Annotated in this window: 38 protein-coding genes (1 of these 38 cut by a window edge); 26 read left to right on the top strand and 12 right to left on the bottom strand. The window is 71.6% G+C overall.

Annotated elements, in window-relative coordinates:
* Positions 1 to 24 precede the first annotated feature (24 nt).
* Positions 25 to 591 carry an outer membrane beta-barrel protein gene (locus tag ACYVJJ_RS02450; protein ID WP_460830813.1) on the bottom strand — a complete coding sequence of 189 codons (567 nt, stop codon included), beginning with the start codon at positions 589 to 591 and terminating at the stop codon, positions 25 to 27.
* 457 nt (positions 592 to 1,048) lie between these two features.
* Between ACYVJJ_RS02450 and ACYVJJ_RS02445 the strand changes: the two genes are divergently transcribed.
* Together ACYVJJ_RS02445 and ACYVJJ_RS02440 are read left to right on the top strand one after the other, a co-directional pair.
* Complete coding sequence (locus ACYVJJ_RS02445) at positions 1,049 to 8,470, top strand: Ig-like domain-containing protein (RefSeq protein ID WP_460830811.1); 7,422 nt, start codon at positions 1,049 to 1,051, stop codon at positions 8,468 to 8,470.
* Between the two features lie 10 nt (positions 8,471 to 8,480).
* The gene (locus ACYVJJ_RS02440; protein ID WP_460830809.1) at positions 8,481 to 11,996 is read left to right on the top strand and encodes a hypothetical protein; all 3,516 of its coding nucleotides are present in this window, start codon (positions 8,481 to 8,483) and stop codon (positions 11,994 to 11,996) included.
* Positions 11,997 to 12,270: 274 nt separating this feature from the next.
* On the opposite strand, the gene ACYVJJ_RS02435 is transcribed toward ACYVJJ_RS02440, so the two are convergent.
* Positions 12,271 to 13,260, bottom strand: a complete 990-nt coding sequence (locus ACYVJJ_RS02435) for a LacI family DNA-binding transcriptional regulator (RefSeq protein WP_460830807.1) — start codon at positions 13,258 to 13,260, stop codon at positions 12,271 to 12,273.
* Between the two features lie 239 nt (positions 13,261 to 13,499).
* On the opposite strand from ACYVJJ_RS02435, the gene fucP reads away from it, so the two are divergent.
* The 9 genes from fucP to wrbA all read left to right on the top strand — a co-directional run bounded on the left by fucP (position 13,500) and on the right by wrbA (position 27,704).
* Positions 13,500 to 14,780, top strand: a complete 1,281-nt coding sequence (gene fucP, locus ACYVJJ_RS02430) for an L-fucose:H+ symporter permease (protein WP_460830805.1) — start codon at positions 13,500 to 13,502, stop codon at positions 14,778 to 14,780.
* A complete protein-coding gene (locus tag ACYVJJ_RS02425; protein WP_460830803.1) occupies positions 14,780 to 16,105 on the top strand; it encodes a glycoside hydrolase 5 family protein in 1,326 nt (441 codons plus the stop codon). The genes fucP and ACYVJJ_RS02425 overlap by 1 nt, the downstream gene beginning before the upstream one ends.
* A 333-nt stretch (positions 16,106 to 16,438) precedes the next feature.
* Entirely contained in the window at positions 16,439 to 18,997 is a 2,559-nt protein-coding gene (locus ACYVJJ_RS02420; protein WP_460830801.1) for a glycoside hydrolase family 3 protein, read from the top strand.
* Between the two features lie 180 nt (positions 18,998 to 19,177).
* Positions 19,178 to 22,177 carry a TonB-dependent receptor gene (locus tag ACYVJJ_RS02415; RefSeq protein WP_460830800.1) on the top strand — a complete coding sequence of 1,000 codons (3,000 nt, stop codon included), beginning with the start codon at positions 19,178 to 19,180 and terminating at the stop codon, positions 22,175 to 22,177.
* Positions 22,178 to 22,276: 99 nt separating this feature from the next.
* Complete coding sequence (locus ACYVJJ_RS02410) at positions 22,277 to 23,797, top strand: tryptophan halogenase family protein (protein WP_460830798.1); 1,521 nt, start codon at positions 22,277 to 22,279, stop codon at positions 23,795 to 23,797.
* Positions 23,794 to 24,498: a SapC family protein gene (locus ACYVJJ_RS02405; RefSeq protein ID WP_460830797.1), complete on the top strand. Its 705-nt coding sequence runs from the start codon at positions 23,794 to 23,796 to the stop codon at positions 24,496 to 24,498. The genes ACYVJJ_RS02410 and ACYVJJ_RS02405 overlap by 4 nt, the downstream gene beginning before the upstream one ends.
* The gene (locus ACYVJJ_RS02400; protein ID WP_460830795.1) at positions 24,482 to 25,495 is read left to right on the top strand and encodes a cupin-like domain-containing protein; all 1,014 of its coding nucleotides are present in this window, start codon (positions 24,482 to 24,484) and stop codon (positions 25,493 to 25,495) included. The genes ACYVJJ_RS02405 and ACYVJJ_RS02400 overlap by 17 nt, the downstream gene beginning before the upstream one ends.
* 7 nt (positions 25,496 to 25,502) lie before the next feature.
* The gene (locus ACYVJJ_RS02395) at positions 25,503 to 27,020 is read left to right on the top strand and encodes a tryptophan halogenase family protein (RefSeq protein ID WP_460830793.1); all 1,518 of its coding nucleotides are present in this window, start codon (positions 25,503 to 25,505) and stop codon (positions 27,018 to 27,020) included.
* Positions 27,021 to 27,104: 84 nt separating this feature from the next.
* A complete protein-coding gene (wrbA, locus tag ACYVJJ_RS02390) occupies positions 27,105 to 27,704 on the top strand; it encodes an NAD(P)H:quinone oxidoreductase (protein WP_460830792.1) in 600 nt (199 codons plus the stop codon).
* A gap of 5 nt (positions 27,705 to 27,709) precedes the next feature.
* Here wrbA and ACYVJJ_RS02385 read toward each other — a convergent pair whose 3' ends face one another.
* The 4 genes from ACYVJJ_RS02385 to ACYVJJ_RS02370 are packed head-to-tail and all read right to left on the bottom strand — an operon-like array spanning position 27,710 to position 30,707.
* A complete protein-coding gene (locus ACYVJJ_RS02385; protein WP_460830790.1) occupies positions 27,710 to 28,180 on the bottom strand; it encodes a DUF2269 family protein in 471 nt (156 codons plus the stop codon).
* Positions 28,177 to 29,499 carry an SDR family oxidoreductase gene (locus ACYVJJ_RS02380; RefSeq protein ID WP_460830788.1) on the bottom strand — a complete coding sequence of 441 codons (1,323 nt, stop codon included), beginning with the start codon at positions 29,497 to 29,499 and terminating at the stop codon, positions 28,177 to 28,179. The genes ACYVJJ_RS02385 and ACYVJJ_RS02380 overlap by 4 nt, the downstream gene beginning before the upstream one ends.
* Positions 29,496 to 29,975, bottom strand: a complete 480-nt coding sequence (gene trmL, locus ACYVJJ_RS02375) for a tRNA (uridine(34)/cytosine(34)/5-carboxymethylaminomethyluridine(34)-2'-O)-methyltransferase TrmL (protein WP_460830786.1) — start codon at positions 29,973 to 29,975, stop codon at positions 29,496 to 29,498. The genes ACYVJJ_RS02380 and trmL overlap by 4 nt, the downstream gene beginning before the upstream one ends.
* 27 nt (positions 29,976 to 30,002) lie before the next feature.
* Positions 30,003 to 30,707: an SDR family oxidoreductase gene (locus ACYVJJ_RS02370; protein WP_460830784.1), complete on the bottom strand. Its 705-nt coding sequence runs from the start codon at positions 30,705 to 30,707 to the stop codon at positions 30,003 to 30,005.
* A 136-nt stretch (positions 30,708 to 30,843) separates the two neighbouring features.
* On the opposite strand from ACYVJJ_RS02370, the gene ACYVJJ_RS02365 reads away from it, so the two are divergent.
* From ACYVJJ_RS02365 to ACYVJJ_RS02350, 4 genes are all read left to right on the top strand, one after another.
* Positions 30,844 to 33,705, top strand: coding sequence for a M16 family metallopeptidase (locus ACYVJJ_RS02365; protein ID WP_460830782.1), 2,862 nt, complete (start codon positions 30,844 to 30,846; stop codon positions 33,703 to 33,705).
* Between the two features lie 61 nt (positions 33,706 to 33,766).
* Positions 33,767 to 34,090, top strand: a complete 324-nt coding sequence (locus tag ACYVJJ_RS02360) for a DUF4156 domain-containing protein (protein WP_460830781.1) — start codon at positions 33,767 to 33,769, stop codon at positions 34,088 to 34,090.
* A 108-nt stretch (positions 34,091 to 34,198) separates the two neighbouring features.
* Positions 34,199 to 35,215 (top strand): 3-oxoacyl-ACP synthase III, encoded by a 1,017-nt coding sequence (locus ACYVJJ_RS02355; RefSeq protein WP_460830779.1) that lies wholly within the window; start codon positions 34,199 to 34,201, stop codon positions 35,213 to 35,215.
* Positions 35,216 to 35,293: 78 nt separating this feature from the next.
* Positions 35,294 to 36,241, top strand: coding sequence for an alpha/beta fold hydrolase (locus ACYVJJ_RS02350; RefSeq protein ID WP_460830884.1), 948 nt, complete (start codon positions 35,294 to 35,296; stop codon positions 36,239 to 36,241).
* Between the two features lie 201 nt (positions 36,242 to 36,442).
* Here ACYVJJ_RS02350 and ACYVJJ_RS02345 read toward each other — a convergent pair whose 3' ends face one another.
* The gene (locus ACYVJJ_RS02345; RefSeq protein ID WP_460830777.1) at positions 36,443 to 36,820 is read right to left on the bottom strand and encodes a YkgJ family cysteine cluster protein; all 378 of its coding nucleotides are present in this window, start codon (positions 36,818 to 36,820) and stop codon (positions 36,443 to 36,445) included.
* A 163-nt stretch (positions 36,821 to 36,983) separates the two neighbouring features.
* Here ACYVJJ_RS02345 and oleC point away from each other — a divergent pair, with 163 nt between their 5' ends.
* Together oleC and oleD are read left to right on the top strand one after the other, a co-directional pair.
* Positions 36,984 to 38,633, top strand: a complete 1,650-nt coding sequence (gene oleC / locus ACYVJJ_RS02340) for an olefin beta-lactone synthetase (protein WP_460830882.1) — start codon at positions 36,984 to 36,986, stop codon at positions 38,631 to 38,633.
* Positions 38,630 to 39,643: a 2-alkyl-3-oxoalkanoate reductase gene (gene oleD / locus ACYVJJ_RS02335; protein WP_460830775.1), complete on the top strand. Its 1,014-nt coding sequence runs from the start codon at positions 38,630 to 38,632 to the stop codon at positions 39,641 to 39,643. The genes oleC and oleD overlap by 4 nt, the downstream gene beginning before the upstream one ends.
* A 3-nt stretch (positions 39,644 to 39,646) precedes the next feature.
* Here oleD and ACYVJJ_RS02330 read toward each other — a convergent pair whose 3' ends face one another.
* A complete protein-coding gene (locus ACYVJJ_RS02330; RefSeq protein ID WP_460830774.1) occupies positions 39,647 to 40,375 on the bottom strand; it encodes a DUF4386 domain-containing protein in 729 nt (242 codons plus the stop codon).
* Positions 40,376 to 40,537: 162 nt separating this feature from the next.
* Here ACYVJJ_RS02330 and ACYVJJ_RS02325 point away from each other — a divergent pair, with 162 nt between their 5' ends.
* From ACYVJJ_RS02325 to ACYVJJ_RS02315, 3 genes are read left to right on the top strand one after another with little or no spacing between them, the layout of a single operon-like run.
* Positions 40,538 to 41,179, top strand: a complete 642-nt coding sequence (locus ACYVJJ_RS02325) for a ubiquinone biosynthesis accessory factor UbiJ (RefSeq protein WP_460830772.1) — start codon at positions 40,538 to 40,540, stop codon at positions 41,177 to 41,179.
* Positions 41,176 to 42,837, top strand: a complete 1,662-nt coding sequence (ubiB, locus tag ACYVJJ_RS02320) for a ubiquinone biosynthesis regulatory protein kinase UbiB (protein WP_460830770.1) — start codon at positions 41,176 to 41,178, stop codon at positions 42,835 to 42,837. Before ACYVJJ_RS02325 ends, ubiB begins: the two co-directional genes overlap by 4 nt.
* Positions 42,838 to 42,842: 5 nt before the next feature.
* Positions 42,843 to 43,820 (top strand): hypothetical protein, encoded by a 978-nt coding sequence (locus ACYVJJ_RS02315; RefSeq protein WP_460830768.1) that lies wholly within the window; start codon positions 42,843 to 42,845, stop codon positions 43,818 to 43,820.
* 226 nt (positions 43,821 to 44,046) lie between these two features.
* On the opposite strand, the gene ACYVJJ_RS02310 is transcribed toward ACYVJJ_RS02315, so the two are convergent.
* Complete coding sequence (locus ACYVJJ_RS02310; protein ID WP_460830766.1) at positions 44,047 to 46,827, bottom strand: M16 family metallopeptidase; 2,781 nt, start codon at positions 46,825 to 46,827, stop codon at positions 44,047 to 44,049.
* Positions 46,828 to 46,964: 137 nt separating this feature from the next.
* On the opposite strand from ACYVJJ_RS02310, the gene ACYVJJ_RS02305 reads away from it, so the two are divergent.
* From ACYVJJ_RS02305 to ACYVJJ_RS02290, 4 genes are all read left to right on the top strand, one after another.
* Positions 46,965 to 47,711, top strand: a complete 747-nt coding sequence (locus tag ACYVJJ_RS02305; protein ID WP_460830765.1) for a DUF2189 domain-containing protein — start codon at positions 46,965 to 46,967, stop codon at positions 47,709 to 47,711.
* Positions 47,708 to 48,199: an RNA polymerase sigma factor gene (locus ACYVJJ_RS02300; RefSeq protein ID WP_460830763.1), complete on the top strand. Its 492-nt coding sequence runs from the start codon at positions 47,708 to 47,710 to the stop codon at positions 48,197 to 48,199. Before ACYVJJ_RS02305 ends, ACYVJJ_RS02300 begins: the two co-directional genes overlap by 4 nt.
* A complete protein-coding gene (locus ACYVJJ_RS02295; protein ID WP_460830762.1) occupies positions 48,196 to 48,786 on the top strand; it encodes a hypothetical protein in 591 nt (196 codons plus the stop codon). Before ACYVJJ_RS02300 ends, ACYVJJ_RS02295 begins: the two co-directional genes overlap by 4 nt.
* A gap of 251 nt (positions 48,787 to 49,037) precedes the next feature.
* Entirely contained in the window at positions 49,038 to 50,150 is a 1,113-nt protein-coding gene (locus ACYVJJ_RS02290; protein ID WP_460830760.1) for a diguanylate cyclase, read from the top strand.
* Between the two features lie 111 nt (positions 50,151 to 50,261).
* Here the strand turns inward: ACYVJJ_RS02290 and ACYVJJ_RS02285 are convergent, their stop codons facing one another.
* The 3 genes from ACYVJJ_RS02285 to ACYVJJ_RS02275 all read right to left on the bottom strand — a co-directional run bounded on the left by ACYVJJ_RS02285 (position 50,262) and on the right by ACYVJJ_RS02275 (position 55,937).
* On the bottom strand, positions 50,262 to 51,875 hold the full coding sequence (locus ACYVJJ_RS02285; RefSeq protein WP_460830758.1) for a phosphoethanolamine transferase: 1,614 nt from the start codon (positions 51,873 to 51,875) through the stop codon (positions 50,262 to 50,264).
* The gene (locus tag ACYVJJ_RS02280) at positions 51,875 to 54,253 is read right to left on the bottom strand and encodes a prolyl oligopeptidase family serine peptidase (RefSeq protein WP_460830756.1); all 2,379 of its coding nucleotides are present in this window, start codon (positions 54,251 to 54,253) and stop codon (positions 51,875 to 51,877) included. Before ACYVJJ_RS02280 ends, ACYVJJ_RS02285 begins: the two co-directional genes overlap by 1 nt.
* A gap of 70 nt (positions 54,254 to 54,323) precedes the next feature.
* Positions 54,324 to 55,937, bottom strand: a complete 1,614-nt coding sequence (locus tag ACYVJJ_RS02275) for an FAD-dependent oxidoreductase (protein ID WP_460830755.1) — start codon at positions 55,935 to 55,937, stop codon at positions 54,324 to 54,326.
* 310 nt (positions 55,938 to 56,247) lie between these two features.
* On the opposite strand from ACYVJJ_RS02275, the gene ACYVJJ_RS02270 reads away from it, so the two are divergent.
* Complete coding sequence (locus ACYVJJ_RS02270; RefSeq protein WP_460830753.1) at positions 56,248 to 57,666, top strand: cytochrome ubiquinol oxidase subunit I; 1,419 nt, start codon at positions 56,248 to 56,250, stop codon at positions 57,664 to 57,666.
* Positions 57,666 to 57,671, top strand: the start of a protein-coding gene (cydB, locus tag ACYVJJ_RS02265; protein ID WP_460830751.1) for a cytochrome d ubiquinol oxidase subunit II. It continues 1,011 nt past the right edge of the window; 6 of the gene's 1,017 nt are visible here — the first part of the coding sequence; it begins with the start codon at positions 57,666 to 57,668; the stop codon falls past the right edge of the window. Before ACYVJJ_RS02270 ends, cydB begins: the two co-directional genes overlap by 1 nt.

Here is a 57,671-nt window from a genome sequence, read left to right as displayed (position 1 = left end):
TTGCCGCGGAGCGGAGCGACGCGATCAGAACGAGATGCGCGGGCCCACGAAGACCTGCGTGTCGCCGTCGGCGAACTTGACGTCGCCGTTCAGGCCCCAGGTCGGGTTGAACTTCACGTTGGCGCCGACGCGGCCGTAGAAGTCGCCCTCGAACTCCTCGCTGTCCTCGTAGCCGGCGAGCGCATAGCCGTCGAAGTTCGGGGTGAACGCGCCGCGCACGCCGGCTTCCACGCTGTAGCCGTCGAAGTCGAGGCCGGCGCCGGCGTCGAACTTCTCGTAGGCGACGCGGGTGAGCAGGTCGACGCGCGGGTTGATCTCCTTGTTGTAGCCCACGCCGATGCGCGTCTGGTCGAAGTCGAAATCGGTATCGCCGATCTCCTGCTTCGAGTAGCCGCCGAAGATGTGGAAGTTCGGATGGATCGCAGCGGAGCCATTCAGCGCCCAGCCGTCGGCATCGTTGTCGGTGCCGCTGTTGTCGATGTCGGTGCGCGTGTAGCCGCCCTCGACATAGGAATAGGACACGCCCTCGGCCGCGGAGGCGGCGAACGGCAGGGCGGCGAGCAGGGTGAGGGCGAGAAGAGTGCGCTTCATGGTGATGCCTCGTTCTTATTGGAATGCCGACCGGGGAGCGGTCGGTGCAGCGCAGTATCCGGTCCGGACCCGAATCCGGCCTTAATGCTGAACCGGCGGGTACAGGAACTTGCCGCCGTGCTGAGGGTCCCGCCACGCCGGGCCTGAGTGTTAATCCCCCGTGACGTACCGCGGTCTCGATGTGACGCTTCGCGTCATGTCGCGTCAAGAACCTGTGAAGACAGCGCGGTCCGGCCCAAGTGTGACGGGCTTCTCCGAGTGGCACGGGACTTGCTCGCAGCACGTGGTCGGTCGGCATGCGATCGACACGCCCGCGGCCGCATCCGAACCGCCGCTTACGTCGTAGCGCATGCGCCAGGGCCGTGGTCCGCCACGGGGGAGCCTTGGTCCTGCCTTTTCCGGCCGATCGCGGCCGGCCCCAGTGCCCGGCCCCGGGCGAATTGCCCGAGTCGAATCCATGACGCTTACCCAGCGCCTGCGCCATCTCGCCCTGCAGGCCGTCGCCGGCCTCGCCCTGATGGCGGGCATCCTGCCCGTCGCCGAGGCCTCGGTCGTCGATCGACCGTTCACCTCGCGCTACCAGACCACCGGGCGCGTGGACTCGTTCCTCGTCGGCAATTCGGTCCTGAACTGTCAGGGCGGCTGTGCGGCGCAGAACGGCAGCGGCAACAACAACAGCTTCACGATGGTGCACATCGACGTCGACAGCGATGGCACCACGTTCAATTCCAGTCGCGCGAACTTCACCCTGCCGGCCGGCGCCACTGTGCTGCGGGCCTTCCTCTACTGGGGCGCGGACACCTCGGCCGGCACCGCCGGCACGGTGCTGACGCCGGCACCGGACGCCGCAGCGCGCAATACCGTCCAGTTCGCGACGCCGGTCGCGGGATACACCCCGATCACCGCGGCGACGCTCACCGATTCCACCGTGCAGACCACGCGCTACACGGCGGTCGCCGACGTCACCGCGCAGGTGGCGGCGGGCGGCACGGGCAACTACACCGTCGCCAACGTGCAGGCAGGCAACGGCCAGGACCGCTACGGCGGCTGGAGCCTGGTGGTGATCGTCAGCGATCCCGCCGCACCGCTGCGCAGCGTCACCCTGTTCGATGGCGCGGTCACGATCAACACCACGGCGCCGACCTCGATCACCACGACGGTGACCGGCTTCCGCACGCCCGCCACGGGCCTCGTCGGCGCGCGCGTCGGCCTGGTCGCGTTCGAGGGCGACAACGCCCTCACCGGCGACCAGTTCCAGGTCAACGGCACGAACCTCGACGACGCCGTCAATCCCACGGGGAATTCGTTCAACTCGACCAACAGCCGCCTCGGCGTCCTGCTGACGGGCCGCACGCCGCAGCAGAGCAACCTCCTCGGCCTGGACATCGACTTCATCGGCGTGGCCGAGGGCGTGATCGCCAACAATGCGACGTCGGCGAACCTCACCTTCAGCACCACGCAGGACTTCTACTTCCCGCTCACGCTGCTGTTCCAGACGAACGTCTACGAGCCGGAGATCGTCACCAACTTCACGAAGTCGGCGGCCGACGTGAACGGCGGCCAGTTCCGCCCGGGCGACGTCGTGACCTACACGATCAACCTCAGCAATACCGGCGATGACAGCTCCGACGCCACGGTGATCAACGATCCGCTGCCCGCCGGCGTGACCTACGTGCCGGGCTCGCTGCAGGTGGTGAGCGGCCCGAACGCGGGCGCGAAGAGCGACGCGAGCGGCGACGACCAGGCCGAGTACATCGCCGGTTCGCGCACCGTCCGCTTCCGCGTGGGCACCGGCGCGAACGCAACGGTCGGCGGCCGCATCACGCCCGTGGCCTCCGCCACCCCGGCGCCCTCCGACTCCGCGACCGTCGTGCGTTTCCAGGTGACGATCGACGCCAACCAGGCGAACGGCACCAGCATCGCGAACCAGGCCGGCGTGACGTATGTCGGCGCGACGAGCGGCGTCGCGGGCAACGGCAATACGCTGCCCTCGACGTTCAGCGTCTCGCGCAACGCCGACATCTCGATCACTAAGACCGGTACCGCCAGCGTCCTTCCGGGCGGCGCGATGAGCTACACGGTGACCGTCAGCAGCGCCGGCCCCGATGCCGCCGACGGCGCGACCGTCACCGACGACGTGCCGAATGCCATCACCGGCGTGTCGATCACCTGTTCCGCCAGCGGCGGCGCGGTCTGCCCGAATACGGCCGGCCTGACCGACCTCACCGCGCTCGCGATCCCGACGTTCCCGTCGGGCGGGCAGGTGGTCTTCACGATCACCGGCACCGCCCCCAATGCCGCCACCACGCTGAGCAACTCGGCGAGCGCGGCCGCGCCGTCCGGCACCGTCGACCCGACGCCGGCGAACAACAGCGCCGGCCCGGTGACGACGACCGTAACGCCCAGTGCCGACGTATCCCTCGTCAAGACGCTCGTGACCGCGGGCCCATACCGCCGCGGGCAGGCGGTGCAGTACTCGATCGTCGTCAGCAATGCCGGCCCCTCGACCGCGACCAACGTGCAGGTCACCGACACGCCGACCAACCTCACGATCACCTCGGTGACCGGCGGCGGGTGCTCCGCGCTGCCGTGCTCGATCGCGTCGATCGCCTCGGGCGCGAGCGTCACGCTCACCGTCAACGCGACCATCAACGCGGCCGGCGCGTTCGACAATGCCGCGACCGCCACGAGCACCGTGAGCGATCCGGATGCGGGCAACAACACCGATCCGAGCGGCAACGGTGGCACGGCCGTCGAGAGCGCGGACCTGTCGGTCACCAAGACCGCCGCGGTCGGTCCGTCCTACCCGGGGCAGAACCTCACGTACACCATCACGGTGAGCAATGCCGGCCCGAGCGCGTCGTCGAACGCGACGCTCAACGACACGCTCCCGGCGGGCACCACGTTCGTCTCGCTGACGACCCCGGCCGGCTGGTCCGCCGTGACCCCCGCGGTCGGCGCGGGCGGCACGATCACCGCGACCAACCCGTCGCTCGCCGCGGGCGCCAGCGCGACGTTCACGTTGACCGTCGCCGTGCCCGCGAACACCGCGGGCGGCACCTCGATCGCCAACACCGCCTCGGTGTCGAGCGCGACCGATGATCCGACCGGTGCGAACGATGCCTCGACCGCGACGGTGACCATCACCCCGCAGGCCGACATCGCCCTGTCGAAGACGCTGCTCACGCCGGGCCCCTATGTCGCCGGCCAGGTGCTGACGTATTCGATCGTCGTCAGCAACGGCGGCCCGTCGACCGCGACCAACGTGCAGGTCACCGACACGCCGACCAACCTCACGATCACCTCGGTGACCGGCGGCGGGTGCTCTGCGCTGCCGTGCACCATCGCGTCGATCGCCTCGGGCGCGAGCGCCACGCTCACGGTCACGGCGACGATCAATGCCTCCGGTGCGTTCGACAACGCCGCGGCGGCCACGGCGACCCAGAACGATCCGACGCCGGGCAACAACGGCGATTCCACCGGCAACGGCGGCACCGCCGCGCCGGTCGCCGACCTCGCCGTCGCCAAGACGCGCACCAGCGCGACCCCGGCACCGACCGGCTCGACCGTCACCTACCAGATCGTCGCGACGAACAACGGCCCGTCCGCCGTCGTGGGCGCCACGCTCACCGACACCGTCCCGCCGCAGCTCACGGGCGTGACGTGGACCTGCGCGCCGGCGCTCGCCTGCTCGGCGACCTCAGGCACGGGCGACGTCAGCCTCGCGCTCAACCTGCTGTCCGGCGCGAGCGCCACCGTCAGCATCAGCGGCACGGCGCCGGCCACCACCGCGACGCCGATCGCCGCGAATACCGCGACGATCGCGCCGCCCGCCGGCACGGTCGATCCGACTCCGGGCAACGACAGCTCGACGACGCCGGCGATTCCCGTCGCCGCGCGCCCGATCGATGCGGTGAACGACGCCGGCAGCATCGGCGGCGCCGCGGGCGGCACCGCCGTCGCCAGCGTGCTCGGCAACGACCTGCTCGACGGCGCCACCGCGACCACCTCGACGGTGACGATCTCCATCGTCACGCCGGCCTCGAACGCGGGCGTCGTGCTCGACATCGCCAGCGGCGCGGTGACCGTGGCCGCCGGCACGCCGGCCGGCACGTACACGATCGACTACCGCATCTGCGAGACCAGCAACCCGACCAACTGCGACGACGCGACCGTGACCGTCACGGTGGCGGCGGCGACGCTGGTCGCCACGAACGACGCCGGCTCCGTCGGCGGCGCTGCCGGCGGCATCGCCGTGCCGAACGTGCTCGCCAACGACACGATCAACGGCGCGCAGGCCACGCTTTCGAACGTGGCCCTGCGCCAGGTGTCGACGTCGAACCCGGGCGTCACGCTCGATCCGGCCACCGGCCGCGTGAATGTCGCGGCCGGCACGGCCGAGGGCACCTACACGCTCGTGTACGAGATCTGCGAGCTGCTCAACCCGACCAACTGCACCACCGCGACCGTCACCGTCACCGTCACCGCCGCCACGCTCGTCGCCAACACCGACGCCGGCAGCGCGAACGGCCGCACCGGCGGCACCGCGGTGCCCAACGTGCTCGCGAACGACACCGTCAACGGCACGCCGGCGACGCTGGCGAACGTCACGCTGAGCCAGGTGTCCACGTCGAACCCGGCGGTCACGCTCGATCCGGCGACGGGTGCGGTGAACGTCGCGCCGGGCACGCCCGCGGGCCCGTACACGCTCACCTACCGCATCTGCGAGCAGCTCAACCCCACCAACTGCACGACGACCACGGTCACCGTGACCGTCACCGCCGCCGTCATCGACGCGGTGAACGACACGGCCGGCCCGGTGCCGGGCAACACGGGCGCGAGCAACGTCGTCAACGTGCTCGTCAACGACACGCTGGGCGGCGCGGCCACCAGCACGGCCGACGTCAGCGTGACCCCGGCCACCGCCGGCCCGCTGTCGCTCGACGCCTCGGGCAACGTGAGCGTCGCGCCGAACACCCCGGCCGGCACCTACGTGCTCACGTACCAGATCTGCGAGCAGCTCAATCCGACCAACTGCGACACCGCCACCGTCACCGTCACCGTGACGGCGCCGGCGATCGTCGCCGTCGACGACACCGCGCCCGCACCGATCGGTGGCGCCGCGGGCGGCACCGCGATCGCCAGCGTGCTCGGCAACGACACCCTCGGCGGCGGCGCCGCGACGACCTCGAACGTGGCGATCTCCGTCGTCACGCCGGCGTCGAACGCGGGCATCGTGCTGAACACCTCGACCGGCGCCGTCACCGTAGCCGCCGGCACGCCGGCCGGCACGTACACGCTGACCTACCGCATCTGCGACACGCTGAACCCGACCAACTGCGACGACGCCGTCGCGACGGTCACGGTCGCGGCCGCCACGCTGGTCGCGACCGACGACAGCGGCACCGTCGGCGGCGCGGCCGGCGGCGTGGGCATCGCGAACGTCCTCGCCAACGACACCGTCAACGGTGCGCCGGCGACGCTGTCGAACGTCACGCTCAGCCAGGTGTCCACGTCGAACCCGGCGGTCACGCTGGATCCGGCGACGGGCCGCGTGAACGTGGCCGCCGGTACGCCGGCCGGCACGTACACGCTCACCTACCGCATCTGCGAGCAGCTCAATCCGACCAACTGCACCACGGCCGTCGCGACCGTCACGGTCACCGCGTCCGCCATCGACGCGGTGGACGACGTCGTCGGCCCCGTGGTCGGCTCCACCGGCGGCAGCGTCGGCAACGTGCGTGGCAACGACATGCTCGGCGGCGCCACGCCGACGGCGTCGAACACCACGCTCGCGCAGGTGTCCACGTCGAACCCGGGCGTCACGCTCGACACCGCGACCGGTCAGGTCGCGGTCGCCGCGGGCACGCCGGCGGGCAGCTACACGCTCGTCTACCGCCTGTGCGAAGTGCTGAACCCGAGCAACTGCGACACCGCGACGGTGACGGTCACCGTGACCGCCGCGCCGATCGACGCCGTCGACGATGCCGTCGGCCCGGTGGTCGGCTCGGCCGGCGGCCGCAGTGGCAACGTGCGCGGCAACGACACGCTCGGCGGCGCCACGCCGACCGCGTCGAACACCACGCTCGCGCAGGTGTCCACGTCCAACCCGGGCGTCACGCTCGACACCGCGACCGGCGAGGTCGTCGTTGCGACGGGTACGCCGGCCGGCAGCTACACACTGGTGTATCGCCTCTGCGAAGTGCTGAACCCGACCAACTGCGATACGGCGACGGTCACCGTGACGGTGAGCGCGGCCGCGATCGACGCGGTCGACGACGCCACTGCGCCGGTGAACGGCGTCGCGGGTGCCACCAACGTCGTCAACGTGCTCGGCAACGACACGCTCGGCGGCGCGGCGGCGTCCACCTCGACGGCCACGCTGTCGACCGTGTCGACGTCGAACCCGGGCGTCACGCTCGATGCGGCGACCGGCGCGGTGAACGTCGCGGCGGGTACGCCGGCCGGCACCTACACGCTGGTCTACCGCCTCTGCGAGCAGCTCAATCCGACCAACTGCGACACCGCGACGGTGACGGTGAACGTCGTCGCCCCGGCGATCGCGGCCACCAACGACACCGGCAGCACGCGCCAGAACACCGCCGTCGTGCTCGCCGTGCTCGGCAACGACACGCTCGGCGGCGCGCCGGCGAACTCGACCCAGGTGACGGTCAGCATCACCGCGGTGCCCGCCAACGGCAGCGCGACGGTGAACGGCGACGGCACGGTGACCTACACGCCGGCCGTGAACTATGCCGGCAACGACGTGTTCACCTATCGCATCTGCGACCGCGTCAATCCGACCGTCTGCGCGACCGCGCAGGCGACGGTGACGATCACCCCGAACGAGGTCGACGCACGCGACGAGACGATCACCTCGCCGCAGACCGGGCCGGTGCGCATCGACGTGATGGGCCGCACCCGCAACGGTGGCGGCGCGCCGCTTGACCCGGCCTCCGTGCGCATCGTGACGCCGCCTTCCAGTGGCACCGCGGTGGTCAATCCGGACGGCTCGATCACCTACACGCCGGAGCAGCTGTTCATCGGCACGGTGACCTTCAGCTACCGCGTCTGCGACACCTCGCGCCCGACCCCGGTCTGCGACGTCGCCACGGTGAGCATCACCGTCACTGCCGCCGCGCCGCAGCTGCGCCTGACCAAGACCGCGCCGCCGCGCGCGGTGAAGGTGGGCGACCTGGTGCGCTACACGGTGGTGGTCGAGAACACCGGCATCGCGCCCGCCAATGGCGCGGTGCTGGTCGACACCCCGCCGTCGGGCTTCACCTTCGTCGAGGGCTCGCTGAGCGTCGACGACGGCGACGACCGCTTCGTGCTCGCCGGCACCGATCCGCTGCGCATCGGCGGCATCGATGTCGCGGTGGGCCAGCGCGCCGCGATCGTCTACGTGCTGCGCGTCGGCGCCGGCGTCGGCCGCGGCACGCACGTCAACCGCGTCAGCGCCACCGACGCGACGGGCAGCACCGTGAGCAACACCGCCACCGCCGACGTCGTCGTCGAGGGCGATCCGCTGACGGAGGACTCGCTGATCCTCGGCACGGTCTTCGTCGATTCGAACGGCGACGGCGTGCAGCAGAGCGGTGAGCCGGGCCTGCCGGGCGTGCGCATCGCGTCGGTCGAGGGCCTGCTGATGGAGACGGACGTGCACGGCCGCTACCACGTGGCCGGAATCGACGCGCAGAACCCGCTGCGCGGCCGCAACTACATCCTCAAGGTCGACGCCGCGACGCTGCCGCCGGGCACCACGTTCACCACCGCCAATCCGCTGGTGCGCCGCATCACCCCGGGCATCCCGGTCCGCTTCGACTTCGGCGTGCGACTGCTGGACGACGGCGCCGCTTCCAACGACGCCACGCGCTGAGACACGAGCCATGAACCTCAAGATGAAACTGCTCGATCTCGCGCTGATCGGCATCCTCACCGCTGGCGTCGCGACGCCGGTGGCCGCGCAGACCGCGGCCCCGGCGACCGCGCCGGGCACCGCGTCGCCGCTCGTCGCTGCGGGGCGCTACGCCCTGCAGCTGCCGGGCGGTGGCACCGTGTGGGCGGTCGAGGATCCGACGCTCACCGCGCCGCGCCTGGGCGTCAATGCGGGCGGTACCGTGCCGTTCGCCGACGGCCGCATCCAGGGCCCGGTGCGCTTCACCGGCTACACGAACTACCCGGCCTTCATCGACCGCATCGAAGTCGTGCTCTATCGCGAGACCGACGTCGACCTCGTCACGCCGCTGGCGACCGTCACGCTGTCCGGCGGCGCGATGCCGCAGGGCGAGTGGGACGGCACGCTGCCCGCGGGCCTCGCGCAGGCCGGCGATGCGCTGCGCTACGTCACCCGCGCCTACGGCCGCGACGGCGGCGTCGACGAGACGCATCCGCAGCTGATCCAGCTGGTCACGCCGGAGGAGCACCGCCGTGGCGTGGAAGGCCGCCGCATCGCGATCGAGCGCGGCCGCGGCGAGTCGCTCGACGCCGCGCAGGCCGAGACGCTCGACCTGCAGGCGGGTGCGATGGGCACCAATGGCCTGCGCCAGCAGAACATCGCGCTGCACGGCTCGCGCGTGCGCCTCTACGGGCGCGACATCCCGCAGGGCACGCCGGTCACGATCAACGGCCAGGCCGTGCCGGTCACCCCGGAGCGCACGTTCGTCGCCGAGTTCCTCGAGCCGGTGGGCCGCCACGAGTACCGCGTCGGCACGCAGCCGGGCGCGGACACCGCATCGCTCGCCGTCGACGTCACTGGGCGCTACCTGTTCCTCGTCGCGCTCGCCGACGTCACGCTGTCGGAAAACCGCGGCAGCGACCACATCGAGCCGCTCGCCGGCGACGAGCGCTTCGACGACGGCTTCCTGTCCGAAGGGCGGCTCGCGTTCTACCTGAAGGGCAAGGTGAAGGGGAAATACCTCGTCACCGCGCAGGCCGACACGCGCGAGCGCGAGCTCGACCGCCTGTTCACCGGCTTTCTCGATGCCACGCCGCAGGACGTGTTCCGTCGCCTCGACCCGGACGCCTACTACCCGGTCTACGGCGACGACTCGACCACGCGCCGCGACGTCGACACGCAGGGCCAGCTCTACGTGCGCGTCGACTGGGACCGCAGCGAGGCGCTGTGGGGCAACTTCTCGACGGGCCTCACCGGCACCGAGCACGGCCAGTACCAGCGCTCGCTCTACGGCGCCGCGCTCAACTACGCGAGCCGCGGCACGACAAAGCTCGGCGAGCCGCGCACGCAGCTGCGTGCGTTCGGCGCCGAGGCGCAGTCCGCGGCCGGCCATTCCGAATTCCTCGGCACCGGCGGCTCGCTGTACTACCTGCGCCACACCGACCTGCTGCCGGGCTCCGACCACGTCGTGCTCGAAGTGCGCGACGAGCGCACCGGCCGCATCGAGGCGCGCGTCGAGCTCGTGCGCGGCAGCGACTACGAGATCGACGAGCTGCAGGGCCGCCTGATCCTCACCCGCCCGCTCGCGCAGGTCACGCGCGAGAACGTGCGCACGCTGACGCGCGACATGCCGCTCGACGGCTACACGCAGCGCCTGCTGGCCGACTACGAGTACATCCCGCAGGGCTTCGACGCCGACCACGTCTCCGCCGGCGTGCGCGCCAAGCAGTGGCTCGGCGATCACGTCGCCGTCGGCGGCACCTATGTGGACGAGAACCGCGCGGGCGACGACTACTCGCTCGTCGGCGGCGACGTCACCCTGCAGGCCGGCCGCGGCACCTACCTCAAGCTCGAGCAGCACCGCAGCGAATCCACCGCCGCCCCCGTGTTCTATTCCGACAACGGCGGCCTGAGCTTCGTCTCGCGCAATCCGGTCGACAGCGCCCGCGACGGCACGGCAAGCGCCGTGGAAGCGCGTGCGAACTTCCGCGAGCTCGGGTGGACCGCGCAGGACTGGTCCGTCGGCGCCTGGTGGCGCGACGTCGACGCCGGCTTCTCGGTCGCGCGCTTCGACACCGCGACGCCGACGCGCGAGTACGGCGCCGAGTTCCTCGGCCAGCTCAGCGAGCGCTTCGGTGTCTTCGGCCGCGCCACGCGTGCCGAGCGCGGCGGCGCGCGCTTCGACGACGTGCAGCTCACCGCCGACTGGCGCCTCGGCGCCGCGAACCGCCTCGGCATGGAGCTGCGCCGCGTGCGCGAGGCCGGCTTCGGCGTCGACCAGCAGGCGCTGCTCGCCGCGCTCAGCTACCGCCACCGCATCGGCAGCGCGCTCGAGGTCTATGGCGTCGCGCAGGCGAGCGCGGACGCGTCGGGCGGCTACGAGGACAATGATCGCCTCACGCTAGGTGCCAAGTACCAGTTCGGCGAGCAGTCGAGCGTGGGCGCGGAGATCAGCGGCGGCAGCCGCGGGCAGGCCGCGCAGGTCAACGGCGAGTACCGTCTGGGCGACAACCACACGCTCTACGGCGCCTACACCTACAGCACCGACACCACCGCCTCGCGCGTGGCGAGCGAGTTCGACCGCACGCTGCGCAATGGCTGGACGCTGGGCCAGCGCTGGCGCCTGTCGAACCAGCTCAACGTCTACAACGAGAGCCAGTCGATCCGCTCGCCGAACGGCGACGAGGGCATCAGTCACACGCTCGGCTTCGACCTGTTCCCGGCGACCGGCTGGACGCTCGGCTTCACGGTGATGGACGGCGAGCTCGCCGCCACGGCGGGCCTCGTCGAGCGTCGCGCCTATTCCTTGAGCGCGGGCCGTACCGATGCCTCGACGCAGTGGTCGAGCAAGATCGAGTACCGCCGCGACTCCGGCGCCGAGCAGCGCGAGCAGTGGGTGACGACCAATCACCTGATGGTCCGCCTCAACGAGGACTGGCGCATCGCCGCCCGCGCGAACTATGCCGACACCGACGACGCGCTCAACCCGCTCGCCGGCGCGAAGCTCGCCGAGGGCAATGTCGGCTTCGCCTGGCGCCCGCACGACAGCACGCGGCAGGCGCTGTTCGGCAAGGTGACCTACCTCTACGACGTCGCCACGCTCGGCCAGGACGGCGGCGCCACGTACGACCAGCGCTCGCAGATCGCCGCGCTTGAGGGCGTGTTCCAGGTCGCCGACCGCTGGAGCGTCGCGCCGAAGCTCGCCGCACGCTGGGGCGACTACCGCCTCGGCCGCGGCACGGGCGGCTGGGTCGACAGTCGCGCCGACTTCGCCGCCCTGCAGGTGCGTTACCACCTGCCGGGCGCGTGGGACGCGCTGGCCGAGGCGCGCTGGCTCGGCGTGCGCGACGGCGGTGACCGCCGCGGCGCGCTCGTCGGCGTGGACCGCCAGCTCGGCGGGAACTTCAAGATCGGTGTCGGCTACAACTTCACCGATTTTTCCGACGACCTGACCGACCTCGAGTACGACCACCGCGGCTTCTTCCTGAACCTCGCCGGCTTCTACTGAGGCGGGGGAGGGCTGCACGCGAAGGCCGCCGCATACCGGCGGCCTTCGTCGTTTCGGGTGCTGCGCGACGCGCGTGTTCGGGCGGGCAACCACTGGTGCCGGCAACGCGTCGCGTGGACGGGTCGCCGCGCCGCGCAGGCCACCGCGCGGGTGCCCGCTTCACCGCAGTCGGTTGCTACGCACGCGGCGCGGGTATCAAGGTCGCCGGCCACCGTCAGCGCTGAGCCGCAACCAAGGTGAGCTGCGATGCGCGGCCCGCGATCGCAGTCGTCGATCATTCGCGCGGTGCGGGCCCCGTCGATGCGCGCACGCACAGCGTGTACGGAATCGTCGCCATCGTGCCGGCGTCCGGGTCGCGGATCGCCGCGAGCAGGCCGAGCGTCGACAGCCGCCCCATCTCGCGCGTGGGCTGCTGCACGGTGGTGAGCGGCGGCGAGATCTGGTGGGCCAGCGGGATGTCGTCGAATCCGCAGACCGACAGCTGCGCCGGCACGCTGAGCCCGCGCTCGTAGGCCACCGAGATCACGCCCGCCGCCATGTCGTCGTTCGCGGCGAAGATCGCCGTCGGCGGATTCGCCAGGTCGAGCAGGCGCCGCGCGGCGCGCACGCCCGATTCGAACGAGAACTCGCCCGGCACCACCAGCGCGGCCTCAAAGCGCAGCTTCGCGTCCTTCAGTGCCTGCCTGTAGCCGGCGAGGCGCCAGCCCGAGGCGCCATGCGCCGCATGGCCGGTGATATGGCCGATGCGCCGGTGCCCCAGCACGACCAGGTGCATGACCATGTCGTAGGCCGCGCGCGTCTCGTCCATGCCCACGCCGATACCGTCGCTGCGATCGCGCGGGGAGATGCTCGCGAACGGCATGCCCACCTCGCGCAGGTGCTCGAGCAGCTCGGGGCGGTCGGTGAGGGGCGGCGTCAGGACGAGGCCGTCGGGCTGCGCACGGCGGATCAGCCCGTCGACATGCGCGATCAGCGCGTCGCCTGCGCCCTCCAGCGGGCACATCAGCATCGCGTAGTCGTTCGCCTCGCAGGCCGTGAGCACGCCCGACATCACTTCGGTGAGGTAGTTGCCCGACGGATTGTCGTAGAGCAGCGCGATGAGGAACGAGCGGCTGCCGGCGAGGCTGCGCGCGGAGAGGTTGGGCACGTAGCGCAGGCGCTCGACCGCGGCCATCACCTTTTCGCGCGTGGCCTCGCGCACGTTCGGCTCGCGGTTGAGCACGCGCGAGACGGTCTTCATCGAGACCTGTGCCGCCTCTGCCACGTCTTCGATCCGCACTCTCGACACGTTCCGCTCCCGGATGACGGCACCCGACGCATCGCGGGCGGCGCCCAGGGGCGCAGGACCGCGGCGAGTGTAGTGCGAAAGCCGCGGCGTCATGTCGACGCCGTCCCAAGGCCCTGCATGTCGCGGTGCATCATGACGTGCATTATGACAGCGCTATCATCCGTCGGTCGGCAGGCATCCGCGCCGCTGCTGCGCCCCTCTACCGGAGTACCCGCATGGCGATGCCCTCAGCGACCACGACCCCGCACGCGACCTCCCACGACGCCACGTCCCGCTACCCGTTCCTCGTGGTCACGATGCTGTTCTTCATGTGGGGGCTGCTGACGTCACTCAACGACGTGCTGATCCCCCACCTCAAGTCGATCTACACGCTCAGCTACGTGCAGGCGATGCTGGTGCAGTTCTGCTTCTTCGGCGCCTACTTCATCGTCTCGCTGCCGGCGGGCGCGCTGATACGACGCATCGGCTATCAGCGCGGCGCGGTGACCGGCCTCGGGATCGCGGCCATCGGCTGCCTGCTGTTCTACCCGGCCGCGCAGAGCGACTACTGGCTGTTCCTGGTCGCCTTCTTCGTCCTCGCCGCGGGCATCACGATCCTGCAGGTGGCGGCCAATCCGTACGTGACGGTGCTGGGGGATCCGCAGACGGCCTCGAGCCGGCTCACGCTCACGCAGGCCTTCAATTCGCTCGGCACCACGGTGGGCCCCTACGTGGGAAGCGCACTCATCCTCGGCGGCGCGGCGGTACTCACGGCCGACGACCTCGCCACCATGGACGCCGCCACGCAGGCCGCCTACCGCGCCCGCGAGGCCTCCACGGTGCAGGGCCCGTATCTCGGGCTCGCCCTCGCGCTGGCGCTGCTCGCGGTCGTCTTCGCGATCGTACGGCTGCCGAAGATCAGCCACGCGGACGAGTCCCGCGGCAGCGCGGGCTCGATCCTGCGCCATCGCCGCCTCGCCTTCGGCGTGCTCGCGATCTTCGTCTACGTCGGCGCCGAGGTGAGCATCGGCAGCTTCCTCGTGAACTTCCTGGAGAACCCGGCGATCGGCGGCCTCGACGCGGTCACCGCCGGTAAGACCGTCGCGCTCTACTGGGGCCTCGCGATGATCGGGCGGTTCATCGGCGCGGCGGTGATGCGCCGCGTGCGCCCGGGGCTGGTGCTCGGCTTCTGCGCGACGATGGCGGCGCTGCTGGTGCTGGTCGCGATCCTCGCCGGGGGCAAGCCGGCGATGGTCGCGATCCTCGGCGTGGGCCTGTTCAACTCGATCATGTTCCCGACGATCTTCAGCATGTCGCTGCACGGCCTCGGCGAGCAGACCAGCAAGGGCTCGGGGCTGCTGTGCATGGCGATCGTCGGCGGCGCGATCGTGCCGCTGGTGCAGGGCGCCTTCGCCGACCGCATCGGCCTGCAACCCTCGTTCTTCGTGCCGATGCTCTGCTACCTCGTGATCCTCGCCTTCGGGCTGAAGTACGCGCGCCTGTACGACCGCGCCTGATGCGCGCGGTCGTCGTCCTGCTCGCCGCGGCGCTGGCGGGCTGCGTACACGCCCCCGCCCAGGTGCGCGGAAACGTGCCGGCGGACGTGCGCATCGTCCGTGACGGGCCCGGTTGGCAGCTCCGCGTCGACGGCCGTCCCTTCGTGATCAAGGGCGCGGGCCTCGACGATGGTGATCAGGAAGCGCTCGCCGCGCGCGGGGCGAACTCGTTCCGCACGTGGCGGCCCGGCACCGAGCGCGAATCGGGCGATGCGCTGCTCGACCGCGCGCGGCGCAACGGTCTCCACGTCGCGCTCGGAATCCCGATGCCGACGCAACGCCACGGCTTCGACTACCGCGACGCCGCGGCGGTCGACCGCGAGATCGCTCGCGTGCGCGCCGAGGTGATGCGCTATCGCGACCATCCCGCGCTGCTGATGTGGGTGGTCGGCAACGAACTGAACCTCGAGTCGACCGAGCCCGCGGTATGGGACGCGATCGGTCGCATCGCGACGGTGATCCACGAGCTCGACCCGCATCATCCGGTGATGACCACGCTGGCCGGTGTCGATCCCGCCGTGGTGGCCGAGATCCGCCGCCGCGCGCCGGATCTCGACGTACTCGGCGTGCAGCTCTACGGCGACGTCGATCACCTGGTCGAACGCATGCGCGCGAGCGGCTGGCCCGGGCCGTACGTGGTCACCGAATGGGGCCCGACCGGTCACTGGGAGAGCCCGACGACCGCCTGGGCCGCGCCGATCGAGGACGACGCGAGCCGCAAGGCCGCGCTGCTCGCCGAACGCTATGCGCTGCGCATCGCGCCGGCGTTGCAGCGCGGCGCGCTCGGCTCGTATGTCTTCCTGTGGGGCCAGAAGCAGGAGCGCACGCCGACGTGGTACGGCCTGTTCCTGCCGACGGGCGAATCGACGCCGGGCGTCGACGCGATACAGCACGCATGGACCGGCCGGTGGCCCGCGAACCGTGCGCCGCACGTCACCGCGCTGCGCATCGACGGCCGGCTCGGCGTCGAGAACCCGGTGCTCGTGGCGACGACCGTGCACGAGGCTCGCATCGAGGCCCGTGATCCGGAGGGCGACGGGCTGCGGTACCGCTGGGTCGTGCGCGAGGAGAGTCGCGCGACGTCGAGCGGTGGCGACCCGGAGTCCGTGCCGCGTGTGATCGACATGCGCACCGACGACCTCGGCGATGGCCGCCTGCGCTTCCACGCACCCGGCACGGCCGGAAACTTCCGCCTGTTCGTCGAAGTGCACGATGGCCGGGGCCACGCGGCCTACGCGAACATTCCGTTCCGCGTGACGGAGACGGCCGCGCACGCTGCGCCGTAACCCGTGCCGCGTGTGGCGACGATGGCAATGGCGCCACTCCGGATTCGGGTCCGCTCCCACACGAGCGATCGAACAACGCGAGTGCGTGCGACCCGGCATGCGACGGACGGCCGACCACTCGACGAGACGGCGCGAATTCCGCGCCCCGCACCTCGTCAAGCCCGCGGTTCGCTGGCGCACCGCGTCGCGGCGTGCGCGTTGGAGCCGACGCCCCGATGCTGCAACCGCACACAAGTCGTCCCCGATTCTTGTTGACAACGCTGTCATCGGCGTCCGCATAATCCAGCCGCTCGCAGTGGGCGCCGTCGTCGACGTCGGCGCCGTGGAGGATGGATGGATTCGCACCGCATGCAGTCGCGCCGCACCCGACCGATCGCCCACGGGCTCGCGCTCGGGCTCGCGCTGGCCCTCGCCGGCACCGCCCCCGCGGCCACGCCCACGACCGTCGCGATCCCACCCGCCGCGCTCGCCGATCCCGCGCAATGGCCCGCGATGCGTTCGCCGGTCCCCGCCGATCCGCGCATCGAGGCACGCATCCGCGAACTGCTCGCGACGATGACGGTCGAGGAAAAGGTCGGCCAGATCGTGCAGGGCGACCTCGGCAGCCTCACGCCGGAGGACGTGCGCACCTACCGGCTCGGCTCGGTACTCGCCGGCGGCAACTCCGACCCGGGTGCGAAGTACAACGCCCCGGCCGCGGACTGGCTTGCACTCGCCGATGCGCTGCATGCCGCGTCGATGGACACCTCGAACGGCCGCAAGGCGATCCCCGTGCTGCTCGGCATCGACGCGGTGCACGGCCACAACAATGTCGTCGGCGCGACGCTGTTCCCGCACAACATCGGCCTCGGCGCGATGAACGATCCCGCGCTCGTGCGCCGCATCGCCGAGGCGACGGCGACGGAGCTGCGCGCGACCGGCTTCGAATGGACCTTCGCCCCGACGGTCACGGTGCCGCGCGACGACCGCTGGGGCCGCACGTACGAAGGCTATTCGGAAGACCCGGCGCTCGTGTCGCGCTATGCGACCCAGGTCGTCGAAGGCCTGCAAGGCGTGCCCGGAAAGCCGGGCTTCCTCGATGCACGCCACGTGCTGGCGTCGTCCAAGCATTTCATCGCCGACGGCGGGACGTTCGAGGGCAAGGACAAGGGCGATGCGCGCATTTCCGAGACCGAGTTGCGCGACATCCATGGCGCCGGCCACATCGCCGCGCTCAAGGCCGGCACGCAGACGGTGATGGCCTCGTTCTCCAGCTGGAACGGCCAGAAGATGCACGGCAACCGCACGCTGCTCACCGACGTGCTCAAGGACCGCATGGGCTTCGACGGCTTCGTCGTCGGCGACTGGAACGGACACGGCGAGGTACAGGGCTGCACGAACGACAGCTGCCCGGCCGCCATCAATGCCGGCCTCGACATGTTCATGGCGCCCGACACCTGGAAGGCCGTCTACACGAACACCGTCGCGCAGGTGAAGTCGGGCGAGATCCCGATGACGCGGCTCGACGACGCCGTCGCGCGCATCCTGCGCGTCAAGCTGCGGATGGGGCTGTTCGACGCGCCGGCACCGTCGAAGCGCGTGCTCGGCGGTCGCATGGAGCACCTCGGCAGCCCGGCGCACCGTGCCCTGGCCCGCGAGGCCGTGCGCAAGTCGCTGGTGCTGCTGAAGAACGAAGGCGTGCTGCCGATCCGGCCGGATGCACGCGTGCTCGTCGCCGGCGACGGCGCCGACGACATCGGCAAGCAGGCCGGCGGCTGGACGCTCAGCTGGCAGGGCACCGGCACCGCGCGCGCGGACTTCCCGAACGCCGAATCGATCTGGAGCGGCATCGACGCGGCGACGCGTGCCGCCGGCGGTCGCGCGACGCTGTCCGTCGACGGCGCGTACGCGGAGAAGCCCGACGTCGCGATCGTCGTCTTCGGCGAGAACCCGTACGCCGAGTTCCTGGGCGACGTGCCCACGCTCGCCTACCAGCGCGGCAGGGACACCGACCTCGCGCTGCTGCGCCGGCTCAAGGCCGCGGGGATCCCCGTTGTTGCGGTGTTCCTGTCCGGCCGGCCGCTGTGGATGAACCGCGAGATCAATGCGTCCGACGCGTTCGTCGCCGCCTGGTTGCCGGGCTCGGAGGGCGGCGGCGTCGCCGACGTGCTCATCGCCGATGCCCGCGGCACGCCGCGCCACGACTTCAGCGGGCGCCTGCCGTTCTCCTGGCCCAAGACCGCCGTGCAGACGCCGCTCAATGCGGGCCAGCCCGGCTACGACCCGCAGTTCCCGCTCGGCTACGGCCTGAGCTACGCCGCACCGCGCACCACCCCGGCGCTGCCGGAGGACGCAGGCCTCGCGCATGCCGCGGCCGACCCGTCGCTGCTGTTCGCCAACGGCATCGCGCAGCCAGGGTGGTCGCTGCAGGTCGCCGACGCGGGCGGCGCGCCGAAGGCCGTCACGCGATTCCCCACGGGCGACCTCGCACGGGGCGTCACGTTGCGCGCCGTCGACCACCGCGCGCAGGAGGATGCGCGCCGCGCGACATGGCGCGCGCCCGCGGCGCTGTGGCTGCAGGCCGACGCACCGGTCGACCTCACGCGCGAGAGCATGGCCGGCGCGTCGCTGGTCGCCACGATGCGCGTGGACGCACGCGGCACCACCGCGCCGACGGTCGCGATCGCCTGCGGGGACGGCTGCGGCCGTGCGGTTCCGTTGCCGGCCACCGTGCCCACGGGGCGCTGGACGCGCATCGGCATCCCCCTGGCGTGCTTTGCGCGCAACCCGGGCGAACTCGCGCGCGTGAGCGAGATGTTCCGACTCGAGGGCGGGCCGGGCGCCGACATCGCGGTGTCCCGCGTCGAACTCGGCACGCAGGCGGATGTCGCGCTGCAATGCCCGGCGCCTTGAGCACGCTGCATCGCAACAACGTTTTTCCGTGATTTCGCAGGCGGATCCACGCGCGGCGACCGATCGTCGCTCCAAGTTTGACAACGCTGTCATGTACGCGTGGAATGCCGTCGTCCGCGGGCTCCGGCCCGCTCAGCCCAATCGCCGCACCGCGGCCCCGGGGGATCCATGAAGTACCCGATGCACCGCCGACCGAACCGCACCCTTCTTGCCGCCGCGGTGCTCGTCGCACTCGCGCAGCCTGCGTTCGCGCAGGAGACAGGCAGCGCCGCGCCGGCTACCACCACGACCGAGTCCAGCGCCGACGAGCTCGACAGCGTCGTCGTCAAGGGCATCCGCGGGTCGCTGACCTCGTCGATGAACCTCAAGCGCGACTCGCAGGGCGTGGTCGACGGCATCGTCGCCGAGGACATGGGCAAGTTCCCGGACACGAACCTCGCCGAGTCCCTGCAGCGCATCACGGGCGTCTCCATCGACCGTGTCAACGGCGAGGGCTCGCGGATCACGGTGCGTGGCGTCGGCCCCGACTTCAACCTGGTGCTGTTCAACGGGCGGCAGATGCCCGGCGCGCGCATCGAGGACGCGGGGGCATCGAACTCGCGCTCGTTCGATTTCGCGAACCTCGCCTCGGAGGCGGTGAGCGAGATCGAGGTCTACAAGACCAGCCGCGTCGACGTGCCCACCGGTGGCCTGGGTGCGACGGTGAACATCAAGTCCGCGCGCCCGCTCGACAACACCGGCACGCGCGCCAACTTCGGCCTCAAGGCCGTGCACGACACGTCCGTCGAGAACCTGCCGGACCACCTCCAGGGCAGTCGCGTCACCCCCGAAGTGTCGGGCATCTACAGCACCACCTTCGGCGGCGACCGCTTCGGCATCGCGCTGAGCGCGAGCTACCAGGAGCGCGAGTACGGCTTCAGCCAGGTCAACGTCGGCAACGGCTGGCGCAGCTTCCGCGGCGACGAGAACAACTGGGGCACGATCCCGCAGCCCGGCCAGCCGGGTTCGGAGCGCATCACCAACCGCCCGGGCCCGACCGACATCTATTCGGTCCCGCAGAACCTCAACTACAACGTCAACGGCGTACGCCGCGAGCGCACCAACGGCCAGCTGGTGTTCCAGTATGCGCCCACCGACGACTTCACCGCCACGCTCGACTACACCTACTCGGAGAACCGCGTGCAGTCGCGGCGCAACGAGATGTCCGTGTGGTTCAACTTCGGCCCGTCGTCGAGCTCGTGGACGGATGGTCCGGTCGCCGGGCCGAACGTCTATTCCGAGATCATCAACCCCGCCAACAGCGACTTCGCGATGGGCGGCGCGCAGAACGCGACCAAGAACGAGAACGGCTCGCTCGGCCTGAACCTCGAATGGGACGTCTCCGACCGCCTCAAGCTCGGCCTCGACTACCACGACTCGTCGGCCGAGTCCGGCGCGGACAGCCCGTGGGGCTCGAGCGGCGTGCTGGGCACCGCGGGCTTCTTCCGCGGCACCACCACAGTGGACTTCTCGGGCGACTTCCCGATCCTCAACGTCCAGTTGCCGCCGGGCATGACGCGACCGGACGCGTCGCTGATGCAGGTCACCGGCTCGACTTTCCGCAACAGCTACATGAAGTCCGAGGTGGAGCAGCTGCAGCTCGGCGGCAGCTACTCCTTCGAGAACTTCTCCAAGCTCGATTTCGGCGTCGCGGCGACCGAGGTCAACAACCGGTCGGCCTTCTCCAACGTGCAGATGGATACCTGGGGCGGCGCGACGAGCCCGGCGGACTATCCCGACCAGGTCTGGCGCCTTGACGAGATGGGCCGCTACTTCGACGCGTTCCCGGGCGCGAGCAGCCCGAACTTCAGCGACGCATTCTTCGTCTGGGACTTCGAGACCGTCCGGCAGCTCGCCGAGGACGCATGGGCGCGCCGTGGCGGCGACCCGGCGATGTACCGTGCCTCCCCGGTGTTCACCACTGACCGCCGCGTGACCGAGAAGTCGCAGAGCGCCTACCTGGAGTGGAGCCAGACCTGGGACATGGCGATGCCGCTGAGCGTGGCCCTCGGCGTGCGCTACGAGAAGACCGAGGTGACCTCGTCGGCGCTGGTGCCGACGCCGACGGCGATCTCGTGGGGCTCGGCCAACGAGCTCAACATCATCAACGGTCCGGCCAACTTCACCACGCTGCGCGGCGAATACCGCTACTGGCTGCCGAGTCTGGACACCAGCCTCGACGTCACCGACAGCCTCAAGCTGCGTGCGAGCTATGGCCACACCATCGGCCGGCCGGGTTGGGGCGACATCCAGGGCGGGCAGACGCTCGACGCGATCGTGCGCGTCGACGGCGGCGTCGGCGCGCAGGGCAATCCGGCGCTCGAGCCGCTGCGCTCGAAGAACATCGACCTCTCGCTCGAGTGGTACTACGGCCGCAGCAGCTATCTCTCGCTCGGCTACTTCCGCAAGAACATCGACAACTACATCGGCACCACGCAGATCGTCGACACGCCGTTCGACCTGCACACGCCGGTCGGGGGCGCCCGCTGGAACCAGGCGGTCGCATCCGGCTGCGCCGCGACCGACGTCGTCTGCATCCGCAACTACATCTTCGCCAACTTCAACGGCCAGCCGGGCGTGACGCAGACCGGCGTCGACTCCACCGGCAACCGCACCGGCACCATCGTCGGCCAGCCGGGCGATCCGCTCGCGCAGTTCCGCATCAGCACGCCGGCCAACCAGCGCTCCGCGTCGCTCGACGGCTGGGAACTGAACGTCCAGCACCTGTTCGGCGAAAGCGGCTTCGGCCTGTCGGCGAACTATACGATCGTCGACTCGAGCCTGACCTACGACAACTACCGCATCGGTGAGCAGTTCGCGCTCGAAGGCCTGTCGGATTCGGCCAACCTCGTGGGCTTCTACGAGAAGGGTCCGTGGTCGATCCGCGCGGCCTACAACTGGCGCGACAAGTTCCTGGCCGGACGCTTCGACGGCACGGGGCCGAACCCCGTGTATGTCGAGGACTACGGCCAGATCGACCTCAACGTCAGCTACACGCTCAACGACCGCCTGAGCTTCGCGTTCGAAGGCATCAACCTGACCGACGAGACGGTGCGCCTGCACAGCCGCCATCCGAACCAGCTCGAGTTCCTCACGCAGACCGGCCCGCGCTATATGGTCGGCGTGCGCTACAAGTTCTGACCGCCCTGCCCAGCGGGCGCGTCCTGTGGCGGCGCGTCCGTTCGGGCCTATGCTGGCGGCGCAGGACGGGGGAACCGGGTGGACGGAGCGATCAGGCACGTGGTCATCGTCGGCGGCGGCACCGCCGGCTGGCTGAGCGCGGCCGTGCTCGCCGCCGGCCATGGGGCCGACCGTCCCGATGGCCTGCGCGTCACGCTGGTGGAATCACCCGGCGTGGCGCCGATCGGCGTCGGCGAGGGCACCTGGCCGACGATGCGTGACACCCTGCGCGGCATCGGCGTGTCCGAGGCCGACTTCGTGCGCGAATGCGACGTCGCGTTCAAGCAGGGCTCGCGCTTCGACCGCTGGGTGACCGGCGCGGCGGACGATCGCTACCACCATCCCTTCATGCTGCCGCAGGGCCATGGCGAGGCCGACCTGGTCGGCGCGTGGCTCGAGCGTCATGCCGACGCGCCGTTCGCCGAGACGGTCTGCGTGCAGCCGCAGCTCTGCGCCTTCGGCCGCGCCCCCAAGCAACCCGGCACGCCCGAATTCGCCGCGGTCGCGAATTACGGCTACCACCTCGACGCCGGCAGGTTCGCGCCGTTCCTGCAGCGCCACTGCCTGCAGCGGCTCGGCGTGCGCCATGTCGCCGACCACGTGACCGGATTGGACGTGCACGAGAGCGGCGACATCGCCGCGCTGCGCCTGCAAGCGGGCGAGCCGCTCGCCGGCGACCTGTTCGTGGACTGCACCGGCCTGCACGCGCGCCTGCTCGGCGGGCACTACGGCGTACCGTTCGTTCCTCGACGCGACGTGCTCTTCAACGATCGCGCGCTCGCGGTGCAGGTGCCCTATGGCGCGCCGGATGCGCCGATCGCCACGCAGACGATCGCCACCGCGCAGGCCTGCGGCTGGACGTGGGACATCGGCCTGCCGACGCGGCGGGGCGTGGGCTACGTCTACTCGAGCGCGCACACGAGTGACGACGAGGCGCACGCCGTGCTTTCGGCGCACCTGGGCGGCGTCGACGTCGCCGCGCGCCAGCTCGGCTTCGAGCCCGGCTACCGCCGCGAGTTCTGGCATCGCAACTGCGTCGCGATCGGCCTGTCGGCGGGCTTCATCGAGCCGCTCGAGGCCTCCGCCATCGCGCTGGTCGAGCTGTCGGCGGCGATGCTCGACGCACAGCTGCCGGCCACGCGCGAGGACATGGACCGCGTCGCGCGCCGCTTCAATGCGACGTTCACCCACCGCTGGGCGCGCATCGTCGACTTCCTCAAGCTGCACTACGTGCTCTCGCGCCGCGACGGCGCCTACTGGCGCGACCATCGCGACTCCGCGTCGATCCCGGACCGCCTGCACGAGCTCCTCGCGCTCTGGCGCCACCGCGCGCCGTCGCGATACGAGCTCGACCGGGCGGACGAGGTGTTCCCGTCGGCGAGCTGGCAGTACATCCTCTACGGCATGGGCCACCGCCCGCAGCCATCGGCGCTCGCGACGCGGCCCGAACCCCGGCGCCTCGCGCAGGCGCACTTCGCCGACGTCGGCCGGCTCGGCCGCCGGCTGCTCGGCGGCCTGCCCGCGCATCGCGACCTCATCGACGCCATCCACCAGCAGGGCCTGCGGAGGGCCGAACCTTGACCCAGGCGGTACTGCTCAACAATGTCGACCACGTCGACCTGCGCATCGAGACCGCGCGCGGCGCGCGCTACGGCGACGACCTCATGCTCGCGCCCACGTTCCCGGGCGAATTCCGCGACGTGCAGGCCCATTACCCGATCGTGTTCGCGCCGACGCCGGACGGTACATTCCAGCCGGTCGCCCTGTTCGGCTTCCGCGAGGGCGAGAACCTGTTCCTCGAGGGCGACCGCTGGGACGCCACCTACCTCCCGCTCGCGGTGCACCGCCAGCCGTTCCTGATCGGGCGGCAAGGCGACGAGCTCGTCGTGCACGTCGACCTCGCGCATCCGCGCGCCGGCCGCAGCGGCGAGCGCCTGTTCCTCGAGCACGGCGGCAGCACCGACTACCTCGAGCGCGCGACGTCCGTGTTGCTCGCCCTGCACGAAGGCCTCTCGGCGACGCCCGCCTTCGTCGCCGCGCTCGCCGAGCTGCAGCTGATCGAGCCGTTCATGCTCGACGTCGAGCTCGACGACGGCACGCAGAACCGCCTCGCCGGCTTCTCGACGATCCACGAGGAACGTCTGCGCGCGCTGGATGCCACGGCGCTCGAGCACCTGCATCGCGCCGGCCACCTCGAGGCCGCCTACATGGTGCTGGCCTCGCTCGCGAATTTCCGCGCGCTCATCGAGCGCATGAACCGGCGGCATGCACGCCGCGCTTGAGCCGATCGCGGCGCGCGACGACGTCCGTGCCGATGCGATCCCCGACGACGTGCTGCGCGCGACGCAGCCGGTGCTGCTGCGCGGGCTGGCGCGCGACTGGCCGGCGGTGCATGCGGGGCGGGCCTCGCCGCGGGCCGCGGTCGACCTGCTGCGGCGCTTCGATGCCGGCCGCACGGTGGGCGCGATGGTGGGCGCGCCGGACATCGGCGGGCGCTTCTTCTACGACGCGGCGCTCACCGGCTTCAACTTCCACATGGAGCGCCCGCCGCTCGCCGCGGTGCTCGAGGCGCTGCTGCGCCATGTCGACGACCCCGCGCCGCCCGCGCTCTATGTCGGCTCCACCACGATCGACGAGGCGCTGCCCGGCTTCCGCGCGGCCAACGACCTCGCGCTCGGCGCGCGCGACGCGCTCGCGAGCATCTGGATCGGCAACCGCACGCGGATCGCGGCGCACCAGGACGTCCCCGACAACATTGCGGTCGTCGTCGCCGGACACCGCCGCTTCACGCTGTTCCCGCCGGACTGCCTGCGCGACCTCTACATCGGCCCGCTCGACCTCACGCCCGCCGGCCAGCCGATCAGCCTGGTCGACCTGCATGCACCCGACTTCGACGCCTACCCACGCTTTCGCGAAGCCCTCGCGCGCGCGCAGGTCGCCGAGCTCGGTCCCGGGGACGCCCTGTTCATCCCCAGCCTGTGGTGGCACCACGTCGAGGCGCTCGAGGCCTTCAACGTGCTCGTCAACTACTGGTGGCGCGACGCGCCGGCGCACATGGATTCACCGATGGCTGCGCTGATGCTCGCGCTGATGACCATTCGCGATCTGCCCCACGAGCAGCGCGAGGCGTGGCGCGAGATCTTCCGCCACTACGTCTTCGAGGCCGACGAGGCCACCGTCGCGCACATCCCGCCGGAGGCGCGGCGCTCGCTCGCACCGCTCGATCCCGCCACCGCGCGCGAGCTGCGCGCGCGCCTGCTCAAACGCCTCAATCGCTGAGATGCGCATGCACGAAAACACCCCGATCCGACGCGTCGTGATCGCCGGCGGCGGTACCGCGGGCTGGATGGTTGCCGCCGCGCTGGGCAAGACGCTGGGCCGGCAGCTCGACATCGTGCTGGTGGAGTCCGACGAAATCGGCACCGTCGGCGTGGGCGAAGCGACGATCCCCACGCTCGTCACCTTCCATCGCCTGCTCGACCTCAATGAGGCGGAGTTCATGGCCGCCACGCAGGCCACGTTCAAGCTCGGCATCTCGTTCGAGAACTGGCGCGACGTCGGCCGCGACTACATCCATTCGTTCGGCACGACCGGCACCGACCACTGGACGGCGGGCTTCCAGCACTTCTGGCTGCACGGCCGCGCGCGCGGGCTCGCCTCGGACTACGGCGACTATTGCCTGGAGCTGCGCGCCGCGCAGGAGGACCGCTTCGCGCACCTGCCGCGCGGCGGCATGAATTACGCCTTCCACATGGACGCCGGGCTGTACGCGCGCTTCCTGCGGCGCTTCAGCGAGGGCTTCGGCGTGCGTCGCGTGGAAGGGAAGATCGCCGACGTGGTGCGGGGCGAGGGCGCCGACCGCATCGCCGCATTGCGGCTCGCGTCGGGCGATCGCATCGAGGGCGACCTCTTCATCGACTGCACCGGCTTTCGCGCGCTGCTCATCGGCCAGACGCTCGGCGCGGAGTTCGAGGACTGGTCGCACTGGCTGCACTGCGACCGCGCGGTGGCGCTGCAGACGGCGAGCGTGGGCCAGGCCGTGCCGTACACCCGCTCGATCGCCCGCGACGCCGGCTGGCAGTGGCGCATCCCGCTTCAGCATCGCGTGGGCAACGGCCTGGTCTTCAGCCACCGTGACGTCGACGACGACACCGCGATCTCGACGCTGCTCGCCAACGTGCAGGGCGAGGTATTGACCGAGCCGCGCGTGATCCGCTTCCAGCCCGGCCAGCGCCGCGAGACCTGGCGCGGCAACTGCGTCGCGATGGGGCTCGCCAGCGGCTTCCTCGAGCCGATCGAGTCGACCAGCATCCACCTGATCCAGCGCGGCATCGTCCGCCTGCTGCAGATGTTCCCGGCGGCGGGCATCAGCGCACACGACATCGCGGAGTACAACCGGCAGACGCGCGCGGAGATCGAGCACATCCGCGACTTCATCATCCTGCATTACCACGTCACCGACCGGCGGGACACCGCGTTCTGGCGCGGCTGCCGCGAGATGACCGTGCCGGCGTCGCTGCGCCACCGGATCGAGCTGTTCCGCGAGACCGGGCGTGTGTTCCGCGAGCCGGGCGAGCTCTTCGCGGAGAACTCGTGGATCCAGGTGATGCTCGGGCAGGGCATCACGCCGCACGGCTACCACCCGGTGGCGCGGCTGATGGGCGATGCTGAGCTGCGCGGGTTCCTCGACGGCATCCGTGGCGGCATCGAGCGCACCGTCGCGCAATTGCCCCCGCACCAGGCGTATGTCGAGCGGTACTGCCCGGCGAACGCTGCAGCGGGAAAGAGCGCGATGCCGGCCTGAGCCGTGCGCGACCGTCGCATGGCCTCGACGCCCCTGTAACGCGGACGCGCGTGTCATCGCAGCTCCCCGTCCACGGAGCTGCCCATGGCGCGCGTCCTCATCCTCTATTACTCCGCCTACGGCCACGTCGAGACGATGGCCGAGGCCGTCGCCGAAGGCGCGCGCGAGGCCGGCGCGCAGGTCGATATCCGCCGCGTGCCCGAGCTCGTGCCCGAGGAGGTCGCGCGCAAGTCGGGCTACAGGCTCGACCAGCCCGCGCCGATCGCGAAGGTCGACGAGCTGCCGCAGTACGACGCGATCATCGTCGGCGTCGGCACCCGCTTCGGGCGCATGGCCTCGCAGATGGCCAACTTCCTCGACCAGTGCGGCGGCCTGTGGGCGACCGGCGCGCTCACCGGCAAGGTCGGCGCGGCCTTCACCTCGACCGCCACGCAGCACGGCGGGCAGGAGACGACGCTCTTCGCGATCCTCACCAACCTGATGCACTTCGGCATGGTCACCGTCGGCCTGCCCTACAGCTTCCAGGGACAGATGCGGCTCGACGAGGTGACCGGCGGCGCGCCCTACGGCGCGACCACGATCACCGGCGGCGACGGCGCCCGCCGGCCGTCGCAGAACGAGCTCGACGGCGCGCGGTTCCAGGGCCGCACGGTGGCGGAGCTGGCGGCGAAGCTGGCCGGCTGACGCGCCTACGCCGGCTTGGCCACCATCAGCCAGAAGATCGCCAGGAAGGCGAACAGCGCCGGCACCCCGAGCAGCACCCACCCGCGGAATACGCGCCAGTAAGCCGGCGGCAGCGCGGTGCCGTCGCGCGCGGCGGCCGCTGCGAGGTCGCGCAGGCGGATCTGCAGCCCCACCACCGGCAGCCAGCAGGCGATCGCGAGCGCGTAGAGGACGACGGACGTGCGGAGCCACGCCACCTCCATCAGCGGCATGCCCATGCGGTGCGCGAGCCACCAGCCGGTGAGTGGCTGCGCGACCGCCGTGGTCGCGGTGAACAGCCAGTCGGCGATGACGACCCAGCGGGTGACCGCCGCCACCACGCGCACGTCGCGACCGAGCGTGGTGACCAGAAGGTAGAACGCGGTGCCGATGCCCGTGCCGAACAGGATCGTGGCGGAGAGGATGTGCAGCGTCTTGACGAGCAGGTAGTCGTTCATCGGCGGTCGAGCGCGTGCAGCATCCACAGCAGGACGAGGATCGGGAGGTTCTTGAGCACCGGCCCGAACGGATGGCGCCAGAACTCGGGGAGCGCGATGCTGATGATCGCCGTGTAGCTCAGCACGAGCGCGATCGACGCGAGGTACGCGGGGCGTCGCCACCGCCGAGGTGCGAGCAGGCCGAGTCCGAGGGCGATGTCGATCGCGGCGCCGCCGAACAGCGCGACGTCGGCGGCCAGGCCGTGCAGCCCGGCGCGCGCGAGCAGGGCACGGCTGGCGTCGAGCGGGTACAGGCCGAGCGAGAGCAGGCCGGTGACGACGAACACGATCGCGAGCGCGAGCCGCGCCGCGGGCAGCAGCACGCGCAGTTGCGCCTCGCGTCGCAGCATCGGCGCCTCCGCGGGCGTGACGAAGGCCTCGACCGCGCGCGGCATGCGGCCGAGGAACGACGCGAAGGGCCCGGCCGCGGCGCAGTTGCCGCGCTCGAGCATCGCGATCGTCTCCGGATCGACGATCGAGCCCGGGACGCGTGCCATCACGCGCGCGGCCTGCCGCACGAGCGGCATCGGCACCGGCAGCACGCGCAAGGCACCGCCGCCGAGCTGCCGACGCAGCCGCGCGAGGTAGTCGCGCAGCGCCATGCACGCCGGCCCGACCGCCTCGATGCGTGCAGGGGGCGCCGGGTGCTCCAGCGCACGCAGGATCGCCTCGACCACGTCGTCGCGATGCACCGGTGCGAGACGCTGCACGCCGCCACCCGGCAGGGCGAGCACGGGCAGGCTCGCCATCGCGAGGAAGGCGGCCGCGCTCGCGCCGCCCGGTGCGAAGACCACCGAGGGCTGGATCACCACGCCCTCCACCGGCAGCGCGAGCACGGCGTCGTCGGCCGCACGCTTGGAGCCGTGGTAGCGGCTCGTCGCCTGCGCATCGGCACCGAGCGCGGACACCTGCACGATGCGTCGCACGCCGGCGTCCGCGCAGGCGGCGAACAGCGCACGGGGCGCGGCCGAATGCAGCGCGTCGAAGCTCGCGCCGCCTGATTCGCGAAGGATGCCGACCGCATTGACCACCGCGTCGATGCCTGCCAGGCGCGGTCGCCATGCGTCGGGCTCGACATCGCGCAGGAAGTCGCAGGCGATCGGCTCTAGCTGCGGCCAGCGGCGTTTCGCGGCGTCGACGTCGCGCACTGCAGGCACGGGCACATGCCCGCGCGCGAGCAGTGCCTCCACCACCGCGCCGCCGATGAAGCCCGTCGCACCCGTCACCAGCACGCGCAGCGCACGCGGTGGCGTCGGGGCGGGGGCGACGTCGTGGCTCATGCGCCGCCTTCGTAACCCTGCTGCCGCCAGGCCTCGAAGACCACCACCGCCACCGCGTTCGACAAATTCAGGCTGCGCACCTGCGGTCGCATCGGCAGGCGCAGGCGCTGCGGCGCCGGCACGGCCTCGAGCACGTCGTCGGGCAGGCCGCGCGTCTCCGGCCCGAACAGGAAGGCGTCGCCCTCACGGTAGGCCGGCGTGTCGAAGCGCTGCGTGCCGCGCGTGCTCAACGCGAACAGGCGGAACGCCTCGCCGTGCCGGTCGCGCAGGTGGGCGAGGGCGGTGTCCAGGTCGCGATGCACGCGCACGGCCGCGTACTCGTGGTAGTCGAGCCCCGCGCGCTTGAGCTGGCGATCGTCCATGTCGAAGCCCAGCGGCTCGACGAGATGCAGCCGCGCGCCGGTGTTCGCGCACAGGCGGATCACGTTGCCCGTATTGGGCGGAATCTCGGGCTGGTAGAGGACGACGTCGACCATCCGGCGATTATCGCCGCAGCAGGCGCGTCACCACGGCAGCGCCTCGCCCTGCCAGTCGAGGAAGCGACCGGTGTCGGTGCGGCCCAGGCCGTCGATGACCCCCAGGAGCCCGGCGACCGACTGCGCCGCCTGCAGCGGCGCCTGCTCGCCACCCATGTCGGTCTGCACCCAGCCCGGATGCAGCGCCACCACCCTGATGTCGCGTTCGTGCAAGGCCGCCGACAGCAGCCGGACCACCATGTTGAGCGCCGCCTTGGTGACGCAGTAGGTCGGGGTGCCGAAGCGCGTGGTGCGCTCGATCGAGCCGAGCTGCGAGCTCATGCAGACCACGCGGGCGCCGTCGGCGAGGTACGGCGCGAGCGCCTGCGTGAGCAGGAACGGGCCCATCGCATTGGTGCGGAAGCTGTCCTCGAAGTTCGCCGCGGGCACGTGCGGCCAGCGTTCGCCGGAATGCAGCAGCCCGGCGTTGTTGATCAGCAGGTGCAGGCGTTCGTCGCCGAGCACGAGCGGCAGCTCGCGCGCGACCTCGACCTCGGACTTCGGGTCGGCGACATCGAGCGGCAGCACGTGCAGGCGCCCCGGATGCTCGGCGACCAGCCGGCCGAGCTCGTGCGCTTGCGCGGGGCGTCGCGCCGTGGCGACGACGTGGTCGCCGCGTGCGAGCAACTGCCGGCAGTACTCGAGCCCGAGCCCGCGGTTCGCGCCGGTGACGAGGACATTGCGACGGGCCATGGCCGGGCCTCCTGGGGGATGCACCCCAGTCTAGGCGCGGCGCATGCGGCCGATGCGAAGACGCGCGGCCCGCGCGTCGGCCTCGGCTACGATGCCGCGTCCGGCGTCCACGCCGGCCCCGTCCCGGAGTCCACCGATGAAGCCTGTCGCCCGCCCGCGCACCGCGGTGCTGTCCCTCGCCCTCGCCGCCGCCCTTGCGGGCATCGCGACGCCCGTCCTCGCCGCGCCCGCCGCGGCGCCCGCCGGCGTCGAGATCCCCTACGAGCAGTTCACCCTGCCGAACGGCCTGCGCGTGATCGTGCACACCGACCGCAAGGCGCCGATCGTGGCGGTGAACCTCTGGTACCACGTCGGCAGCAAGAACGAGACGCCCGGACGCACCGGCTTCGCGCATCTGTTCGAGCACCTGATGTTCAACGGCTCGGAAAACTACCGCGACGAGTTCTTCGGTCCGTTCGAGATGGTCGGCGCGACCGACCAGAACGGCACCACCGACGTCGACCGCACCAACTACTTCCAGAACGTGCCGACCAGCGCACTCGACATGGCGCTGTGGATGGAATCGGATCGCATGGGCCACCTGCTCGGCGCGATCGACCAGAAGGTGCTCGACGAGCAGCGCGGCGTGGTGCAGAACGAGAAGCGCCAGGGCGAGAACCAGCCCTACGGCCGCCGAATCACCGCGCGCATGTTCGAGGCCCTGTACCCGGCCGGCCATCCGTATTCGTGGCAGACCATCGGCTCGATGGCCGACCTCAATGCCGCCACGCTCGACGACGTCAAGACGTGGTTCAAGAGCTGGTACGGCCCGAACAATGCGGTGCTCGTGCTCGCCGGCGACATCGACGTCGCCACCGCGAAGCAGAAGGTGACGCGCTACTTCGGCGACATCCCCGCCACCGCCACGCTGCCGGAGATGGCGCCGAATATCCCCAAGCGTGCGCAGGCCACGCGCGAGTCGATTCCCGACCGCGTGCCGCAGGTGCGCATCTACCGTGCCTGGCCGGTCGCGCAGGCCGGCTCGCGCGACGCCACGCTGCTGGAGCTCTTCAGCCAGATCCTCGGCAGCAGCGCGACCTCGCGCCTCGACGCGCGCCTGGTCTACGGTGACAAGCTGGTCGACAGCGTCGGCACGTTCCTGTGGGACGCCGAGCTCGCGAGCACCTTCTTCGTCACCGCCGACGTGAAGCAGGGCGTGGATGCAGCGAAAGTCGAGGCGGTGATCGACGAGGAGCTCAAGCGCCTGGTCGAGCAGGGCCCGACCACAGCGGAGCTCGAGCAGGCGCGCACCGCGATCCGCGCGGGCTTCGTGCGCGGCGTCGAGCGCATCGGCGGCTTCGGCGGCAAGTCCGACGTGCTCGCCGAATGCGCCGTCTTCGAGGGGCGTCCCGACTGCTACAAGCAGGAGCTCGCCACGCTGATGGCGGCCACACCCGCGCAGCTGCGCGAGGTCGGCCGCAGGTGGCTCGGCACCGGCTCGCACACGATCATCGTGCAGCCGGGCGACACGCCGGCCTCCGCGCTGCCCGAGCGCGTGGTCGCTGCGCCTGCGACGAAGCCCGCGCCGCTGCCGAAGCCCGATCCGAAGTTCAAGACGGTCAAGACCGACGTCGACCGCAGCGCCGGCCCGCCGAAGACCGCGACCTTCCCCGAGCTGCGCTTCGCCGCGCCGCAGACGGCCACGCTGTCGAACGGCATGACCGTCGCGCTGGTCGAGCGCCACGAGGTGCCGGTCGTGCAGATGTCGATGGAATTCCCGGGCGGCTACAGCGCCGATGCCGGCGGCACCCTCGGCCTCGCCAGCTTCACCATGCAGATGCTCGACGAGGGCGCCGGCGAGCTCGGCGCGCTGCCGCTCAAGGCGCGCGCCGAAGGCCTCGGCGCGGACATCAGCGCCGGCGCGGGCCTCGACCATGCCGCGATCGGGCTGTCGGCGCTCACCGACAAACTCGGCGAGTCGCTCGACCTCTATGCCGACGTCGTGCGCCGTCCGCGCTTCGACGCCGCCGAGCTCGAGCGCGTGCGCGCGCAGTGGCTGGCCGGCATCAAGCAGGAGAAGGCGCGGCCGCAGACCGCGGCGCTGCGCGTCCTGCCGCCGCTGCTGTACGGCGCCGGGCATCCGTATGCGATCCCGTTCACCGGCTCCGGCACCGAAGCCTCGATCGCCTCGATCGACCGCGACGACCTCGTCGGCTTCCACCGCAACTGGCTGCAGCCGGAAAAGGCGCGCATCGTCATCGTCGGCGACACCACGCTCGCCGAGATCGTGCCCGAGCTCGAGAAGCGCTTCGGCGACTGGCGCTCGCCGGCCGGCGCGCCGTCGCTGCCGGCGGTGCAGGATGTCGCGCGGCCGTCGGGATCGCGCGTCTTCCTCGTCGACCAGCCCGGCGCCATCCAGAGCAACGTCTACGTCGCGCAGGTGGTGCCGTCCACGCGCGATGCGGCCACGGTGGACTTCGACTTCGCCAACGGCGTGCTCGGCGGCGAGTTCTCCTCGCGCCTGAACATGAACCTGCGCGAGACCAAGCACTGGGCCTACGGCGCCTACAGCAACGCGACCAATGCGCTCGGCCCGCGGCCGTGGATCGCCTCGGCCGCCGTGCAGAGCGACAAGACCGCCGAGTCGATCGCCGAGCTGCGCCGGGAAATCACCGAGTTCGCGGCCGGCACGAAGCCGCCGAGCGCGGAGGAGGTCGCGAAGATCCGCGCGGCCAACACGCTGAGCCTGCCGGGCGCGTTCGAGACCGGCTCGGCGGTGCTGTCGCAGGTCGCCGCCGACCTGCGCTACGGGCGCCCGGCCGACTACATCCTGCGCTACAAGGCGCGCAACGAGGCGATGACGCCGCAGCTCGCCGCCGAAGCGGCCAAGCGCATCGACCCGTCGAGGCTCACGTGGGTGGTCGTCGGCGACCTCGAAAAGATCGAGGCGCCCGTGAAGGCGCTCGACCTGGGCGAGGCGAAGACGCTCGACGCCGACGGCCAGCCGGCGCCGCGCTGAGCCCGAGGCCGGTTCAGGCGCGCGGGGCGACACTCCGCGCGCCGCCACCTGGAGAATCCGAATGCCGTCCTCCCGCCTGATCACGATCGGCGCGTTCGCGCTCGCGACGTCCGCCTGCACCTGGGTGCCGCTGCAGGGCGGGGCCGCCGCGGTGCGCGTGCTCCCCGCGAACGCCGCCACCGCGGGCTGCACGCAGCTCGGCGAGATCGAGGTGAACGTCACCGATCGCGTCGCCTTTTACGAGCGCAATCCGCTGCGCGTGCGCGAGGAGCTCGAGTCGATGGCCCGCAACGAGGCCGTCGGCCTCGGCGCGACCGCGGTGCGCCCGGTCGCGCCGCCCGTCGACGGCAGCCAGCGCTACACCGCCTGGCGCTGCCCGCGCTGAGGCCGCTGAACGACAGCCCTGAACGCACCGCCGCGGCCGTACGCCGGCGTGCGCGTTAGGGTCACGCGCGTTAAGCTAGCGTGTTCCCTGCCGTCCCCGAGCCCACCCATGCTGTTCCAGCACGTCGCCATCGCCGGCCTCGCCCACATCGACGCCCCGCGTCGCCTCACCACGGACGAGATCAACGCGCGCCTGCAGCCGACGCTCGACCGGCTCGGCATCAAGACCGATGTCATCAAGGACATCGCCGGCGTCGACGCGCGCCGCCTGTGGGACGGCCCGATGCTCGCCTCCGACGCGGCCACGCTCGCGGCGGTGAAGGCGCTCGCCGACGCGGGCGTGGACCCCTCGCGCATGGGCCTGCTGGTCAATACCTCGGTCAGCCGCGACTACCTCGAACCGAGCACGGCCTCGATCGTCTCCGGCAACCTCGGCCTGCCCGATACCTGCCAGAACTTCGACGTCGCCAACGCCTGCCTGGCCTTCATCAACGGCATGGACATCGCCGCGCGCATGATCGAGCGCGGCGAGATCGACTACGCGCTCGTCGTCGACGGCGAGACGGCGGACCTCGCCTACGAGAAGACCATCGAGCGCCTCACGCGCGCCGACGTCACCGAGGAAGCCTTCCGCAACGAGCTCGCGACGCTCACGCTCGGCTCGGGCGCCGCCGCGATGGTGATGGCGCGCGCCGAGCTCGCGCCGGGCGCGCCGCGCTACAAGGGCGGCGTCACGCGCGCGGCGACCGAATGGAACAAGCTCTGCCGCGGCAATCTCGACGGCATGGTCACCGACACGCGCCAGCTGCTCATCGAGGGCGTCAAGCTCGCGCAGAAGACCTTCGCCGTCGCACGCCAGAAGCTCGGCTGGGTCGCCGAGGAGCTCGACGAGTTCGTCGTGCACCAGGTGAGCAAGGTGCACACCGCGGCCTTCACCAAGGCGATGGGCATCGATCCCAAGAAGGTGCTCACCATCTTCGGCGAGCACGGCAACATCGGCCCGGCCTCGGTACCGATCGTGCTCTCCAAGCTGCGCGAGATGGGCCGCCTGAAGAAGGGCGACCGCGTCGCGCTGCTCGGCATCGGCTCGGGCCTGAACTGCTCGATGGCGGAAGTCGTCTGGTAACGCGCCGGGCGTATCGACCGCGACACCACCGGCCGCCTCGTGCGGCCGCGTGCTTTCAGGCCTGACGACATGACGGCGATGGACCCCGCGACGTTCCCCGACTACCCCTTCGTCCCGCAGCGCCTCCAGGTGCGGCCGGGTATCGCGATGAGCTATCTCGACGAGGGCCCGCGCGACGGCGAGGTCGTCGTGATGGTCCACGGCAATCCGTCGTGGAGCTACTACTGGCGCCACCTCGTGCTCGGCCTGCGTGACCGCTACCGCTGCATCGTGCCGGACCACGTCGGCATGGGGCTGTCCGACAAGCCCGACGACGGCGGCGGCGTGCGCCCGCCCCGCGCGCCCTCGTCCGATCCAGCGCATTACGACTACACGCTGCAGTCGCGCGTCGATGACCTGACGGCGCTGCTCGATCGCCTCCGCGTCACCGGTCCGGTGACGCTCGCGGTGCACGACTGGGGCGGCATGATCGGCTTCGGCTGGGCGATGGCGCACATGCCGCAGGTGCAGCGGCTCGTCATCCTCAACACCGCCGCGTTCCCGCTGCCCGAAGCGAAACCGATGCCGTGGCAGCTCTCGCTCGGGCGCGACTCGCGCCTCGGTGCCTGGGCGATCCGCCGCTTCAACCTGTTCGCGCGTGGCGCCTCGCGGTTCGGCGTAACACGGCGCATGCCACGTGCCGTGCGCGACGCCTTCGATGCGCCTTACCACGGCTGGGTGGACGCGATCTCGACGATCCGCTTCATGCAGGACATCCCCCTGCAGCCCGGCGATCGCGCGTGGCCGCTGCTGGAGCAGGTCGGTGCGGCGCTGCCGTCGTTCGCCGACCGCGCCACGCTGATCGGCTGGGGCCTGCGCGACTTCGTCTTCGACCGCCATTTCCTCGACGGGTTCCGGCGCGCGCTCCCGCAGGCCGAGGTGCATGCCTTCGACGATGCCAACCACTACGTGCTCGAGGACAAGCACGAGGTGCTGGTGCCCGCGATCCGCGATTTCCTCGACCGCACGGGGCCGCTCACGGGCTGAACGTCGCACCGCACGGTCGGCGTGACGCGTTTGCCGGGCGGGCGACAAGCGCAGTCGCGGCTTCGAGCAGCCCCGCAAGTCATGCGCCCCGCGACATCGGCTCGGCGCCGGCCTTCATGTCATCAGGCACTCGGAGCGCAGGCGCCGCACCGGTACCGATCGCCACGGCGACCTCGCCCGCGGCCGACATACCCGGACGCGTCAGGCCGGATCGATCACCGCAGCCTGCGCCGGTGCCGCCCAGTCGGCCGGCGTCAACGGCGCGAGCCCGTGCGCGATGCGCGCGCGGTCGCACTGCGCATCCACGGTGCCGTCCTCCCAGGAGGCGCTCACCTCGCGGCAGGGGCTCGGTCGCTGCGCATGGATCGTGCAGCGGCTGGAGCGGCCGATCTCCGCATCGAGCGCGATGCAGCGCGGCGCGCGCGCCCACGTGCCGCGCATGGCGACCCGGTGCGCGTCCACCGTCTCGACCAGCGCCGGCGGCACCACCCCGCCGAGCGCCGGATCGGCTTCCGACCAGTGCATCGAGACGCGGAACGCGGCGCAGCACGCGCCGCAGGCGAGGCAGGGATGGGACATCGCGCAGGGCGTCGCAGCGGGCCGGAGCGCGATTCTGACGCGCCTGCCGAGGCACGCAAGCAGGCGGAAGGCAGGCGGTTAAGCTGTGCGCCCCGCGCCGCATCCGCGCGCCGATGCCGCCCCGGATCCCGTGACCCCCGACACGCCCGCGTCCGAACCGTCGATGCCCTGCAACATCGCCGCGGCGCTGCCGCGGCTGGCGGCCGAGCGCGGCGCGCAGGTCGCGATGCGCTGCCCGGGCACGCGCGGGGCCGACGGCCTCGCGCGTTACGACGTCGAGCTCACGTACGCGCAGCTCGATGCACGCAGCGACGCGATCGCCGCAGGGCTCGCGCGTCGCGGCATCACGCGGGGCACGCGCTGCGTGGTGATGGTGCGGCCCTCGCCCGAGTTCTTCCTGCTGATGTTCGCGCTGTTCAAGTCGGGCGCGGTGCCGGTGCTGGTGGATCCCGGCATCGACAAGCGCGCGCTGAAGCAATGCCTCGACGAGGCGCGGCCGGAGGCCTTCATCGGCATCCCGCTCGCGCACGTCGCGCGCCGCCTGCTCGGCTGGGCGCCGTCGGCGCGCCTGCGCATCACCACGGGCGCGCGTGCCTGGCTCGCCGACGACACGCTCGCGCGCGCCGAAGCCGATGGCGCGAACGCCGGTCCGCAGCTCGCCGACACGCAACCGGACGACGTGGCCGCGATCCTCTTCACCAGCGGCTCCACCGGCGTGCCGAAGGGCGTGGTCTACCGGCACCGGCACTTCGTCGCGCAGGCGGCAATGCTGCGCGACGCGCTCGGCATCCGCGAGGGCGACGTCGACTTCCCCACGTTCCCGCCGTTCGCCCTGTTCGGCCCCGCGCTCGGGCTGACGTCGATCATTCCCGACATGGACGCGACGCGCCCCGCGAAGGCCGATCCGCGCCGCCTGCATGCGGCGATCGCGCGCTTCGGCGCGCAGCAGCTGTTCGGCTCGCCCGCGCTGATGCGCGTGCTCGCCGACTTCGGCGCGCCGCTGCCCACGCTGCGGCGCGTGACCTCCGCCGGCGCGCCGGTGCCCGCCGACGTGGTCGCGCGCGTGCGGGCGCTGCTGCCGGACGATGCCGGCTTCCATACGCCCTACGGCGCGACCGAATGCCTGCCGGTCGCGGTGATCGAGAGCCGCGAGCTCGCCGGCACGCGCGAGGCGACCGAAGCGGGGGCGGGCACCTGCGTGGGCCGGCCGGTGGCGCCGAACGTGGTGCGCGTGATCGGCATCGACGACGCGGCGATCGCCGAGTGGTCGGATGCGCGCGAGGTGCCGGCCGGCACCGTCGGCGAGATCACCGTCGCCGGCCCGACCGCCACCGACACGTATTTCGGCCGCGAGGCGCAGACGCGGCTCGCGAAGATCACCGAGCACCTGCCGGGTGGCGGCACGCGCGTGGTGCACCGCATGGGCGACGTCGGCTACTTCGACAGTGACGGCCGGCTGTGGTTCTGCGGACGCAAGACGCATCGCGTCGAAACCTCGACCGGGCCGCTCTACACCGAGCAGGTGGAGCCCGTCTTCAATGTGCATCCCGAAGTGCATCGCACCGCGCTGGTCGGCATCGGCCCGCACGGCGCGCAGGTCCCCGTGCTGTGCGTGGAGCTCGCCGGCGGCGTGCCCGCGTCGGCGTGGTCGCGCATCGAGCGCGAGTTGCGCGTGCTCGGCGCGCCGCATCCGCACGCTGCATCGATCGCGCGCTTCCTGCGGCATCCGGCGTTTCCGGTCGACATCCGCCACAACGCGAAGATCGGCCGCGAGGCGCTCGCGGCCTGGGCAAAGGACAAGGTGCATCCATGAGGATCCTGGTGACAGGCGGCGGCGGCTTCCTCGGGCAGGCGCTGTGCCGCGGGCTGCGCGCGCGCGGGCACGAGGTCGTCAGCTACAACCGCGGGCATTACCCGGAGCTCGAGGCGATGGGCGTCGAGCAGGTGCGCGGCGACCTCGCGACGCGTGACGGCGTACTGGCGGCGGCGCGCGGCTGCGATGCGGTGTTCCACAACGCCGCGAAGGCCGGCGCGTGGGGGCCGTATGCGGAGTATTACGCGGCCAACACCGCCGGGACGCAGCACGTCGTCGATGCCTGCCGCGCGCACGGCATTACGCGGCTCGTCTATACGTCGACACCGAGCGTGACGCATCGCGCCACGTTCCCCGTGGCCGGCCTCGGCGCCGACGCCGTGCCCTACGGCGAGGGGCTGAAATCGCCGTATGCGCAGACCAAGAAGCTCGCCGAGCAGCTGGTGCTCGCGGCGAACTCGGCGGAGCTCGCGGTCGTGGCCCTGCGGCCGCGGCTGATCTGGGGACCGGGCGACAACCAGTTGCTGCCGCGGCTGGTCGCACGGGCGAAGGCGGGGCGGCTGAAGCTCGTGGGCGACGGCAGCAACGTCGTCGACACCACATACGTCGACAACGCCGCCGACGCGCACATCGAGGCCTTCGACGCGCTCGCGCCGGGAGCGGCCTGCGCGGGCCGCGCCTACTTCATCAGCAACAGCGATCCGCGCACCATGCGCGAGACCATGAACGGCCTGCTCGCCGCGGTCGATGCGCCGCCGGTGCGCGGCAGCATCCCGTTCCGCGCCGCCTATGCGATCGGCGCTACCTGCGAGGGCCTGTGGCGCGTGCTGCCGCTGCGTGGCGAGCCGCCGATGACGCGCTTCCTCGCCGAGCAGCTCGTCACCACGCACTGGTACGATATGGGCCCCGCGCGCCGCGACTTCGGCTGGGTGCCGCGCATCTCGTTCGACGAGGGCCTCGCGCGGCTGCGCGAGGCCTGGTCGCCGCACGTCGCGCCGGCGCCCGGATGACCATCACGCCGGTGCCGGTGCCGGTGCCGGTGCGGCATCCGGAATCGGCACGGCGCGCCGATCGCCCCGCAGGCCGCGCCAGAGCAGGGCGACGGTGAACGCGATCTCGCCGAGCTGCGCCGGCACCGCGACAAGCGCGACCGTGGCCGCCCATTGCGGCGCGAGGATGCCGCTCAGGCTGAGCGCGAGATAGGCCGCGCCGTTCACGACGAGCCACGCCGCGACGACGCGCGGCACGATGCCGGAGCGCCACGCGACGACGGCGAGCGGGAACAGCCACGCGCCCCAGAAGATCTGCAGCATGTGGATGCCCGCCTCGTGCAGGCGCGCCGCGAGCCCCACGAGTGCGGCGGCCTGTGTCGCGTCGGTGCCGTCGGCCGGCGCGTCGAGCACGAGGTGCGCGATCGCGAAGTCGCCGAGCACGTTGACGAAGTAGAGGGGCACCGGCATCAGGCCGAGTACGGCCATCAGGACGGCGGGCTGCCGTCCCGCGGGGCGGAAAAGCCGGTAGAGCGCGAGCGTGAGGAAGACCTCCAGCGTCGCGCAGAACAGGTCGGTGGCGATGCCGAGCCGGAACAGCTCCGCGTTCGCCGTGATGCGCGCGACGGCAGCGGCCGCGGAGTCACCGCCGAACAGCTCGTTCTGGATGTAGACCAGGCGCACCGGCGCGACGAGGACGAGAAGCAGGTAAAGCCCGCCTGCGATCAGTGCGTGGCGTCGATTGAAGGGCATTCCATTTCTCCCGCCGGGTGCTTCACGGTAGCCGCGGGCGGGCCGACGGGCCCCGTGCCGATCGTCAGGCGGCCTTCCGGCCGCCCGATGCGGTCGACACCCGCGTATCGCAGCGCTCGCGCCTGCACCGCCCGGCGCACACGCCCGGCATAGAATGCCCGCATGGACGAACGCCGCCGCTCGCCGCTCGATGCCCTGAAGCCGCTCGCCGGGCGTGCGCTCGAGGCCGCGCTCAACCGCGCGCTGGCCCTCGACCCCGAGACCCGCGACAGCCTCCGTAGCCTCGACGGCCGCCGCATCGTGCTCCGCCTCGCCACGCCCGCACTCGCGCTGCAGGTGCAGGTCGACGGCGAGCGCCTGCGCGTCGGGCCGGTCGCGGATGAGGAAGCCGACCTCTCCGTGCGCGCGACGCTCGGCGGCCTGCTCGCGCAGCTGCCGTTCCTGCGCCGCGACGATGCCCCGCCGGTCGGCAAGCTGCGCATCGAGGGCGATGCGGACCTCGCGCGGCGGCTGCAGCGGCTCGCCGAGCGCTTCGACCCCGACTGGCAGCGCCCGTTCGTGGCCGCCTTCGGCGACATCCTCGGCGTGCAGGTGGCGGAACTCTTTGCCGGTGCGCTGCGGGGCGCGAAGACCGCCGCGGGCGTGCTCGCCACCAACACCGCCGACTTCCTGCAGCACGAGTCGCGCGACGTGATCCCGCGCGCCGAACTCGACGCCTTCTTCGACGACGTCGACGGCCTGCGCGACGACGTCGAGCGCCTCGCCGCGCGCATCAGCCGCCTGCGCGAGCGCAGGGCCGCATGACGCCGATCCTGCGCGCGTGGCGGATCGGCCGCGTGCTGATCCGCTACCGCCTCGACGCACTCCTCGACGGCACGCCGGCCGAGCGCTGGCTGCGCCTCGCGCGCCCGTTCGTGCCGCGCGCCTCCACCGAGGTCGTCGCGCTCTCGCGTGGTGCGCGCCTGCGCCTTGCGCTGCAGGAGCTCGGCCCGATCTTCGTGAAGTTCGGGCAGATCCTCTCCACGCGACGCGACCTGATCGCGCCGGATATCGCGGAGGAGCTCGCGCAGCTGCAGGACCGGGTGCGCCCCTTCGACGGCGAGGTGGCGCGGGAGATCGTCGAGCAGGCGCTCGGCCGGCCGGTCGCCGAAGCCTTCGCCACGTTCGACACCGCGCCGCTGGCGTCCGCCTCGATCGCGCAGGTGCATGCGGCCACGCTGCCGGGCAGCGGCCGCGCGGTGGTGGTGAAGGTGCTACGCCCGGGCATCCGCCGGCAGATCCGCGAGGACATCGCCCTGCTGCGCGCGCTCGCGGGCATCGTCGACCGCACGCATCCGGCCGCCGACAAGATCCGCCCGCAGGAAGTAGTGCGCGAGATCGAGTACACCCTCGACGCGGAGCTCGACCTGCAGCGCGAGGGCGGCAATGCCTCGGTGCTGCGGCGCTTCTGGCTCGACTCGGACGATCTCTACGTGCCCGAGGTGATCTGGTCGCACACCGGCGACCGCGTGCTCACGCTCGAGCGCGTGCACGGCATCCCGTCGGACGACATCGAAGCGCTCGACGCGGCCGGCATCGACCGCCGCGCGCTCGCGGCCAAGGGCGTGCGCGTCTTCTACACGCAGGTCTTCCGCGACAACTTCTTCCATGCCGACGCGCACGCCGGCAACATCTGGGTCGACACCGATCCGGCGCGCCGCGAGAACCCGCGCTTCATCGCGCTCGACTTCGGGATCATGGGCCAGCTCTCGGACGAGGACCAGTTCTACCTCGCCGAGAATTTCATGGCGATCTTCAACCGCGACTACCGCCGCATCGCCGAGCTGCACGTCGACGCCGGCTGGATGCCCGCGACCACGCGCATCGACGAGCTCGAGGCCGCCGCGCGCGCGGTCTGCGAGCCGTACTTCACCCGGCCGCTGAGCGAGATCTCGCTCGCCGAGGTGCTGGTCAAGTTGTTCCGCACCGCGCAGAAGTACGAGCTCACGCTGCAGCCGCAGCTGATCCTGCTGCAGAAGACGCTGCTCAACATCGAGGGCGTCGGCCGCCAGCTCGATCCACGCATCGACATCTTCGCGGTCGCGCGACCGGTGCTGCAGAGGATCCTGGTCAAGCGCTACAGCCCGCGCCGGCTCCTCATGGAATTCGGCAAGCGCCTGCCCGAGCTCGTCACCCAGGCGCCCGACATGCCGCGCCTGCTCCACACGTGGCTGCAGCAGCAGGTGGAAGGCCGGCAGGAGCTGTCGATGCGCTCGGCCGACCTCGCTGCGCTCACCACCGCCGTGCGCGACATGCAGAAGCGCACCGTCGCCGCGATCCTCGGCGCGGGGCTTCTGATCGTCGCCTCGGTGCTGTTCGCGCTCGACACCGGCGGGCCACGGCTGTGGTCGGTACCGGCGGCGGCGTGGGTGGCCGCGCTCGGCGGCGTGTGGGCGCTGCTCGCGGCGTGGCCGCGCCGCTGAGCCGCATGCCGCGCAACATTCGCCCGCGCGGTGGATTCAGCGCGCACCTCGACTGGCTGGTCCCGGGCCTGGCCTTCGTGCTGGTCGTCGCCGGCGGCATCGCCTGGGTGCGCGGCGTACTGCCGCGGGCCGGCGTCGGGCCCGCGCCGGGCCTCGTGCAGCGGCCGACGCCGCCCGCCACCCAGCCGCCGCTGCGTCCCGACGCGCGGCGCGTCGACACCGCGCACTACGTTATCTTCTCGACCGCCACGCCCGAGCAGACACAGCGCGTCGCCCGGGCGGTCGAGCACCTGCATGAGGCCTACGTCGGGCTGTTCCCGGTCGAACCGGCCTACGCGCGCGGCCTCGAGCTCGTGCTCTACCGCGACCGCCGCGAGTTCCAGCGCTCCAGCGGCAGCCGCATGCCCTGGGCGGAGGCCTACTACCTCCGCCCGCGCAGCCATGCCTACTTCGGCGAGGGCGACAATCCGTACCACTGGATGCTGCACGAGGCCACGCACCAGCTGATGCGCCAGGCGTCGGGCTTCGCGCCGCGCCGCTGGTTCGACGAGGGCATCGCGACCTACTTCGGCACCAGCCTGATCGACGACCGCGGTCTGCAGCCGGGCCGCATCGATACCGCGACATATCCGGTCTGGTGGCTGCGCGACCATCGGCTCAGCGGCGACCTGGCGAAAGACCTTCGCAGCGGTGCAGTGATCCCGCTGCGCGCCGTGCTCACCAATACCGGGCCCGACTTCAGCACCGCGTTCAACCGCTACTACGTGCAGTACTGGAGCCTGGTGCATTTCCTGATGCACGCCGATGGCGGCCGCCATGCACAGGCCTTCCGCAGGCTCGTCGCCCGGGGCGGCACGGTCGACGAGTTCGAGCGGCTCATCGGCCCGGTGGAGGCGATCGAGCGCGACTGGTATGCCTACCTCGTCGCGCTGACCGCGCAGGCGCGCGACGGGCGTCTGCACGGGAGCTCCGGCCCCGGCTGAGCCGGCGCGGTCACGTCCGCGCGGCGCCGGGGTGGGCCGCGTCCACGAAGCGTCACGATCGACCACCTCGCGATCTCCGGCTGGACCGTAGCGACCGGGGCATCCCGGGCCGATCGCCGTCGGCGCAGTCGTGCATTACGAGGCACCCCGCGACAGCGCACGGGGTTCCAGCTCCGGCGCCGTCGTCCTGCATACCGCGCGATGTGGCACGCATGCGGTCGCCCGGTCAGGGCGATCGCGCGGTCGCAGGCGGTGCCGCGCCGTCGAAGTCCCCGGCGAGGTAGACACTCAGCCGCTCGGGGCGGACCTTGCGACGCAGCGCGGCATTGACGGCGTCCACGGTCAGCGCGGCGAGTGCGGCGTCGACGCGCTTCTGGAAGTCGAGCGTGCGCTGCAGGTAGAGGTTGCGCGCGAGCATGCCGGCCACGGTGGCGTCGCTCGCCCGAGCCTGCCGGCGCTGGGTGAGCAGGCCCGAGACGGCGTCGCGCAATTCATCCGCGGTGACGCCGCCACTGACGAGCCGCGCGAGTTCCTCGCGGATCGCGGCCTCCACGCGCTCGGCGTTCTGCGGCGCGGCGATGGCCTGGATGGTGAGCGCGCCGGCGTCGTCGCGGCCGTCGATGCTCGCGTCCGCGCTGATGCTGCTGGAGACGCCGTAGCTCAGGCCGTCCTTCTGGCGGACGCGGTCGCCCAGGCGCGACTTCAGCGTGCCGCCGCCGAGGATGCTGCTGGCCACGAGCAGGGCGGGGTAGTCGGGGTCGGCCTCGTTGAGCGGCAGGTTCAGGCGCGCGAGCACGACAGCGTTCGCCTTGTCGGGCGCGGCGAGGCGCTCGCGCTCGGGCGTGATGTCGACATGCGACGTGCGGATCGGCGCGAACGGCACCGGCGCGCGCCAGCCGGCGAACAGCGTCTCGATGCGGGTACGCATCTCCACCGGATCGAAATCGCCGACGACGGTGATCTCGCCTTCCGCCGTGCCGTAGAAGGCCGCATGGAATCGGCGCACGTCGTCGAGCGTGAGCGCGCGCAGGTCGGCGAGGGTCTCGTCGAGCGAGCGATGGCGCAGCGGATGGCCCTCGGGCCAGACGTCGAAGTGCTCGGCCATGGCACGCCCCGCGATCGAGCCCGGGTCGGCGCGCGAGGCGTCCAGCCCGGTGATCGCCTGCAGCCGCAGCTGCTCGAATTCGGCCTCGGGGAACGTCGGCTCGCGCAGCAGCCGCGCGGCGAGGTCGAGGGCCTCGCCGACGTGCTCGCGGCGCGAGAGCAGGTCGATCGACGCGCCCTGCAGCCCGCCGGAAACCCCGCCCTGCGTGCGCAGCGCGGTCAGGCGCGCATCGATCGTGGCGCGGTCGAGGCCGCGGGCGCCACGCATCAGCATCGCGCCGACGAGGCCGGCGGCGCGATGCGGGCCGCGCGCGAGCGCCTGGGCATCGGCGAACCGGAAGTCGGCCTGCACGGTGACGGTGTCGCCGCGGGTGTCCTTGGGCAGCAGCGCCACCTTCAGCCGCTCGCCGACGGTGAAGACCTGCGTGCGCGCCTCAATGTTGTCGAGCGTGGCCTCGAAGGCCTCGCCGGCGGAGACGGCGGTGCGTCCCGAATAGCCCTTCAGCGCGTCGGCCGCGGCGGGCGCGACGGGGATCTCCGCGCGGTCCGGTGCGTCCGTCGGCACGAAGCGGCCGAGCGTGCGGTTGGCCGGCTTGAGGTAGGCGCGCGCGACGCGGTTGACGTCGTCGGCGGTGACCTTCGCGATGCGGTCGCGCTGCAGGAAGTACAGGCGCCAGTCGCCGCTGGCGAGCGCACCGGTTAGGCCCATGGCGACGGCGTTCACGTCGGTCAGGCGGGTCTCGTAGACGTTCTCGATGCGTTGCCGTGCGCGCGCGACCTCGTCCGCGGTGACCGGGCGCGTGGCGAGGGCTTCCACCTGACGCAGCAGCTCGGCCTCGACCTTCACCGCATCGGCCTCGCGACCGGCGACGGCGATGATCGTCGCCAGGCCCGCATCGCGCAGTGCCTCGACGCCGGCGACGGTGCCCGCGGCCAGCCGCGGCTCGACGAGCGCGGCATGCAGCCGTCCGCCGGGGACGTCGCCGAGCACGTCGGCGAGCACCGCGAGCGCGGCGCTGTCGGGATGCGTGATGGCGGGCACGTGGTAGGCGAGCATCAGCAGCTGCAGGTCGCCGCGACGGCGGACGGTGACGGCGCGCTCGCCGTCCTGCACGGGCTCGACGGTATACGCGGCCGGCAGCGGCGTCGCGGGCCGCTTCAGCGGACCGAAGTGCCGGACCACGCGGGCGAGGGCGGCCTCCGGCTCGATGCGCCCGGCGATCACGAGGGTCGCGTTGTCCGGCCGATACCACGCGCGGTAGAAGGCCTGCAGTCGCTCGATCGGTACGTTCTCGACGTCGCTGCGCGCACCGATCGTCGAATTGCCGTAGTTGTGCCAGTCGAACGCGGCGGCGCGCACGCGCTGGCCGAGCACGCGGCCCGGCTCGTTCTCGCCCGCCTCGAGCTCGTTGCGCACCACGGTCATCTCGCTGTCGAGATCCTTCTTCGCGACGAACGAGTTCGTCATGCGATCGGCCTCGAGCGCGAGCAGCCAGTCGAGCGTGGCGTCGTCGGCGGGAAAGCTGCCGAAGTAATTGGTGCGGTCGAGCGAGGTCGTGGCGTTGTAGGCGATGCCGCGCTTCCTCATGTCGCCGGGGATGTCGCGGTGCGTCGGCGTGCCCTTGAACAGCAGGTGCTCCAGAAGGTGCGCCATGCCGGTCTCGCCGTAGTTCTCGTGCACCGAGCCGACCCCGTAGGTGAGGTTGACCGTCACCGTCGGGCGCGTGGCGTCCGGGAATAGCAGCATGCGCAGGCCGTTGGGGAGGCGGTATTCGCAGATGCCTTCGACGCAAGGTCCCGCGGCGACGCCCGGGGGCAGCGTGGGCGCGGCCTGCAGGGCGGGGGCGAGGGCGCAGGCGAGGAGCAGCGGGAGCAGGCGTCGGGACGGCGGGAGACGGGGCACGGGCGGCATCGTGGCGTGGGAGCGCCGATTCTGCACGCCGGCGCACGCGCCGGCCGTGCGATCGCCGATGGCATTGCAGCGGCTGTCAGGTTTCGCGGCCGGGTCCGGACTATCGAAGGACATCACCGGAGCTGCCCATGGACCGATCGCTCGCCGCCTCCTTCACGTCGCCCGTCACCCTCGCCGTCAATCCCGATGCCGTCCTGCCCGCGGCGCGGGCCCTCCAATGGCTGCGGGCAGGCGTTCGCATCCTGCGTATCGCACCGCTGCGCATCGTGCTCCTCGCGCTCGCGCCGATCCTGCTCGAGGCGCTGTGCCAGATGCTGCCGTCGGCCGGCGTGGTGCTGTCCAAGCTGCTCACCCCGGTCGCGGCCGCGGCGATGCTCGTGCTGCTCGACCGGCGCGTCCGCCATGGCGGCTTCGCGCCCGCCGTGGCTCTTCGGCACTGGATCGAGCGGCTGCCGGCGGTCGCGACGGTCGCCCTGTTCTCGACGGGCGTGTTCGCCGTCCAGCTCGCGGTCGCCGCGGTGCTCGCGGGCGTGCCGAATGCCGTCGCGCTCGCCAGCGGTGCCGTCGCCGACCTGCACATGACGCGCCTGCAGATGGCGCTGGTCCTCGCGTCGGGCTGCCTGCCCGCGGTCGCGCTGACGTTCGTCATGCCACGCGTGCTGTTCGACGGCCTCGGCGCGGTGGCGGCGATGATCGACAATGCCCGCGCGGTGGCCCGCGCCTGGAAGCCGGTCGGCGTGATCATGCTGCTGTCGGCGGTCCTGGTCGGCGGACTCGTTGTCTGGCCCGCGCTGCTGCTCGTCGTCCTGCCGATGGGGTTGACCGTGGGGTATGCGATGTACCGCGACGTCTTCGACGCGCCCACCGACCGATGACGCCGCCGGCGATCGACGACGTGCTCGCCGAGCACGGCGCGATGCTCTCGCGCATCGCCGCGAGCGTGGAGGCCGACCCGGTGCGCCGGCAGGACCTGCTGCAGGAGATCGCGCTCGCGCTGTGGCGCGCCCTGCCGGCATTCCGCGGCGAGGCCGGGCTGCGCACGTTCGTCGCGCGCGTCGCGCAGAACCGCGCGGTGGACCATGTCGCGCGCCACGCCGGGCGCGCGGGCCTGCCGCTCGACGAGACGCACGTCGACGAGCACGGTGACCCGATCGACTCGGCCGATGCCGTGCAGCGTCGCGGCCGCCTGCTCGCCGCGATCCGTCGCCTGCCGGTCGGCCAGCGCCAGGCCGTCGTGCTCGCGCTGGAGGGCTTCAGCCAGCGCGAGATCGCCGAGGCCCTCGGCGTCGAAGAGAACAGCATCGCCCAACGACTGAGCCGCGCGCGTCGCCAGCTGCGCGCGTGGCTGGAGCCCATCGCATGACCCCCACGAACGACGACTGGTCCGGACTCGACGCCCTGTGGCGCACGCAGCCCGTCGACCTGCCCGACCTCGACCGCCTCCGCCGCGAGGCCGCCGCCGGCCGCCGGCGCGCGCGTCTGCTCTCCCTGCTCGACATCGCATCCGTCGTGCTCGCGGCGCTCGTGGTCGGGCGCTTCGTCGCCACGGCACCCGCATTCGGCCTGCGCGAGGCGGTGGCGCTCGGCTTGCTCGCCGCCGGGCTGGTGTTCGCGGGCTGGACGGTGCGCTACCGGCGCACCGCCGTCGCCCACGAGGGCCTCGCGCCGCGGGCGATGGTCGCGGCGGAGATACGACGGGCGCTCGCGGCCCGACGCTTCTGGCGCGTCAACACGCGGGTGATGCTCGGGCTCTCGGCGCTGCTGGCGGTGCTCGCGCTCGCGCAGCTCGCGGGTGCGCCGGGCCTGCCGCGCGGCCATGCGCTGTGGATCACCGTGCTGGCGAACCTCCCGCTGGTGGCCGCGTCGTGCCTGTGGGCGCGGCGGCGGGAGCGCGAGCTGCGCGCGCGGGTCGAGCACCTCGAAGCGATCGGCCGTCAGCTGGAGGCCTGATCGGGCGCTGCGGCCCTCGCGCCGCGCCCTCCCGCGACGCTGTGGCGTTCGACCCGCGTCGCCTGCCGCGCGCGCAGGCGCCGGGCATGGAGGATCGCGCCGCGATCGCCGCCGGTGAGCGCACCCCGCGTGCCCCGGCCTCGGTGGTGCGACGGGCGTCCCGAAAACCGGCTTCGCGACGCTCAGGCCTCGCCATCGGCGGCCGATAACCGGGACGGGTGCGTCCTTCCGGCGCGCCGCCGGAGCCGCCGTTGTCCCGCTTCGCCTCCCGCGTCCTGAGCCTGCTGGCGAGCGACGACCGCCGTCGCCGCCTGCGCCTCGCGCAGTGGCTCATCGCCAGCCTCGTCTACGCCGGAGCCGCGGCGCTGCTGGTGCCCGGTGTCGGCCAGGGCTGGATCAGCGCCGCCGCGCTTGCGCCGTGGCTGGGATTCATCGGGCTGGTGATGGCGGCGGGCTACGTCGCCCTGCGCAGCGGATGGAGCGAGCGCTTCCGTGATCCCTCGCTCACCGTCTGGCAGCTCTCGATGGGCGTGCTCGCGGTGAACTGGGGTTACCTGATCTGCGGGCCGATGCGCACGTCCGCGCTGTTTCCGATCATGGTGATCTTCGCGTTCGGCGCCTTCACCCTGCGGTGGCGGCAGATCGCCTTCGTCACCGTGCTCGCCGTGTCGAGCCTGGTGGCCGCGGTGGTCGCGCGGACGCTGCATCCGGAATGGGTGCCCGCCCGTGGCGAGGTTTCGGCGCTGCGCGTCGACGTCAACAACGTGCTGATGCTGATCGTGGTGCTGCCCGCGCTGGCGGTGATCGCCGCGCGGCTCTCCGCGCTGCGCCAGAAGCTGCGCGACCAGCGCGAGGCGCTCGCGCGCGCGCTGTCGGAGGTCGAGCGGCTCGCGACGTCGGACGAGCTCACCGGCCTGCCGAACCGGCGCTCGATGAAGCTGCGGCTCGAGCAGGGCGTGGCGATGTCGACGCGGCAGGTCGCGCCGCTGTGCGTGGCGATCCTCGACATCGACCACTTCAAGGCGGTCAACGACGACTTCGGGCACGCGGCGGGCGACGGCGTGCTGCAGAGCTTCGCCCGGCTCGCCAGCGGCGACCTGCGGGCGACCGACGTACTCGGCCGATGGGGCGGCGAGGAGTTCCTGCTCGTGCTGCCGGGCGGATGCGAGGGCATCGAGCGCGTGATCGAGCGCATCCGCGTGCGCGTGCGGCGGGACTGCCTGCGCGCACGCGCCGTGACCTTCTCGGCCGGGATCGCCCAGCATCGCCCGGGCGAGGACGCCGAGGCGCTGCTCGCACGGGCGGATGCCGCGCTCTACCGCGCGAAGGCGGCGGGGCGGGACCGCACGCTGGTCGACGCCTGACGCGCCAGCGCGTCGAATCGCGATGCTCGGCATGCGGCATGCGGCATGCGGCACCGCGCGCCGGGGGCGTCGGGCCGTTGCGCCCGCGCCGGGGCCGCGGACGGCGCCCCGTCAGCGGCCGCGCAGGCAGCCCGCCATCAGGTCCAGGTCCCGCCGGTAGACCGACGTGGACACTTCGGCCAGCCCCATGAGCGTGTGGCTCAGGTGGTCGTGCGAGACCACGTCGTCCGCCCGCGCGTCGACACAGGCGCGGTCCAGTCCGTGCGCCGTGGCGAACTGCGGCGAGGCCCACATCATCATCGGCACGTGGGTCTGCTGGTCGGGCGCGATCACGTACGGGGCACCGTGCAGGTACAGGCCGCTCTCGCCGGTCGACTCGCCGTGGTCGGAGACGAACCACAGCAGGCCGTCGACGCGCGGCGCCGCGGCGAGCGTGCGGATCGCACCGGCGAGCACGTGGTCGGTGTAGGCGATCGTGTTGTCGTAGGTGTTGACGATCTGGTCGCGCGTGCAGCGCTGCAGCTCGTTGACACGGCACTCGGGCGTGAACCGGGCGAAGGCCGGCGGATAGCGCTCGTAGTAGGCGGGGCCGTGGCTGCCCAGCATGTGCAGCACCACGACCGTGTCGCGCCGGAGGGTCGGCAGGAGCGCTTCGAGATGCTCGACGAGGATGCCGTCCCAGCAGCCGTCGTCATGGCACCAGGCACGCTCGTGCGCCGCCGCGAGCGCGACCTCGCGCCCGCGCGCCGCCAGCCCCTTGCTGCCGGTGTTGTTGTCGAGCCAGACGACATCGAAGCCCGCGTGGCGGAGCACGTCGAGCACGTTCTCGCTGTGTCGCGCCGCCGACTCGTCGTAGTGCGCGCGGCCGAGGATCGAGAACATGCACGGCAGCGACGTGGCGGTGTTGGTACCGCAGCTCGTGACGTGGCGGAAGTTCACCAGCGGCAGCCGGCGCAGCTCCGGCGTGGTGTTCCGGCCGTAGCCGTCGAGCGCGAAGCTCGCCGCGCGGGCGGATTCGCCGATCACCACCACGATCACCGTGGGACGATCGCCGGGATGGCGTGCGGCGTGCCGGGCGTCCTGCCCGAGCGGCTGCAGAGGGCGATGGTCGTCGCGCTGGTGCCGTGCATACGACAGCGAGGCCGCGACCAGCGCATACGGGTTCGCGACGTGCCGCAGCTCCATGCGGCCGCGCAGCAGCGAAGCCAGCTCGCGCCCCTGCAGGCCGACCGCGAGCGCAAGCCCGAGGCCGCAGCCGGCTAGCAGGGCGAGTCGATGGAGGGCTTCCTTTCCCGCGGAGCGGAAGCGCACGCGCGTCCACGTGACGAGGATCGAGGGCAGCACGCCCAGCAGCAGGACGTCGAGCGCGAGCCGCGGCGACAGCCACTCCATCGCCTCGCGCGTGTCGGTGCCGAAGACGCTCGCGATGGCGTGCCGGTCGATCACCGCGCCGAAGCGCGTGGTGAAGTGCGATGCAGCCGCCGACAGCAGGAGCACCGCGATAAGCCCCGGCCGCAGCAGTCGCGGAACTCCGAGCGGGGCGAGCAGCAGCGTGGTGAGCGCGAGCAGCGCGAGGCCGACCGCCGCATGCGTGGCGGCGCCCATGCCGGCCTGCCCGACGATCGACCACGTGCGCGCGTTGGCCGCCGCGACCAGGAACAGCGCGACGAGCAGGATGAGCGCGTTCGCCGACAGCTCCGGCCGGCGCAGGCGCGGGCCCGCCATCACTGGCCGAGCGCTTCCTCGAACAGCTCGCGGATGCGCCGGTACTGGTCGTACCAGGCCTCCGGATGCACGTAGCCGTGCCGCTCGAGCGGATAGCTCGCGAGCTCCCACTTGTCCTTCTTCAGCTCGATCAGGCGCTGGGCCATCATCACCGAGTCCTTGAAGAAGACGTTGTCGTCCATCATGCCGTGCGCGATCAGCAGGTGGTCCTGCAGGCGGTGCGCGTACTCCATCGGCGAACTCTTGCGGTAGGCCTCGGGATCGAGCGCCGGCGTGTTGAGGATGTTCGACGTGTACTCGTGGTTGTACTGCGACCAGTCGGTGACCGGGCGCAGCGCGGCGCCGGCCTTGAACGTACCGGGCTCGCGCATCAACGCCATGAACGTCATGAAGCCGCCGTAGCTGCCGCCGTAGATGCCGGCGCGGTCGCGGTCACCCTGCTTCTCGCGCACGAGCCAGTCGAGGCCGTCGAGGTAGTCCTCGAGCTCGGGATGGCCCATCTGGCGATAGATCGCCGTTCGCCAGTCGCGGCCATAGCCTTCGGAGGCGCGGTAGTCGAGGTCGAGCACCACGTAGCCCGCATCCACCAGCAGGTTGTGGAACATCTGCTCGCGGAAGTAGTTCGGGTACCTGTCGCTGACGTTCTGCAGGTAGCCCGCGCCGTGCACGAACATCACGATCGGGTACTTCTTCCCCGGCTCCGGATTCTTCGGGCCGTAGTACTTGCCCCAGATCGTGCCCGCGCCGTGCTGGCTCGGCACCTGCACGTACTGCGGCTCGATCCAGTCGATCGCCTTGAACTTCGCGCTGCGCGTGTCCGTGAGCTCGCGCGCGGTGCCGGCGGCGAGGTCGACCACCGCGAGCTGCGGCGGCAGGTAGCTGTCGGAGTGGCGCACGAGCAGCTTGCGGCCGTCCGGCGAGAGCGCGAAGTCCTCGACGCCGTCGAGCGAGGTGATCTCGCGCACGTCGCCACCGGACGTCGGCACGCTGCAGACCTCGTAGTCGCCCGGCCACTTGCGGTTGCACTGGAACAGGAAGCTGCGGCCGTCGTGCGACAGCGTGGGCGACGAGACTTCCCACGTGCCGGACGTGAGCGCGCGGGTGGTCGCGCCGTCATTGACATAGAGGTGGCCGTAGCCGCTCTTTTCCGAGACGAACCACAGGCGGTTGCGGCCGTTGCCGGGCAGCCAGCCGAACTCGTTGAAGTTCCAGTTGATCCACGCGGGGTCGGTGAGGCGGTCGCGCGCGACGAGCTTCGCGTTCGCCACGTCAACCGCCGCGATCCAGCGGTCCTTGTTGTCGACCGCGCGCACCAGCACCGCCGCATCACGGCCGTCGTCGCTCCAGTGGATCGCAGGGCCCGAGCCGTCGCCGTCGGTTTCGATGCGCACCTCGCGCGCGCCCTCGAGCGGCTTCTGCTTGGCGGCTTTGCGCAGGTCGGCGAGCGGGTCGGTCTTGATCCCCGGCAGGTCGTCGAACTTGAGCTCGCGCACGGCGCCGGTCGCGACCTCGACGAGCCACAGGCGATGGGGCGCCGGCGCATTGCGGCCGACACGCGTACGCACCTCCTCGAATTCCTCGTAACCGGACTCGGTGACGTACTTGGGCATCTTGCCCTGCGTGCCGAGGTCGGCCGACTTCGCATACGTCACCGCGAGCAGCCAGCGGCCGTCCGGCGAGAGCGCGCTGTCGACGAGGTTGTGGTCCTTCCCGAGGTAGGCCGGCAGCGGCGCGCGCGTGGGATCGGCGGCACGCCAGGCTTCGTCCTGCTCGCGCGCGGCCTCGCGGCGCTCGCGGTCGGTGCGCAGCGTGTCGATATAGCGCAGCTGGCGCTCGCGCAGGTCGTCGGCCTTCGGCGCCTTGCCGGGGTCGTCCTCCGTTTTGAGCACGGTGGCCTGCGCCACGCCCGTGCCGGCGCGCCAGGCGAACCAGTCGTTGCCGGCGCGGAAGACGAGCTGGCCCTGCGGCCCCCATTGCGGGCGCGATTCTGCCGCGTCGGTGCGGGTGACCTGCGTCAGCGCGCCGCTGCGCAGGTCGCGCACGAAGATGTCGCCGTTTCGCGCGAACGCCATGCGCGCGCCGCCGGCTTCGATGACGCCGCGCGGGCCGTCGATCGCCGCGCGGTCGTCGCCGTCGAGCTTCGACGCCGCGCCGCCGTCGACCGGCTGACGGAAGGTGTCGCGGATCGTCGCGCCCTCGCGCTTTTGCGTGAAGTAGGCGGTGCGCCCGTCCCACGACCACCACGCCTGTTCCACGGCATTGCCGATCCAGTCGGGATCGGCCATGGCCTGGTCGAGGCTGATGCGCGGCGCCGTCTGTGCGGCGGCGAGCGGTGCGAACGAAGCGATGAGGGCGGCGGCGAGGAGCGTGCGACGCATCGAGCGGGTCCGTCGGCGGAAAAGTCGACGGAGCGTAGCAGCCGCCGGCCGCCGCCGGCTGTGGCGATCGTCAGTGTTGCGCGGACGGGCCGGTGGGATTCAGCGAGGCATGGGCACGCGCGGCGAGGTGCTCATCGGCGACCTGCGCCGAGTCGGCGTCGTGCAGGCCGCACGGCGCCGGGCCGTTCAGGCACGAGCCGTCGCGCGCATCGAACCGCGAGCCGTGCACCGGGCAGTCGAACGAGCACTCCGCCTGATTGAACGCCACGATGCCCCCGAGGTGTGGGCACATCGCCGAATGCACGAAGAGCCGGCCGTCGGCGTCGCGGAAGATCGCCTTCTGCGCCATGCCCTCGCGGACGATCGCGCCCTGGCCCGGCGCGATGTCGTCGACCGACTTCACGTCGCCGGGCGTCACCAGGTCCTTGTACTGCGCGACCATGTTGGCGTTCTCGTGCACGTACTCGCTGAGCGCGCCGCCGTGCAGGTTCTTGCGAGCGGGGTCGTAGAGGTCGGCATAGGGCGCGGGGCGCTCGGTGATGAGCTGGCCGATCGTGACACCCGCCAGCGTGCCGTGCGTGAGGCCGTTGCCGGAGTCGCCGGTGGCGATGTAGACGTTGCGCGTCTGCACGCCCGGGTTGTGGCCGAAGTAGCCGAGCGAATCCATCGGCTCGTAGACCTGCCCGGACCAGCGATAGCCGACCTCGCCGGCCGCGGGGATCCAGCGGCGCGTCCAGTCCTCGAGCTTCGCGTAGGCGCCTTCGGGTTCGTCCTCCTGCCCGACCTTGTGGTCCTCGCCGCCGACGATCAGCCAGTCCTGCCCGTCGATCCGCGCGGTGCGCACGTAGTGGTAGGGGTCGAGCGTGTCCCACAGCAGCACGGCCGGCACCGCGTCGCGCTCCAGCTTGAACGCGACGACATACGTGCGGTACGGCCCCTGCTTGGTATGCATGGTCACGCGGTCGTTGAACGGCGTGTTGCTCGCGACGACGACCGCGCGCGCCTGCACACGGCGCCCGTCGTCGGTCGTCACTTCGGTCACGTCGCCGCTGTCGACGTCGCGCACGTGCGTGAAGCCGTGGATACGCCCGCCCAGTCGGGTCACCGCGCGCGCGAGCCCGTCCATGTACTTCGTCGCATGGAACTGCGCCTGCCGGCGGAAGCGCAGCGCGCGGCCGAAGGCGGACCAGGCGCCGGGCGGCGCGTCCACCCACTCGACGTCGAGGCCCGCGCGGCGCGCCGCGTCGTACTCCTCCTCGAGTTCGTCGCGGTTCCCGGCGTGCTCGCCGAGCACGAGGTAGCCATCGACGTAGTCGAAGTCGGCCTCGATGCCTTCCTCGCGGCAGATGCGCTCGATGTGTTCGACCGCCTCCCGATGGCTGCGCGCGGCCAGACGTGCGCCGTCCTCGCCATGCAGGCGCTCGAGCTCGTGGAAACGATCATCGAGGGCATCGCACAGGTGGCCGGTGGTGCGCGCGGTCTGCCCGGCGCTGATGCCGGCCTGGTCGAGCACGATCACTTCGCGACCGGCCTTGAGCAGCTCGTAGGCGGTGGTGAGGCCGACGATGCCCGCGCCGACGATGCAGACGTCGGCCTGCGCATCGACCTCGAGCGGCGGTGCGTGCGGGACCTGCGCGGTGGCCGACCAGAGGGACGTGCTGCCCGAATCTCTGCGCTCGCTCACGACGATGCTCCGGTTTCGCGGGAGCGCCACTGTCCTCCCGCCGCGGTGAATCCGCCGTCAGTAGCGACGGGTCCGAGCGAACGGGCGATGCGTACGGACGATGCACGCATCCGGATGCGGCCGCTGGCGAGGTGATGGTGATCGCATGCGTCGCGCCGGGATTCGGTGCGTCGGGTCGTCGGCAGGAACGGCATCGCAACGCGCGCTGAAACCTGCCGTCACGGGCCGGGCGCCGTGGTGGCGCGCGCGCGTTCGCAGGCGCACAATACGCAGGCGAATAGAAGACCACGGATCGTAGGGAGAGCCCTCGATGGATGCGCTGTTGCTGTCACGGATCCAGTTCGGATTCGTGATCTCGTTCCACATCATTTTCCCCGCCTTCACCATCGGCCTCGCGAGCTGGCTCGCGTTCTGCAAATGGCGGTTCCTCAAGACGCGCGACGGCGTCTGGCAGGACATCTACTTCTTCTGGCTGCGCATCTTCGCCATCTCCTTCGGGATGGGCGTGGTCTCCGGCGTGGTGATGAGCTTCCAGTTCGGCACGAACTGGGCGGTGCTCAGCGAGAAGGCCGGCAACATCCTCGGGCCGGTCATGAGCTACGAGGTGCTCACTGCCTTCTTCCTCGAGGCCACGTTCCTCGGCGTGATGCTCTTCGGCCACAGGCGTGTGTCGGAGAAGATGCATTTCTTCGCCACCTGCATGGTCGCGCTCGGCACGTTGATCTCGATGTTCTGGATCCTGTCGGCGAACAGCTGGATGCACACGCCACAGGGTTACACGATCGCGCCCGACGGCACGTTCCATCCGGCCGACTGGTGGGCGATCGTCTTCAACCCCTCGTTCCCCTATCGCCTCGCGCACATGGGGCTCGCCGCCTTCATCACCACCTGCCTCGTCGTCGGCGGCGTGAGCGCCGGCTACCTGCTGCGTGGCGTGCACGTCGAGCCCGCGAAGAAGATGCTGCGCATGGCCGCGCTGTTCGCGGCGATCACGGTGCCGACGCAGATCCTCGTCGGCGACCTGCACGGCCTGCAGGTGGGCGAGTACCAGCCGACTAAGCTCGCCGCGATCGAAGGCCACTGGGAGGCGGCGAAGCCGGGCGAGGGCATGCCGCTGGTGCTGTTCGGGCTGCCGAACCAGGCCGCGGAGCGCAACGACTACGAAGTGAAGCTGCCGCGGCTCGGCTCGATCATCCTCACGCACACCTGGGATGGCGACATCCGGAACCTCAAGTCGGTACCGCGCGAGGATCGTCCGCCGGTCGCACCGGTGTTCTGGTCGTTCCGCGTGATGGTCGGCCTCGGCATGCTGATGCTGCTGATGGCGGCCTGGTCGGCCTGGGCGTTGCGGAAGGGTCGCCTGTTCGAATCCCGCATCCTGTTGCGCTTCTGGCGCACGATGATGTTCTCCGGCTTCATCGCGCTGCTCGCGGGCTGGTACGTCGTCGAGATCGGCCGGCAGCCGTGGGTGATCTACGGCCTGCTGCGCACGGCCGATGCGGTCAGCCCGACGGTCGCCGCATCCAGCGTGATCGCGTCGCTCGCCGCGTTTGGCCTGGTCTACGCGATCGTGTTCGGCGCGGGCATCTGGTACCTCGTGAAGCTGGTGAAGAAGGGGCCGCTGCCGCACGATCCGGGCCCGAAGGCGGATGAGGGCGAGCGTCGGCCGAAGCGGCCGCTGTCGGTCGGCACGCCGTTCGACGGCGAAGACATCCGGGAGGCACGCTGATGGAC

Source organism: Lysobacter humi (ex Lee et al. 2017), assembly GCF_054781815.1.
This window is presented reverse-complemented; position numbering and strand designations above follow the sequence as displayed.

Bases quoted from the DNA above. Each gene is read 5' to 3' on its own strand.
- ACYVJJ_RS02355 (WP_460830779.1), top strand. From the start codon at position 34,199: ATGCTGTTCCAGCACGTCGCCATCGCCGGCCTCGCCCACATCGACGCC.
- ACYVJJ_RS02280 (WP_460830756.1), bottom strand. From the start codon at position 54,253: ATGCGTCGCACGCTCCTCGCCGCCGCCCTCATCGCTTCGTTCGCACCG.
- ACYVJJ_RS02305 (WP_460830765.1), top strand. From the start codon at position 46,965: ATGGACCGATCGCTCGCCGCCTCCTTCACGTCGCCCGTCACCCTCGCC.
- ACYVJJ_RS02415 (WP_460830800.1), top strand. From the start codon at position 19,178: ATGCACCGCCGACCGAACCGCACCCTTCTTGCCGCCGCGGTGCTCGTC.
- ACYVJJ_RS02315 (WP_460830768.1), top strand. From the start codon at position 42,843: ATGCCGCGCAACATTCGCCCGCGCGGTGGATTCAGCGCGCACCTCGAC.
- ACYVJJ_RS02345 (WP_460830777.1), bottom strand. From the start codon at position 36,820: ATGTCCCATCCCTGCCTCGCCTGCGGCGCGTGCTGCGCCGCGTTCCGC.
- ACYVJJ_RS02365 (WP_460830782.1), top strand. From the start codon at position 30,844: ATGAAGCCTGTCGCCCGCCCGCGCACCGCGGTGCTGTCCCTCGCCCTC.
- ACYVJJ_RS02300 (WP_460830763.1), top strand. From the start codon at position 47,708: ATGACGCCGCCGGCGATCGACGACGTGCTCGCCGAGCACGGCGCGATG.
- ACYVJJ_RS02420 (WP_460830801.1), top strand. From the start codon at position 16,439: ATGGATTCGCACCGCATGCAGTCGCGCCGCACCCGACCGATCGCCCAC.
- ACYVJJ_RS02380 (WP_460830788.1), bottom strand. From the start codon at position 29,499: ATGAGCCACGACGTCGCCCCCGCCCCGACGCCACCGCGTGCGCTGCGC.
- ACYVJJ_RS02385 (WP_460830790.1), bottom strand. From the start codon at position 28,180: ATGAACGACTACCTGCTCGTCAAGACGCTGCACATCCTCTCCGCCACG.
- ACYVJJ_RS02440 (WP_460830809.1), top strand. From the start codon at position 8,481: ATGAACCTCAAGATGAAACTGCTCGATCTCGCGCTGATCGGCATCCTC.
- ACYVJJ_RS02350 (WP_460830884.1), top strand. From the start codon at position 35,294: ATGGACCCCGCGACGTTCCCCGACTACCCCTTCGTCCCGCAGCGCCTC.
- ACYVJJ_RS02360 (WP_460830781.1), top strand. From the start codon at position 33,767: ATGCCGTCCTCCCGCCTGATCACGATCGGCGCGTTCGCGCTCGCGACG.
- oleD (WP_460830775.1), top strand. From the start codon at position 38,630: ATGAGGATCCTGGTGACAGGCGGCGGCGGCTTCCTCGGGCAGGCGCTG.
- ACYVJJ_RS02370 (WP_460830784.1), bottom strand. From the start codon at position 30,707: ATGGCCCGTCGCAATGTCCTCGTCACCGGCGCGAACCGCGGGCTCGGG.
- ACYVJJ_RS02325 (WP_460830772.1), top strand. From the start codon at position 40,538: ATGGACGAACGCCGCCGCTCGCCGCTCGATGCCCTGAAGCCGCTCGCC.
- ubiB (WP_460830770.1), top strand. From the start codon at position 41,176: ATGACGCCGATCCTGCGCGCGTGGCGGATCGGCCGCGTGCTGATCCGC.
- fucP (WP_460830805.1), top strand. From the start codon at position 13,500: ATGGCGATGCCCTCAGCGACCACGACCCCGCACGCGACCTCCCACGAC.
- ACYVJJ_RS02425 (WP_460830803.1), top strand. From the start codon at position 14,780: ATGCGCGCGGTCGTCGTCCTGCTCGCCGCGGCGCTGGCGGGCTGCGTA.
- ACYVJJ_RS02400 (WP_460830795.1), top strand. From the start codon at position 24,482: ATGCACGCCGCGCTTGAGCCGATCGCGGCGCGCGACGACGTCCGTGCC.
- ACYVJJ_RS02285 (WP_460830758.1), bottom strand. From the start codon at position 51,875: ATGGCGGGCCCGCGCCTGCGCCGGCCGGAGCTGTCGGCGAACGCGCTC.
- ACYVJJ_RS02330 (WP_460830774.1), bottom strand. From the start codon at position 40,375: ATGCCCTTCAATCGACGCCACGCACTGATCGCAGGCGGGCTTTACCTG.
- oleC (WP_460830882.1), top strand. From the start codon at position 36,984: ATGCCCTGCAACATCGCCGCGGCGCTGCCGCGGCTGGCGGCCGAGCGC.
- ACYVJJ_RS02450 (WP_460830813.1), bottom strand. From the start codon at position 591: ATGAAGCGCACTCTTCTCGCCCTCACCCTGCTCGCCGCCCTGCCGTTC.
- trmL (WP_460830786.1), bottom strand. From the start codon at position 29,975: ATGGTCGACGTCGTCCTCTACCAGCCCGAGATTCCGCCCAATACGGGC.
- ACYVJJ_RS02295 (WP_460830762.1), top strand. From the start codon at position 48,196: ATGACCCCCACGAACGACGACTGGTCCGGACTCGACGCCCTGTGGCGC.
- ACYVJJ_RS02445 (WP_460830811.1), top strand. From the start codon at position 1,049: ATGACGCTTACCCAGCGCCTGCGCCATCTCGCCCTGCAGGCCGTCGCC.
- ACYVJJ_RS02270 (WP_460830753.1), top strand. From the start codon at position 56,248: ATGGATGCGCTGTTGCTGTCACGGATCCAGTTCGGATTCGTGATCTCG.
- wrbA (WP_460830792.1), top strand. From the start codon at position 27,105: ATGGCGCGCGTCCTCATCCTCTATTACTCCGCCTACGGCCACGTCGAG.
- ACYVJJ_RS02395 (WP_460830793.1), top strand. From the start codon at position 25,503: ATGCACGAAAACACCCCGATCCGACGCGTCGTGATCGCCGGCGGCGGT.